54 protein-coding genes, 1 tRNA gene and 1 other annotated feature (2 of these 56 running past the window's edge) are annotated in these 55627 nt (G+C 60.5%); of the genes, 23 read left to right on the forward strand and 32 right to left on the reverse strand.

From position 1 onward, the window contains the following. Nucleotides 1-24: the 3' end of a GNAT family N-acetyltransferase gene (locus ACQY1L_RS09035; protein ID WP_430240716.1), read on the forward strand. The gene continues 1203 nt to the left of window position 1, outside the view; only the last 24 of its 1227 coding nucleotides appear in the window; its start codon lies beyond the left edge, outside the window; it ends in the stop codon at nucleotides 22-24. A gap of 36 nt (nucleotides 25-60) precedes the next feature. Here ACQY1L_RS09035 and ACQY1L_RS09040 read toward each other — a convergent pair whose 3' ends face one another. Continuing rightward, complete coding sequence (locus ACQY1L_RS09040; protein WP_430240717.1) at nucleotides 61-2388, reverse strand: exopolysaccharide transport family protein; 2328 nt, start codon at nucleotides 2386-2388, stop codon at nucleotides 61-63. Nucleotides 2389-2684: 296 nt separating this feature from the next. Here ACQY1L_RS09040 and ACQY1L_RS09045 point away from each other — a divergent pair, with 296 nt between their 5' ends. From ACQY1L_RS09045 to ACQY1L_RS09080, 8 genes are all read left to right on the forward strand, one after another. Next, entirely contained in the window at nucleotides 2685-3206 is a 522-nt protein-coding gene (locus ACQY1L_RS09045) for a polysaccharide biosynthesis/export family protein (protein WP_430243873.1), read from the forward strand. Between the two features lie 7 nt (nucleotides 3207-3213). Then, nucleotides 3214-4377, forward strand: coding sequence for a glycosyltransferase family 4 protein (locus ACQY1L_RS09050; RefSeq protein ID WP_092661951.1), 1164 nt, complete (start codon nucleotides 3214-3216; stop codon nucleotides 4375-4377). 78 nt (nucleotides 4378-4455) lie between these two features. Beyond that, nucleotides 4456-5994, forward strand: a complete 1539-nt coding sequence (locus ACQY1L_RS09055) for an undecaprenyl-phosphate glucose phosphotransferase (RefSeq protein WP_430240718.1) — start codon at nucleotides 4456-4458, stop codon at nucleotides 5992-5994. Beyond that, a complete protein-coding gene (locus ACQY1L_RS09060) occupies nucleotides 5991-7244 on the forward strand; it encodes an O-antigen ligase family protein (protein ID WP_430261840.1) in 1254 nt (417 codons plus the stop codon). The genes ACQY1L_RS09055 and ACQY1L_RS09060 overlap by 4 nt, the downstream gene beginning before the upstream one ends. Before the next feature lie 57 nt (nucleotides 7245-7301). Next, nucleotides 7302-7595: a DNA-binding protein gene (locus ACQY1L_RS09065; protein ID WP_174195963.1), complete on the forward strand. Its 294-nt coding sequence runs from the start codon at nucleotides 7302-7304 to the stop codon at nucleotides 7593-7595. Nucleotides 7596-7671: 76 nt separating this feature from the next. Further along, complete coding sequence (locus ACQY1L_RS09070; RefSeq protein ID WP_092661949.1) at nucleotides 7672-7821, forward strand: hypothetical protein; 150 nt, start codon at nucleotides 7672-7674, stop codon at nucleotides 7819-7821. A gap of 104 nt (nucleotides 7822-7925) precedes the next feature. Then, nucleotides 7926-8111: a hypothetical protein gene (locus ACQY1L_RS09075; protein WP_062453266.1), complete on the forward strand. Its 186-nt coding sequence runs from the start codon at nucleotides 7926-7928 to the stop codon at nucleotides 8109-8111. Nucleotides 8112-8249: 138 nt separating this feature from the next. Next, complete coding sequence (locus ACQY1L_RS09080) at nucleotides 8250-8585, forward strand: hypothetical protein (protein WP_062579960.1); 336 nt, start codon at nucleotides 8250-8252, stop codon at nucleotides 8583-8585. 456 nt (nucleotides 8586-9041) lie between these two features. On the opposite strand, the gene ACQY1L_RS09085 is transcribed toward ACQY1L_RS09080, so the two are convergent. The 8 genes from ACQY1L_RS09085 to ACQY1L_RS09120 form a co-directional block, all read right to left on the reverse strand. After that, nucleotides 9042-9118, reverse strand: a tRNA-Pro gene (locus tag ACQY1L_RS09085). Nucleotides 9119-9301: 183 nt separating this feature from the next. Further along, complete coding sequence (locus ACQY1L_RS09090; protein ID WP_062579958.1) at nucleotides 9302-9766, reverse strand: BA14K family protein; 465 nt, start codon at nucleotides 9764-9766, stop codon at nucleotides 9302-9304. A gap of 106 nt (nucleotides 9767-9872) precedes the next feature. Next, complete coding sequence (locus tag ACQY1L_RS09095; protein ID WP_062453269.1) at nucleotides 9873-10406, reverse strand: MerR family transcriptional regulator; 534 nt, start codon at nucleotides 10404-10406, stop codon at nucleotides 9873-9875. Nucleotides 10407-10578: 172 nt separating this feature from the next. Beyond that, nucleotides 10579-10917, reverse strand: a complete 339-nt coding sequence (locus tag ACQY1L_RS09100) for an integration host factor subunit alpha (RefSeq protein WP_062453270.1) — start codon at nucleotides 10915-10917, stop codon at nucleotides 10579-10581. A 139-nt stretch (nucleotides 10918-11056) separates the two neighbouring features. Further along, entirely contained in the window at nucleotides 11057-12028 is a 972-nt protein-coding gene (locus tag ACQY1L_RS09105; protein ID WP_062453271.1) for a beta-ketoacyl-ACP synthase III, read from the reverse strand. 20 nt (nucleotides 12029-12048) lie between these two features. Next, entirely contained in the window at nucleotides 12049-13095 is a 1047-nt protein-coding gene (plsX, locus tag ACQY1L_RS09110) for a phosphate acyltransferase PlsX (RefSeq protein ID WP_062453272.1), read from the reverse strand. A 148-nt stretch (nucleotides 13096-13243) separates the two neighbouring features. Then, entirely contained in the window at nucleotides 13244-13822 is a 579-nt protein-coding gene (locus ACQY1L_RS09115) for a YceD family protein (RefSeq protein ID WP_430240720.1), read from the reverse strand. Beyond that, complete coding sequence (locus tag ACQY1L_RS09120) at nucleotides 13819-14370, reverse strand: ubiquinol-cytochrome C chaperone family protein (protein ID WP_062579953.1); 552 nt, start codon at nucleotides 14368-14370, stop codon at nucleotides 13819-13821. Before ACQY1L_RS09120 ends, ACQY1L_RS09115 begins: the two co-directional genes overlap by 4 nt. A 223-nt stretch (nucleotides 14371-14593) precedes the next feature. On the opposite strand from ACQY1L_RS09120, the gene ACQY1L_RS09125 reads away from it, so the two are divergent. Then, nucleotides 14594-15118: an outer membrane protein assembly factor BamE gene (locus ACQY1L_RS09125; RefSeq protein ID WP_062454732.1), complete on the forward strand. Its 525-nt coding sequence runs from the start codon at nucleotides 14594-14596 to the stop codon at nucleotides 15116-15118. 79 nt (nucleotides 15119-15197) lie between these two features. On the opposite strand, the gene ACQY1L_RS09130 is transcribed toward ACQY1L_RS09125, so the two are convergent. The 11 genes from ACQY1L_RS09130 to ACQY1L_RS09180 all read right to left on the reverse strand — a co-directional run bounded on the left by ACQY1L_RS09130 (nucleotide 15198) and on the right by ACQY1L_RS09180 (nucleotide 26614). Continuing rightward, nucleotides 15198-17339 carry a sodium-translocating pyrophosphatase gene (locus tag ACQY1L_RS09130; protein ID WP_430240721.1) on the reverse strand — a complete coding sequence of 714 codons (2142 nt, stop codon included), beginning with the start codon at nucleotides 17337-17339 and terminating at the stop codon, nucleotides 15198-15200. Between the two features lie 164 nt (nucleotides 17340-17503). Then, complete coding sequence (locus ACQY1L_RS09135) at nucleotides 17504-18733, reverse strand: MFS transporter (RefSeq protein WP_430240722.1); 1230 nt, start codon at nucleotides 18731-18733, stop codon at nucleotides 17504-17506. Between the two features lie 20 nt (nucleotides 18734-18753). Continuing rightward, a complete protein-coding gene (gene nusB, locus ACQY1L_RS09140) occupies nucleotides 18754-19233 on the reverse strand; it encodes a transcription antitermination factor NusB (protein ID WP_162728352.1) in 480 nt (159 codons plus the stop codon). A gap of 4 nt (nucleotides 19234-19237) precedes the next feature. Further along, nucleotides 19238-19696: a 6,7-dimethyl-8-ribityllumazine synthase gene (gene ribH, locus ACQY1L_RS09145; RefSeq protein WP_062453278.1), complete on the reverse strand. Its 459-nt coding sequence runs from the start codon at nucleotides 19694-19696 to the stop codon at nucleotides 19238-19240. 203 nt (nucleotides 19697-19899) lie between these two features. Next, a complete protein-coding gene (locus ACQY1L_RS09150; RefSeq protein ID WP_430240723.1) occupies nucleotides 19900-20511 on the reverse strand; it encodes a riboflavin synthase in 612 nt (203 codons plus the stop codon). Nucleotides 20512-20520: 9 nt separating this feature from the next. After that, nucleotides 20521-21600, reverse strand: a complete 1080-nt coding sequence (gene ribD, locus ACQY1L_RS09155) for a bifunctional diaminohydroxyphosphoribosylaminopyrimidine deaminase/5-amino-6-(5-phosphoribosylamino)uracil reductase RibD (RefSeq protein WP_062453280.1) — start codon at nucleotides 21598-21600, stop codon at nucleotides 20521-20523. A 4-nt stretch (nucleotides 21601-21604) separates the two neighbouring features. Continuing rightward, on the reverse strand, nucleotides 21605-22084 hold the full coding sequence (nrdR, locus tag ACQY1L_RS09160) for a transcriptional regulator NrdR (RefSeq protein WP_062453281.1): 480 nt from the start codon (nucleotides 22082-22084) through the stop codon (nucleotides 21605-21607). A 9-nt stretch (nucleotides 22085-22093) separates the two neighbouring features. After that, nucleotides 22094-23383 (reverse strand): serine hydroxymethyltransferase, encoded by a 1290-nt coding sequence (gene glyA, locus ACQY1L_RS09165; RefSeq protein WP_062579943.1) that lies wholly within the window; start codon nucleotides 23381-23383, stop codon nucleotides 22094-22096. A gap of 185 nt (nucleotides 23384-23568) precedes the next feature. Beyond that, nucleotides 23569-24897 (reverse strand): L,D-transpeptidase family protein, encoded by a 1329-nt coding sequence (locus ACQY1L_RS09170; protein ID WP_062454734.1) that lies wholly within the window; start codon nucleotides 24895-24897, stop codon nucleotides 23569-23571. Nucleotides 24898-25430: 533 nt separating this feature from the next. After that, a complete protein-coding gene (gene ldtR, locus ACQY1L_RS09175) occupies nucleotides 25431-25943 on the reverse strand; it encodes a transcriptional regulator LdtR (protein ID WP_062454736.1) in 513 nt (170 codons plus the stop codon). Nucleotides 25944-26176: 233 nt separating this feature from the next. Next, nucleotides 26177-26614, reverse strand: a complete 438-nt coding sequence (locus ACQY1L_RS09180) for a DUF6163 family protein (RefSeq protein ID WP_062454738.1) — start codon at nucleotides 26612-26614, stop codon at nucleotides 26177-26179. Between the two features lie 194 nt (nucleotides 26615-26808). On the opposite strand from ACQY1L_RS09180, the gene hemB reads away from it, so the two are divergent. The 5 genes from hemB (at nucleotide 26809) to ACQY1L_RS09205 (ending at nucleotide 29920) form a co-directional block, all read left to right on the forward strand. Then, nucleotides 26809-27819: a porphobilinogen synthase gene (hemB, locus tag ACQY1L_RS09185; protein ID WP_244474015.1), complete on the forward strand. Its 1011-nt coding sequence runs from the start codon at nucleotides 26809-26811 to the stop codon at nucleotides 27817-27819. Nucleotides 27820-27895: 76 nt separating this feature from the next. Next, nucleotides 27896-28354: an RDD family protein gene (locus ACQY1L_RS09190; protein ID WP_062453284.1), complete on the forward strand. Its 459-nt coding sequence runs from the start codon at nucleotides 27896-27898 to the stop codon at nucleotides 28352-28354. A 121-nt stretch (nucleotides 28355-28475) separates the two neighbouring features. Continuing rightward, nucleotides 28476-29237: an arginyltransferase gene (locus ACQY1L_RS09195; RefSeq protein ID WP_062453285.1), complete on the forward strand. Its 762-nt coding sequence runs from the start codon at nucleotides 28476-28478 to the stop codon at nucleotides 29235-29237. Between the two features lie 75 nt (nucleotides 29238-29312). Beyond that, nucleotides 29313-29534 carry an AbrB/MazE/SpoVT family DNA-binding domain-containing protein gene (locus ACQY1L_RS09200; RefSeq protein ID WP_430240724.1) on the forward strand — a complete coding sequence of 74 codons (222 nt, stop codon included), beginning with the start codon at nucleotides 29313-29315 and terminating at the stop codon, nucleotides 29532-29534. Next, nucleotides 29534-29920 (forward strand): type II toxin-antitoxin system death-on-curing family toxin, encoded by a 387-nt coding sequence (locus ACQY1L_RS09205; RefSeq protein ID WP_092661935.1) that lies wholly within the window; start codon nucleotides 29534-29536, stop codon nucleotides 29918-29920. Before ACQY1L_RS09200 ends, ACQY1L_RS09205 begins: the two co-directional genes overlap by 1 nt. A gap of 45 nt (nucleotides 29921-29965) precedes the next feature. On the opposite strand, the gene parC is transcribed toward ACQY1L_RS09205, so the two are convergent. Next, nucleotides 29966-32233, reverse strand: coding sequence for a DNA topoisomerase IV subunit A (gene parC / locus ACQY1L_RS09210; RefSeq protein WP_062579939.1), 2268 nt, complete (start codon nucleotides 32231-32233; stop codon nucleotides 29966-29968). Between the two features lie 232 nt (nucleotides 32234-32465). On the opposite strand from parC, the gene ACQY1L_RS09215 reads away from it, so the two are divergent. Next, nucleotides 32466-33656, forward strand: a complete 1191-nt coding sequence (locus tag ACQY1L_RS09215) for a hypothetical protein (protein ID WP_062453289.1) — start codon at nucleotides 32466-32468, stop codon at nucleotides 33654-33656. Nucleotides 33657-33738: 82 nt separating this feature from the next. Here ACQY1L_RS09215 and ACQY1L_RS09220 read toward each other — a convergent pair whose 3' ends face one another. The 3 genes from ACQY1L_RS09220 to aspS all read right to left on the reverse strand — a co-directional run bounded on the left by ACQY1L_RS09220 (nucleotide 33739) and on the right by aspS (nucleotide 37793). Further along, complete coding sequence (locus ACQY1L_RS09220) at nucleotides 33739-35229, reverse strand: SulP family inorganic anion transporter (RefSeq protein WP_430240725.1); 1491 nt, start codon at nucleotides 35227-35229, stop codon at nucleotides 33739-33741. A 75-nt stretch (nucleotides 35230-35304) separates the two neighbouring features. Next, nucleotides 35305-35362 (reverse strand) — a sequence feature (sul1 is cis-regulatory element that is thought to sense ions involved in sulfur or methionine metabolism; They are found in Alphaproteobacteria). A gap of 175 nt (nucleotides 35363-35537) precedes the next feature. Beyond that, the gene (locus ACQY1L_RS09225) at nucleotides 35538-35858 is read right to left on the reverse strand and encodes a DUF1236 domain-containing protein (protein WP_062579936.1); all 321 of its coding nucleotides are present in this window, start codon (nucleotides 35856-35858) and stop codon (nucleotides 35538-35540) included. 144 nt (nucleotides 35859-36002) lie between these two features. Next, nucleotides 36003-37793: an aspartate--tRNA ligase gene (aspS, locus tag ACQY1L_RS09230; protein ID WP_430240726.1), complete on the reverse strand. Its 1791-nt coding sequence runs from the start codon at nucleotides 37791-37793 to the stop codon at nucleotides 36003-36005. Between the two features lie 260 nt (nucleotides 37794-38053). Here aspS and ACQY1L_RS09235 point away from each other — a divergent pair, with 260 nt between their 5' ends. The 3 genes from ACQY1L_RS09235 (at nucleotide 38054) to ACQY1L_RS09245 (ending at nucleotide 42165) form a co-directional block, all read left to right on the forward strand. Further along, a complete protein-coding gene (locus ACQY1L_RS09235) occupies nucleotides 38054-39322 on the forward strand; it encodes an MFS transporter (RefSeq protein WP_113111065.1) in 1269 nt (422 codons plus the stop codon). 90 nt (nucleotides 39323-39412) lie between these two features. Continuing rightward, the gene (rnd, locus tag ACQY1L_RS09240; protein ID WP_184654892.1) at nucleotides 39413-40558 is read left to right on the forward strand and encodes a ribonuclease D; all 1146 of its coding nucleotides are present in this window, start codon (nucleotides 39413-39415) and stop codon (nucleotides 40556-40558) included. Between the two features lie 248 nt (nucleotides 40559-40806). Further along, the gene (locus ACQY1L_RS09245; protein ID WP_430240727.1) at nucleotides 40807-42165 is read left to right on the forward strand and encodes an esterase-like activity of phytase family protein; all 1359 of its coding nucleotides are present in this window, start codon (nucleotides 40807-40809) and stop codon (nucleotides 42163-42165) included. Nucleotides 42166-42503: 338 nt separating this feature from the next. On the opposite strand, the gene ACQY1L_RS09250 is transcribed toward ACQY1L_RS09245, so the two are convergent. From ACQY1L_RS09250 to ACQY1L_RS09270, 5 genes are all read right to left on the reverse strand, one after another. Then, on the reverse strand, nucleotides 42504-43595 hold the full coding sequence (locus tag ACQY1L_RS09250) for a HEAT repeat domain-containing protein (protein ID WP_430240728.1): 1092 nt from the start codon (nucleotides 43593-43595) through the stop codon (nucleotides 42504-42506). A 118-nt stretch (nucleotides 43596-43713) separates the two neighbouring features. Then, a complete protein-coding gene (gene ppx / locus ACQY1L_RS09255; RefSeq protein WP_062579928.1) occupies nucleotides 43714-45234 on the reverse strand; it encodes an exopolyphosphatase in 1521 nt (506 codons plus the stop codon). Between the two features lie 29 nt (nucleotides 45235-45263). Further along, on the reverse strand, nucleotides 45264-47477 hold the full coding sequence (locus ACQY1L_RS09260; RefSeq protein WP_113111267.1) for an RNA degradosome polyphosphate kinase: 2214 nt from the start codon (nucleotides 47475-47477) through the stop codon (nucleotides 45264-45266). A 100-nt stretch (nucleotides 47478-47577) separates the two neighbouring features. Then, on the reverse strand, nucleotides 47578-48285 hold the full coding sequence (gene hdaA, locus ACQY1L_RS09265) for a DnaA regulatory inactivator HdaA (RefSeq protein WP_113167306.1): 708 nt from the start codon (nucleotides 48283-48285) through the stop codon (nucleotides 47578-47580). A gap of 7 nt (nucleotides 48286-48292) precedes the next feature. After that, nucleotides 48293-49471, reverse strand: coding sequence for an AI-2E family transporter (locus ACQY1L_RS09270; RefSeq protein ID WP_062453299.1), 1179 nt, complete (start codon nucleotides 49469-49471; stop codon nucleotides 48293-48295). 247 nt (nucleotides 49472-49718) lie between these two features. Here ACQY1L_RS09270 and purM point away from each other — a divergent pair, with 247 nt between their 5' ends. Then, nucleotides 49719-50792: a phosphoribosylformylglycinamidine cyclo-ligase gene (gene purM / locus ACQY1L_RS09275; RefSeq protein WP_062453300.1), complete on the forward strand. Its 1074-nt coding sequence runs from the start codon at nucleotides 49719-49721 to the stop codon at nucleotides 50790-50792. Beyond that, nucleotides 50789-51415, forward strand: coding sequence for a phosphoribosylglycinamide formyltransferase (gene purN / locus ACQY1L_RS09280; RefSeq protein WP_430240729.1), 627 nt, complete (start codon nucleotides 50789-50791; stop codon nucleotides 51413-51415). Before purM ends, purN begins: the two co-directional genes overlap by 4 nt. Nucleotides 51416-51480: 65 nt before the next feature. On the opposite strand, the gene ACQY1L_RS09285 is transcribed toward purN, so the two are convergent. Beyond that, entirely contained in the window at nucleotides 51481-52308 is an 828-nt protein-coding gene (locus ACQY1L_RS09285; RefSeq protein WP_430261842.1) for an alpha/beta fold hydrolase, read from the reverse strand. 151 nt (nucleotides 52309-52459) lie between these two features. Between ACQY1L_RS09285 and ACQY1L_RS09290 the strand changes: the two genes are divergently transcribed. Next, entirely contained in the window at nucleotides 52460-52735 is a 276-nt protein-coding gene (locus ACQY1L_RS09290) for a type II toxin-antitoxin system Phd/YefM family antitoxin (RefSeq protein ID WP_113167310.1), read from the forward strand. Then, nucleotides 52711-53142, forward strand: a complete 432-nt coding sequence (locus tag ACQY1L_RS09295) for a type II toxin-antitoxin system VapC family toxin (RefSeq protein WP_430240731.1) — start codon at nucleotides 52711-52713, stop codon at nucleotides 53140-53142. The genes ACQY1L_RS09290 and ACQY1L_RS09295 overlap by 25 nt, the downstream gene beginning before the upstream one ends. On the opposite strand, the gene ACQY1L_RS09300 is transcribed toward ACQY1L_RS09295, so the two are convergent. Both ACQY1L_RS09300 and ACQY1L_RS09305 read right to left on the reverse strand, forming a co-directional pair. Beyond that, the gene (locus ACQY1L_RS09300; RefSeq protein WP_062579914.1) at nucleotides 53139-53726 is read right to left on the reverse strand and encodes an NUDIX domain-containing protein; all 588 of its coding nucleotides are present in this window, start codon (nucleotides 53724-53726) and stop codon (nucleotides 53139-53141) included. The two genes, ACQY1L_RS09295 and ACQY1L_RS09300, sit on opposite strands and share 4 nt — an antisense overlap. Continuing rightward, on the reverse strand, nucleotides 53723-55627 hold the 3' portion of the coding sequence (locus tag ACQY1L_RS09305; RefSeq protein WP_430240732.1) for a molybdopterin-containing oxidoreductase family protein. 234 nt of this gene lie beyond the right edge of the window; only the last 1905 of its 2139 coding nucleotides appear in the window; its start codon lies beyond the right edge, outside the window; it ends in the stop codon at nucleotides 53723-53725. Before ACQY1L_RS09305 ends, ACQY1L_RS09300 begins: the two co-directional genes overlap by 4 nt.

Consider the following 55627-nt stretch of genomic DNA (forward strand, 5'->3'; position numbering starts at 1 on the left):
GCCAAAACGAACAAGGCGGCCTGAAAGCCGCCTTGTAGATCGTGGTTCATGCGGAGTGGCTCACGCCACCTGTCGTCCAGCCTTGCGCGGCGAACTGCGGTCATTGGCGTCAGACATTACCAGCAGGTTGCGAATTCCCTCGCCTTGGAAGTCCTGGACGATCTTTGCGACATCCTCTTCCTTGAATTCAGGCACGGAGAGAATGACCTCCGCCTTTTCGTTGCGGGTCAGTCGCGACAGCATCGGCGCTTCCGCCGGGCCGCATTCGATCAGCACTAGATCATAGGCGTCTGCGAGTGCATCGACGACCATCGGCAGCCGGTCTGCGCCCCGCATGGCGCGAACCGGATCGGCAGAACCGAACGGGATGATATGCGCATCCGAGAGACGGTCCGGGTGGATGGCTTCCCCGAACGCAACCTCGCCGCACAGCAGATCGGTGATGCCGGCAAGCTTGACGTCCTGCGCCATCAGCCGTGTCGGGCAAGCCGAGCCGGTCATGTCGATCAGGGCGACGGTGCGACCGCGCTCCGAAATTTCACGGGCCAACATCACGGTCGCCGTCGAGCCTGCATCGCCACCGGGCGACACGACCAGGCCGATCGGCACCGCACGGCGCTGGAGGTAGCGGGCAACGGACGCGATCGTGAAGGATTCCTCCTCCCCGTCGTTCGCCGGCGTCGTGACGGCAATTTCTTCGACCGGTGGCTCGGCAGCGATCGAAGCCTCCTGCTTCAGGTCAACTTCCGCGCCCTTCGCGGCAGCGGCATCCTTGCGGGAGGCAGCCAGCATTTCCTTTGCCGCCGCGAACAGCCTGTGTTCGCGCTTTGGCCGATCTGCAACAGTTTCTGCCGCAACCGGAGCTGCGGCGGGTGTTGTTGCAACCAAAGCGCCGGCAGGGGTCGGTTCGGGCTCGGCCGGGGCCGGTTCGACTGCAGGCGTTGCGACCTCGTGTGGTGTCAGCAAGAAATCGTCCTCGCGACGGCGATTGAGAGGGCGGAGCGCCCGGCCGCTGAACAGTTCGGCGATGATGACGACCAGGCAGCTGACGATCAGTGTCGCAAGCGTCGACACGATGACGATCGGAATGACCTTCGGAAAGAAGGGTTCCGACGGTTCGACCGCGCTCGATACGATGCGGGCATCCGCAGGGCTTGAATTGGCGTCGCGGCGCGACGTCGCCTCGCGGTAGCGCACGAGATAGGTTTCGAGCAGCTGGCGCTGGGCGGACGCTTCGCGTTCAAGGGCCCGCAGCCCGACTTCCTCTTCACCCGCCTTGGCCGAATCAGCCTTCAAGCCGTTCATCTGCTGCGTCAGCTGACGCTCGCGGAGCCGTGCAATCTCTCTCTCGTTGTCGAGGCTTGCCAGGATCTTCTGGGTTTCACGCTCGATCTGCTGATTGATGCCGCTGAGCTGCGCGCGAAGTCCCCGAAGACGCGGATGGTTGTCGAGCAGGGATGTCGAGAGATCGTTGATCTGCGCCTGCAAATTGGTCTGGGTTTCCTTCAGACGCTGGATGACCTGCGATCCGGCAACATCCGCCAGCGTGTCCGAAGCGCGGCCAGCTCTCAAACCAGCGCGGACGTTTTCCGAACGGGCCTCGGCATTGGCGAGATCGGCGCGAACGCGGGCAAGTTCGGTCGAGATATCGTTCAACTGCTTGCTGGAAAAGCTGTTGGCTTCGCTGGTCTGGAAAAGTCCGTTCGAGGAGCGGTAGTCCGCCACCTTCTTTTCGGCATCGTTGACGCGGGTCGTCAGGTTGGCGATTTCCGGCTCCAGCCAGCGGGCGGTTTCGGCATGGGTGTCCACCTTCGAGCCACTCTGGATCTGAAGATAGGCTTCGGCCATCCGGTTCGGGACATCCGCCGCGAGCTTCGGATCATGCGATGCAAATTCGACGGCGATGACGCGCGAGCCCTCGACCGGATAGACCGACAGCTTTTCGCGGAACTTCTGGATGACCCGGTCTTCCGGATCTATCGCCATCGGATCCTGCTTCAGGCCGACCATCACCAGAAGGTCCGGCAGTGCCGACTGTCCAGCCGGGTCGAATTCCGGGAGATCGGAAAGCTTCAGATCGCGCGCAACCCGCTTGATGAGGTCGGTCGATTGCAGCAGCTGGGCCTGGCTGGTGATGTTGAGCGTGTCGAGAACCGGATCGTTGGAACTGCCTGCCCCTTCCCCGCCGGAGAGGTTCGGCGATCGCGATTCGATCAGCAGCCTGGTTTCGGCCTTGTAGCTGGGTTTGATCAGCGAGGCGCCGACCAACGCCAGCGCGCCCGCCGCGATCGTGACGGCGAGGATCTTCGCCTTGCGTTCCCAGACGGCCGCGATGACCTGCCTGAGGTCGATATCCACATCCTGATGGCCGCCGTTTACGCCAGACATTGCCCGCTCCAAACTGGTCTATTTGGGCGGACAGTAAATTATCATGGTAACGCTACAGTTAATGAGCCGCGGCTTCGAAGAAAAACCGGACTCTGATCTTGAAAGCATTATTTCCGAGGGTCGTCGCGCCTCTCTTTACCGGGCATTAACCCTAATGGATCGATAACAGGCTCGAAATCGTCGAACCACCACCCCGAGCCTGGGACGCGAACATGCTATTCGCCCAAGACAAGAAAAATCCGACGCGCAACCAGCGCGCCAAAACCGTTCTGGCTCTTGCGGCGGCAGCCGTTGCGATGACGCTGTCGGGCTGCGCCTCCTACAAACCGGCTCCCAAAAGCTTTCAGGAAGCGACGATCCAGCCTTACCGGCTGGACAGCGGCGATCGGCTACGTGTCAGCGTCTTCGAACAGCCGAGCCTTTCCAATACCTATACCGTCGATCAGGCCGGCTATATCGCCTTCCCGCTGATCGGTCAGATCACGGCCCGGGGCCAGACCATGCCGGCGCTCGAGGGTGCAATCGCCGCCAAGCTCAAGCAGGGCTATCTGCGCGATCCCGACGTGACGATCGAAATGGATCGTTACCGCCCGGTTTTCGTCATGGGCGAAGTCGGACGACCCGGACAGTATTCCTATGTGCCCGGCATGACGGCACAGAACGCCATCGCAATCGCCGGAGGCTTTACCTCTCGCGGAAACCAGCGCGATGTCGACGTCACACGCAAGATCAACGGCGAGGTCATCACGGGCCGTACGACGATTTCCTCACAGGTCCTCGCTGGCGACACGGTCTACGTCCGCGAGCGGCTGTTCTGACATCATCATGTCGGCTGAGGCCCCTCCCTTGCGCATCCTCCATTGTTTCAGGTCGCCCGTCGGCGGGATCTTCCGCCATGTGCGCGACCTGGTGGAAGAACATCGGGCTGCCGGCCACGAGGTCGGCATCCTCTGCGACAGCTCGACCGGTGGCGAGCACGAGGACAGGTTGTTCGACACGATCCGGCCGCAGCTTTCGCTTGGCCTGACACGAATTCCGATGCGCCGTTCGATCGCTCCTTCCGATCTTGCGGCACTCTACAGAAGCTACAAGCATATCAAGAGCTTGCGGCCGGACATATTGCACGGACACGGCGCCAAGGGCGGCGTTCTGGCGCGATTGATCGGCTCAGCCTTGCGGGTTAACAGGTATTGCGTGGCCCGCCTCTATTCGCCGCACGGCGGCAGTCTACATTTCGACCGGTCCAGTCTTTCGGGCAAGGTCGTGCTGCAGCTCGAACGGTTCCAGGAACGCTTCGGCGATGCCCTGGTCTTTGTCTGCGATTATGAGCGCCGCACCTACGAGGAAAAGGTCGGAAAACCGCTCAAGACCGCGCGTGTGATCTATAACGGAATTGGCGAGGCCGAGTTCGAGCCGGTACCGGCGGTCATTTCCGCGGTCGACTTTCTCTATATCGGCATGCTGCGCGACCTGAAGGGACCGGATGTCTTCATCGACGCCTTTGCCCGAACGGAACGCGCGGTCGGTCGGCCGCTCTCGGCGCTGATGGTCGGCGACGGTCCGGACCGTGAGCGCTATGAAGCCATGATTTCCGAACGTGGCCTTGGCCGCCGGCTGACGATGATGCCGGCCATGCCCGCCCGCAAGGCGTTTGCCCTTACAAATTTCGTCGTCGTTCCGTCGCGGGCGGAAGCGATGCCCTATATCGTGCTGGAAGCGCTCGCCGCCGGGAAGCCTGTCATCGCATCGCGTGTCGGCGGCATTCCCGAAGTGCTGGGTGTGAAAAGTGCGGCCCTTGCCGTCCCCGGCGACGCCACAAGCCTTTCCGACGTGATGACGCAGGCACTGCAGACACCGGAGTGGCATGACCGCGTCATGCCGAAGCCGTCCGATTTCAAGGCGGTGTTTTCCGCCTCCGTTATGGCGGACGACATGCTTCACTTGTACCAGGATCTACTCGGCCAAATCCCTGACCGAAGGTACAGCTAAAGGCTTCTTTAGCTTCTTTTTGCTACTGGACTGAGACTACTTCTGCGCCTTCGCGGCAGCTGAGTCGAGGATCCTGGCATGAGCCCGCTGAACAAGCCCGATGAATTCGACGTCGAAAGCCTTCGCCGCAAGGTCTCAGAGATGCGTGCGAGCGAGGAGAAGGAAGCGGGCGCGGTCCTCAATCCCTTCGCACGCCAGATCGCCCAGCAGTTCCGCGAAACCAGCTATTCGCCATCCCTGCTGGTCGGACTGATCCGGCTTACCGAATTTGCCGCGATCCTGATTGTCGGCCTCATCGTCGACCTGATCTACGGCGCGACCGAGATGTCGCTTTCCCGCCTGGTCATCATCACCTTCGGTTCTGCCATCACGCTTCTGCTTCTGCAGATTGCCGACACCTATCAGATCCCCTCCCTGAGGTCCGCCAACAGGACCTTGAAGCGGGTTCTCATCACATGGGCCTTCGGTTTTGTCCTGACCAATCTCGCGCTCAGCTTTGCCGCGGGCGGTTGGGTGCCCGTGACCGGTCTCATCGTCTGGTTCTTCGTCAGCTGCGTCGTCCTTGCCGCCGAGCGGAAGGCGATCGCGCTTGGCATCCGCCACTGGGCGCGCAACGGCGTGATGGAACGCCGCGCCGTAATCGTCGGCGGCGGCGAACCTGCCAAGCAACTGGTGCGCGCCCTGGAACGCCAGTCGGATAACGACATCCGCATCTGCGGCATCTTCGACGACCGCAACAGCGACCGCTCGCCGACCGTCGTTGCCGGCTACCCGAAGCTTGGTACCTTTGCCGAGCTTGTGGAATTCTCGCGCCTTGCCCGGATCGACATGCTGATCATCGCGCTTCCCGCCAGCGCCGAGCAGCGTATCCTGCAGCTTCTGCGCAAACTCTGGGTTCTGCCGGTCGATATCCGGCTTGCGGCGCATGCGAACCGCCTGCGCTTCCGCCCACGGGCCTATAGTCACGTCGGTACCGTTCCGATGTTCGATATTTTCGACAAGCCGATCCGCGACTGGGATTCGGTCGCAAAGCGCATCTTCGATATCGTCTTTGCCGTGTTCGCGATCGCCTGCCTCTGGCCCGTCATGCTGGCTGCCGGCATTGCCGTGAAGCTCAGCTCGAAAGGGCCGATGCTGTTTCGCCAAAAGCGCCACGGCTTCAACAATGAGATCATCAACGTTCTCAAATTCCGCTCGATGTACACGAGCATGAGCGACCAGACCGCGATCAAGGCCGTGACCAAGGGCGATCCGCGGGTCACGCCCGTCGGCCGGTTTCTGCGCAAGTCCTCGATCGACGAGCTACCGCAGCTGTTCAACGTGCTGAAAGGAGAGCTGTCTCTCGTTGGTCCCCGTCCGCATGCGGTCAGTGCCCAGACTGGCGAACGCAGATATGTGGACGTCGTCGAAGGCTACTTCGCCCGCCACCGCGTGAAACCCGGCGTGACTGGCTGGGCGCAGATCAACGGACTGCGCGGCGAGTTGGACAGCGACGAAAAGATCCGTGCCCGCACCGCCCACGATCTCGACTATATCGAGAACTGGTCGATTCTGTTCGATCTCAAGATCCTGTTCCTGACGCCAATCCGGCTTCTCAACACGGACAATGCATATTGACGTCGCTGGCCGCACATGAGACCCGGCCGTTCAACGTCCAGCTGGCCGTGTTCGCTCTCGTGGCAAACGGCATGCTGGCCTTTGGCGTCTTTCTGTCCGGCTTCGTCATGTCGGAGCCTGCCCCTTACGAACTGATGATGGTGGCCCAGATCGGCCTCTGGTTCCTGTTTGGGCTCAGGATCTCCCGGACGGTCGCGATGCTCATGGCGATGCTGCTGATCTTCAACATCAGCGGCCTGTTTTCCATCTTCGTAATGAAGGATTCGTCCGGCGCCGGTATGTATTATGCGGTCTCGATCTTTCTCGCGCTCACCGCCGTGTTCTTTGCAGCGGTCATAGAGAACGACCATCGGCGGCTGAAGATCATCTTTCATGCCTGGGTGGCGGCCGCCATCATCACGGCCACTCTCGGCATCCTCGGCTATTTCGACGCGTTTCCCGGGGCCCATGTCTTTACCCGCTATAACCGCGCCATGGGCGCCTTTCAGGACCCCAACGTGTTCGGCCCCTATCTGGTCGGCCCGCTCCTCTATCTCCTTTACCGCATGCTGACCGGCCCGGTCATCCGTACCCCCCTTCTCATCCTCGGCATGCTGGTGCTGGCGATCGGTATCTTCCTGTCGTTTTCACGCGCGGCCTGGGGCCTCCTGCTGTTCGGCGCCATCGCACTGATCGTCCTGATGCTCCTCAAGGAGCACACGACGGCATTCCGCCTGAAGATCCTGGTCATCTCGATTTGTGCCGGCGTGGCTCTCGTGCTCGCCCTTGCGATCGCTTTGCAGATCCCGCAGATCGCCGATCTGTTTTCCAATCGTGCGAAACTGGTGCAGGATTACGACGGCGCGCGGCTTGGTCGCTTCGAGCGGCATAAGATCGGCTTCCTGATGGCGATGGAGCGACCGCTCGGCATGGGACCGATGGCGCTTGGAAAAATCTTCGGCGAAGACGAGCACAATATCTGGCTGAAGACACTCACGACCTATGGCTGGGTGGGTGCGGTGACGTATCAGATCATGATCTGGTCCAGCCTGTGGATGGGTTTCCGCTATATGCTGCGCGAGAGGCCGTGGCAGCCTTTTCTGATGATTGCATGGGTCCTGATCCTGGGACATGCGATGATCGGAAACGTCATCGACACGGACCACTGGCGGCACTTCTATCTCTCGCTCGGCATTCTCTGGGCCTGCGTCGCTCTGGAAAACCGCTATCAGCGAAACACCACTGCGGCGATGCCGCCGTTACAGGCCTGAGTTGTTGCCTCTAGCGCAAGTCCTTGACATTGGTTCGCGTTGCGCCAGATTTCTCGTATGTTGACCGCATCACAAATTCGCGCTGCGCGCGCACTCACCGGCATCTCGAAAGACGCGCTTTGCGCCGCTTCGGGCCTGTCCGCCGTCGAATTCGACAACGCGGAGGCCCATGACGCCCTGCCCGACCCAACCATCAGTGAGAGGCTGAGGGCATTCTTCGAGACAAGGGGCGTTATCTTCCTGGCAGCCGGCGATGGCGGATCCGGAATGGGACCGGGTGTGAGACTGAAGCAAGACGGTCAGGAAGAGGGCATGCGTCCCGAAGATCTCAACGCCGCAAACGACGATTGAAAAAAATCTGAAACTCGCTGGAACATATTGAGCTCATAGGCGTTTCTCGGCCAGAATTGCATAGTCGGGGAAATTTATGACGCGTTCCAATAATCTGTACTTCATCATCGGCGCTCTCGTTGTTCTGGTCGTCGGTCTGGGGTTCTATGTCTACCGCGAAGAAACCAAGCCTAAGGGCGTAGAATTCAGCATCGGCCAGGATGGCGTCAAGGTCGAGGAAAAGTAGTTTTTCCGGGAAAACCGAGCTTAAGAAGTTTCTCTATTAAACGTCGTTTTTATATGCACTGGATATTGGAGGATACCATCCTCCAATATCTGTGAGGGGGCACAATGTCGCATATTACACCCGTCGATCTTCAGCAGTCCGGAATGAAGAAGGTGTGGAGCGTAACTGACTTCGCCCGCCGTTACCGTCTCGACAAGGACGAGGAAAACCGTCTTCTGCAGCTCCTGGGGTCGTTTGCTTCCGAGCAGGAGCTTCTGATGAATGCGAGCCGGACAGCGCGTTTTCGCTAACGCGAACTACTATCGCGTCTGCTACGCCTATACTTGCTGATTGATCGCAGGCGGAACTTTACCACTCACAAATCAGTTAAATCTCCGTGAATATCTTGCGCCGCAGGCCCTGCCCCGGCTCCATACACGGAGGATACAATGATCAATGTTTTCGCTAAGGCAGGCCTCGCCTTGGCCTTGTCCGTCTGCACCCTTGGTGCGGCCACTGCCCCGGCATCGGCCCAAGACGTACAGCTGCGCATCGGACCTGACGGCGTGCGCCCGGTAATCCGCGACAGGGATCGCGATTACGACAGACGCGATCGCCGCATGGGCTGCAGCCCTGGCGAAGCACGCGCCGCCGCTCGTGACGAAGGCTTCCGTCAGACGGAGATCGTCCGCGCCACTCGCCGCAGCATCACCGTCCAGGGCATGACCCGTCGGGGTCCCGACCGGATCACCTTCGCCAATCGCCCTGGTTGCCCGGAAATCTAAGACTGACTGAAAAGGCCCCGCAAGTGCGGGGCCTTTTTTTGCTCGAGCTATATCTCGACAACAGCGGCAAAAATGAAAAAGGGTCAGCTCGTGTTTCGGAGCTGACCCTTTTAGATCGAAACGCACTGGCCGTTACCGCCAGAAATCCAGAACTTAGAATACGAATGCGTAGAGCAGCACGATTACAAGGATCGGAACGCCCATCGCCCAAAGTACAACACCCTTCAACATCACATTCTCCTTTGTTTTCCTATCTGACAACGCGTCGGGAACACTGACGTTCCAGCCAAATGCAAATTGTAGTCAGATAAGTCGAACGCGGTTCGGGATGATCCATCATTCGTTCACAGGTTCTGGTGAGTGACGTCGCAACAGGTTGGCGTGACGAGAGACGAGTTCGCCCATGGCGAGCTCAGGTCAAAGCGGCTCTGGGGGAGCCTGTCGCCGAAGGAAGAATGGTCGGAATGGCCGGATTCGAACCGACGACCCCTTGACCCCCAGTCAAGTGCGCTACCGGGCTGCGCTACATTCCGCCACATCGCTTCGAGCCGGCGGACCGGCGTCGCGTGAAGCATGCATTCCATACTGACATGATCTTCACCACGCAAGGAAAAAATCGGCTTTCAGTGGATCCTGGATCGAAGGTCTTGCTTCAACAAGAAAGCCGGCCCCATTGTCTGGGGCCGGCCTGTCAGGACGCCTTGGCGACTACCCTATCAGTAGGGCGAGTAGCACAGCTGGCGCGGGCCGTTATAGGGCTGGAACGTATTGTCGTAAGCCCTGTAGGACCGGTAGCGGTTGGCGCACCAATTGACGTGCGCGCTATTGGCGTTCACGTAACGACGTGGCTGCACGTAACGCGGCTCGGCGTAGCGCGGCTGGGATGCAATGGCACCGCCAATCAGAGCGCCGGCAGCAAGACCGCCGATGATCGCACCCGAATTGTGGCCACGGTAGTGGCGACCGCGATAATAGTCGCCGCGGCGGTAGTCGCGATGGTGACGATAGTAGCGACGACCTTCCCAACGATCACGATGCCGCCACTGAACCTGCTGGACCTGATCAACGCTCTGCGGCGCTTCGATGGTCTTCGGTGCGTTGACGACAGGGAAGGCGTGTGCCGGTACCATGCTCGTCAGTGCCGTCATGGCCGAGACGACAATGATTGCGAGTTTTTTCACGTTTGCATCTCCTCTTGTGTTTCCTCGTAGGTAAATGTTGTACCTTCGCGTTTGAACCAGAGGTGAACGGTAAATTTACAGTGAGTTCATGTAAGCAGGTATCGGATCAACGAACCTGGTCCAGCAGGCGCTTGCATTCCAGAAGGTCAAACAGTGCCTCCTGCAGCAAGGCACGGTCTTCCTTGCCGACACTCGATTTTCCAACCGAGACTTCCAACTGGTCCTCCCCGGCACCGCCGAAACCGAAGAACCGGCCGCTCGGCTTTACCTTCGGGCGCCCGACGACCTGATCTTCTTCCTGGGTGGAAATTTTCGGCTCGGCATTCTTCTCGCTGTTGGCCGCCATGATGGCTTCCATCGTGGCGATATCACCCGATGCGATTGCTGAGACGAACTTGTTGCCATTCGTCTTCAGGAGCTTCTGAACGCCCTTGATCGTGTATCCGTGGTCGTAGAGAAGGTGACGTATCCCCTTCAACAGATCCACGTCCTCCGGGCGGTAGTAGCGACGGCCGCCTCCCCGCTTCATCGGCTTGATTTGCGGAAACCGCGTTTCCCAGAAGCGCAGCACGTGTTGCGGCAGGTCGAGATCGTCAGCGACTTCGCTGATGGTGCGGAATGCGTCCGGGCTCTTGTCCAAGTGTCAATCTCCAGGGATCGAACGGCCGTGCGGCGCGAAAGGGGTCAGCACGAAAGGCTGGACGAGGATTATGCGTCGAATCGCACATTTCTCAACGGCTTGCACCGAAAGATTCAAGTGTGTTCACAAGATTGGTGTTTTGGCAGGGGTGCCAGCGTGCAAAACGGGCGTGTCAGCTCGCAGGGCTTGCCGGCTTCTGCTTGACCTTGCGCAATGTGTGCGCCTTGAGGATGCGTTGCTTCAAAACATTGGATGCCTTGAAGGTCATCACCCGGCGGGGTGAGATCGGTACTTCCTCGCCTGTCTTCGGATTGCGACCGATGCGCTCGTTCTTGGCGCGCACCTGAAATGTCGCAAACGACGAAAGCTTGACCATTTCGCCGCGAACGATGGCGTTGCAGATTTCGTCGATTACCGTTTCGACGAGTTCCGCCGATTCCGTGCGAGAGAGGCCAACCTTGCGAAAAACCGATTCCGCCAGATCCGCGCGTGTGACTGTCTTGCCGGCCATGGTCCCCCGCCTGATTTAATGTGATATTATCAAAGCCCGCAAACAGTATTTTGGTTGTGCCCCACGGTCAAGCGCCCCCGGGCCAAGCATCTGTTCGGCATTGATTATTTCATAATATGGCTCAGGTTTTCAGCCGGCATCACCAGCGGATCAGGACGGCCCCCCAGGTGAAGCCGCCACCCATGGCTTCCAGCATCACAAGATCGCCCTTCTTGATGCGACCGTCGGCACAGGCAACTGAAAGCGCAAGCGGGATCGATGCCGCCGACGTGTTGCCGTGAATGTCGACGGTGACGACGACTTTCTCGGTGGGAATGTTGAGCTTCTTGGCAGATCCATCAATGATACGACGGTTGGCCTGGTGCGGTACCAGCCAGTCGATATCCTCGGCAGTCGTGCCGGTCGCCTCGAATGCGTCCTCGATCACGTCGGTGATCATAGCCACCGCATGCTTGAAGACCTCACGGCCTTCCATCTTCAGGTGCCCGACCGTGCCGGTCGTCGATGGGCCGCCATCGACGTAGAGCTTGTCCTTGTGGGATCCGTCCGAGCGCAGATGCGCCGTCAGGATACCGCGGTCGGCAATCGTGCCCTCGCCTTCCTGAGCCTCCAGCACAACGGCGCCGGCCCCATCGCCGAACAGCACGCAGGTGGTGCGGTCGTTCCAGTCCAGAATGCGGGAAAAGGTTTCGGCGCCGATCACCAGCGCGCGCTTCGCAAGCCCGCCACGCAGGTGGAGGTCTGCCGTCGTCATCGCGTAAACGAAGCCGCTGCAGACCGCCTGCATGTCGAAAGCGTAGCCATGCTTCATGCCGAGCCGGTTCTGGATCTCGACGGCGGTCGCGGGAAAGGTGTTGTTCGGCGTCGAAGTCGCCAGAAGGACCAGATCGATGTCATCAGGTGTCAGGCCGGCATTATCGAGCGCTGCCCGCGCTGCCTTCTCACCGAGCGATGCCGTCGTTTCGTCGTCGCCGGCGATGTAGCGCTGGGTGATGCCGGTGCGCTGGACGATCCACTCGTCCGACGTGTCGACCATCGTCTCCAGCTCGCGATTGGTGACGACCCGTTTCGGGAGCGCTGCCCCGTAACCGCGAACAACTGATCGAATCATAGTCAAATCACATCCTAACGTCATGCGGCTTCAGGGCCGGCCGGCGGCAGGCGTCTGGCATGATAAATCTTCAAATCCTGCGAAATTTTGGCGTTGAGGTCGTTTCGCGCCATGTCGTAGCCGACTGCGATCGCGGCTGCGATGCCTTCGGCGTTGGCGCTACCGTGGCTCTTGATCACAATACCGTTGAGGCCGAGAAAGACGCCACCATTGACCTTGTTCGGGTCCATCTTCTCGCGCAGTCGATCGAATGCAGGCTTGGCCAGCAGATAGCCGATCCGGGCAAGAAGCGTGCGCGACATGGATTCGCGCAGAAGCGTGGCGATCTGGCGCGCAGTTCCCTCGGCGGTCTTCAGAGCGATATTGCCGGTAAAGCCTTCGGTCACCACAACGTCGACAGTGCCCCTGCCGATGTCGTCGCCCTCGACGAAGCCGTGATAGGAGAGATGCGGCAGGTTGGCTTCGCGGATAAGCCGACCGGCTTCCTTCACCTCTTCCTGCCCCTTGACCTCTTCGACACCCACATTGAGAAGCCCGACGGTGGGGCAATCCACTTCGAATAGGGCCCGCGCCATAGCGCCGCCCATCAGCGCGAAATCGAGCAGCTGCTGGCTGTCAGCGCCGATCGTCGCGCCGATATCGAGAACGATGCTTTCGCCCTTCAGCGTCGGCCAGATGCCTGCAATTGCAGGGCGTTCGATACTCGCCAACGTGCGAAGACAGAATTTCGACATTGCCATCAGCGCACCGGTATTGCCGGCGGACACAACGACATCGGCTTCGCCAAGCTTCACGGCTTCGATGGAACGCCACATGGTCGAGACATAGCGACCACGGCGTAGCGCCGCACTCGGCTTCTCGTCCATGGCAACGGCCAGTTCGCACGCGTGGAACACGGACCGCTCGCGCAATTTCGGATAGCGTGCAAGCCACGGCTCGCATTCGGCTTTCAGTCCGTAGAGGAGAAAACTGACGTCGGGATGGCGTTCGAGCGCCTTCGCGGCGCCCGCCATGACAACCTCGGGGCCAAAGTCGCCACCCATGGCGTCAATCGAAATTCTGATCACGCGTCCCTGATCCTTGTTTTAACCGGCCGCACGCGCCTGCAACGAATGCCTGCGCCGACTTTTGCTTCTTCAGTGGGCACGCTCATGCGCCGCCCTGCCGGCGAAATCGTGGCCAAAATATAGGTTTTGTTTCTGCTTACAACCGGTCTCAGTCTTTTTTCCAATCCTTGAGCGCGGCAAACGGATTGGGTTTGGTCGCCGGATCGTTCGGGTCGCTCTCGATATGGTCCTTGAAATCGATGCCCTGCCTGCGCGGATAAGGGTCTATCGCCAGTGCCACGAACTCGGCAACGACCTCGCCCGCATCGATCGTATCGCCGACAAACATTTCCGGCAGGTCCGGACCATCAGGATCGACCACCATCTCGGCGCTTTCGGCAGTGACGACGCGCGCAAGCTTGGATCCCTCAGGCACGAAGACCTGATCGAAATCTTCTGAAATGGTCGACGACACAGGATCAAGCGTCACCACGCAAGCCTGGGTGACAGCGGCCTTGACGTGGCCCTTGAGGCGCACGCCGTCCTTCTTCCAGCGGGCAATGTAGATTTCCGCCTTCAACGAATTGACCGATACGACGTCCCAGAGAACGGCCAAGTCCTTCCGTTCGTTTTCATCGGCTTCGACAGTAACGGTGACCGGATTGGCGGAAATATTTCCAACCTTCACGGCATAGGAGAACGGAGGCTTGCCGCCTCTAGCTTTGCTGGGTTCTTGATCGCTTTTCATTGTTCCTCGCCTTCCCGGACCGGCTGCGGCACGACCAGCAGCCCACGGGAAATCGTATCTTCCGAGACCGCTGACATAGCGGTTTCGGTGGTTGTCATCCAGTGCGCAAGTGCGCTCATGTCTTGTATATCGGTGGCTTTAGGATGGATATTACGATGCAGCGCTGCGGCAAGCGCGGTTTCGTCGCCGCTGTCGAGAGCTGCGGCGTAGGTTTCTAGCCGACCGTAGAACATGCCCGCGAGCTTCTTCATCCGCTTCGGAACCCCCTGGTCGCCGATGCCGAGCTCGCGAATCGAATGGTCGATATCCTGAAAGAAGGCATCGACGATCTCCTGCGCCAGTTCCTGCCCGCTCGGCCCCGACTTCGCCGTCCGGCGAAAAAACAGGATCATCACGATGGACAGCATTTCAAACCGGCCCATCACGGTATCGGGTACGCCGAAATCCTCGTAGAACACGGGGATGCGCGCTGCCGACGTCAGGGCGTAGTATTGCCGGTTGACGATGGTCTGATTGCTGTTTTTCTTTTTGAACAGGCCGAATATCATCGTGTTTCCTGCATTTGCCTTCATGTTTGCGTCATGGTCGAAGCTGGCGATGTTGCATGCAAACGAAAGCTGGTTTACCGAAGCAGGCACGAATTGCAATGCATTCGCCATCGGCGGGCTTCGGTTCGGCTATCCGGAAGCGGCAGTCAGCTGTCCCCGGAATAGCCACAATGGTATGAGCAGCAGAGTAACCGGCTTCCGCCGGCACATCGACATGTGGGGGATACCGTTGAAGAAGCGGGTTTTCGGATACGAAATGAAAGCGTTGAGCAAAACGGCGGCGGCCCTTGTCGTTGCATCGATTGCAGTTTCCGGCTGCACATCCATGGAAATCGGCGACACGATGTACAACGGCTATGTCGTTGACCAGCAGTCGCTGAACCTGATCCCTGTCGGTTCAAGCCGCGAGCAGGTGATCCTGACCATGGGTACACCGTCGACGACCGCGACCTTCGATACGGAAGTGTTCTATTACATTTCCCAGAAGCGCCACCGTCGGGCAGCCTTCATGAAGCCGCAGATCGTCGAGCAGAGCGTGCTTGCCATCTATTTCGACAAGAACGGCGTGGTCGCACAGCGCGCCAACTACGCACTTCAGGACGGCAAGGTGTTCGACACGATCTCGCGCACGACGCCAACCGGCGGCCGCGACCTTACCTTCCTGCAGCAGCTTCTGTCGGGTGGTTCCGGAGCAGCAAGCGGCGGTGCCGGCCAGATCCGCAACATGCTGCAGAGCATGGGCAACTAACAAGCGCATTTCCGAATATCAAAAAGCCCGCGATACCAATGGTACCGCGGGCTTTCTTTTGTCTGTGTGAGACCTGGTTCTAGTGGGCGAGAACCGCCAGCAGCAGAAGGGCGACGATGTTGGTGATCTTGATCGCCGGATTGACGGCAGGGCCTGCCGTATCCTTGTAGGGATCGCCCACCGTATCGCCTGTCACCGAAGCCTTGTGGGCTTCGGATCCCTTCATGTGGCGCGTGCCGTCCTTATCGACGAAACCGTCCTCGAAGCTTTTCTTGGCATTGTCCCAGGCGCCGCCGCCCGAGGTCATCGAGATCGCGACGAACAGGCCGTTGATGATGACGCCGAGAAGCGAGGCACCGAGCGCTGCAAAGGCGGACGCCTTGTCGCCGCCCGAGACGAGAAGCACACCGAAATAGACGAAGATCGGCGCGAGAACCGGGAGCAGCGACGGCACGATCATTTCGCGAATCGCAGCCTTGGTCAGGATATCGACCGCGCGGCCGTAGTCGGGCTTTTCCGTTCCTTGCATGATGCCGGGCTTTTCGCGGAACTGCCGGCGAACTTCCTCGACAATCGAGCTTGCCGCCTTGCCGACCGCCGTCATGGCGATGCCGCCGAACAGATACGGGATGAGACCGCCAAACAGCAGGCCCGCCACCACATACGGATTCGACAGGCTGAACGAGATCTGGCCTACCCCCTGGAAGTACGGATATTTATCGGCGTTTGCCACGAAGTACTGGAGATCGTTGGCATAGGCCGCAAACAGCACCAGTGCGCCGAGACCGGCTGAGCCGATCGCGTAGCCCTTGGTGACGGCCTTGGTCGTATTGCCGACGGCATCCAGAGCATCCGTGGCTTTCCGAACATCCGGCGGCAGATGCGCCATTTCGGCAATGCCGCCGGCATTGTCGGTGACAGGGCCGAAGGCATCGAGTGCCACGATCATTCCGGCAAGGCCGAGCATGGCGGTGACGGCGATGCCTGTGCCGAACAGTCCGGCGAGCTGATAGGTGGAGATGATGCCACCGACGATGACGAGTGCCGGCAGTGCGGTCGATTCCAGCGAGACGGCCAGCCCCTGGATGACGTTGGTGCCGTGGCCCGTGACGGAAGCCTGGGCGATGGAATTGACCGGCCGCTTGTTGGTGCCGGTATAGTATTCGGTGATCACAACGATCAGTGCCGTCACCACGAGCCCGACAAGGCCACAGGCAAACAGTCTGGCGCCGGTGATGTCCATGCCGGCAACCGTGCCGATCATTCCCCAGCCAATGGTGATCGAGGTCGCGATCGCAAGCCCGACGATGGACAGCAGCCCCGTCACGATCAGTCCCTTGTAGAGGGCGCCCATGATCGAGCCGTTTGTGCCGAGCTTGACGAAGAACGTGCCGACGATCGAGGTGATGATGCAGGTGCCGCAGATCGCCAGCGGATAGAGCATCGCCTGGTCGATGACGGCGCTGCCGGCAAAGAAGATTGCCGCGAGCACCATGGTCGCAACGACCGAGACTGCGTAGGTCTCGAACAGGTCGGCCGCCATGCCGGCGCAGTCACCGACATTGTCGCCCACATTGTCGGCGATCGTTGCCGGGTTGCGTGGATCGTCTTCCGGAATACCGGCTTCCACCTTGCCGACGAGATCGCCGCCGACATCGGCGCCTTTGGTGAAGATGCCGCCGCCAAGGCGCGCGAAGATTGAGATCAGCGAGGCGCCGAAGCCGAGTGCCACAAGGGCATCGATCACTTCGCGTGAACCGACCGCATGGCCGAGCACGGTTGTCAGGATGAAAAAGTAGATGGACACGCCGAGCAGTGCGAGGCCCGCGACAAGCATGCCGGTGATGGCGCCAGACTTGAAGGCAATGTCGAGACCTGCTGCCAGACTATGGGATGCCGCCTGCGCCGTGCGCACATTGGCCCGCACCGAGACGTGCATGCCGATGAAGCCGGCAGCGCCCGAGAGAACGGCGCCGATGATGAAGCCGATGGCTGCCGTGCCAGACAGAAGAAACCATGTGAGACCCGCAACCAGCACACCGACGATGGCAATCGTCATATACTGGCGAGACAGATAGGCCTGTGCGCCTTCGCGGATGTAACCGGCGATCTCCTGCATCCGCTGATTGCCTTGATCGGCGGCAAGTACGGAACGCGTGGCCCATGCAGCATAAATGATCGACAGCAGACCGCAGACGATCACACCTAGAATTACAGTCATGCGAATTTTCCTCTCCCTGACCGGCTGCGGCCGATGCCGCCCCGGCATTCTGCACCCTCCAGCAACGGCTTTCCCCTCCCAAGGAACGCAGCTGTTGCCATGCGCGGGTGAGATTGCGGTGAGGAACAACCGCCGTCAAGCGCTACGACGGTAATAGAACCGGGTCAGTTGGCTTTTGCGACGGGCCTGCGCAGCATCAGCGCCAGAATGAGAAGAAGGCAGAAGATCGCGACCGGCCAGATCACCAGGTTGATGAATGACCAGCCCCAGGTGACGAACACCTTGCCCGAGGAGAAGGAGGACAGCGCCACCGTGCCGAAGAGGACGATGTCGTGAAACCCCTGCACCTTGTCGGCCTCCTGCGGGCGATAGCTGGAGGCGACGATCGTGGTCGAGCCGATGAAACCGAAATTCCAACCTATCCCAAGGAGGACCAGCGCCAGCCAAAAATTCCACAATTCTACGCCCATATGGGCAACGATCGCGCAGCCCATCAGCGTGACGAGGCCGGCGGCGACCACTTTTTCCGCTCCGAAGCGGGTGATCAGCAGGCCGGTGAAAAAGCTTGGGCCGAACATGGCGAGCACATGCCACTGAATGCCGAGCGCCGCCAGTTCTGTCGGAAAGCCGCAGCCGATCACCATGGCGAGCGGCGCACCAGTCATCACGAAGGTCATCAGCGCGTAGGTGCAGATACCGCAGACCATGCCGGTCATGAACCGCTGCGTCACGACGATTTCCCGCAGCGACCGTGCCGGCGGCTGCTGGGTTGAGAGCGACGCATCCGCCTTGGTCGGAAGGTGCAGGAAGGCCATGATGCAGATACCGGCAAGGCAGAGCGGGATCAGCATCAGGAACGCACCGGCGAAGGTCACCGGCGCCAGCCAATCCTTTGCGGCGATGGAGAGCTGCGGTCCGACGATCGCCGAGACGATACCGGCCCCGAGGATCCAGGAGATGGCTCGCGGCTTATAGGCTTTGGGAGAAATATCGGCAGCGGCGAAGCGGATCTTCTGGGTGAAGCCGGCGCAGGACCCGACCAGCAGAAGCGCGAAGGCAAACAGCCAGAAATCACCACGAAACAGCGCGATTGCCGCAAGCCCGCCGCCGATCGCGCCGAGCATTCCGCCCGACATGAAGGCCGCCTTGCGGCCCAGGAACTTGGACGCGATGGCAATCAGCACCGCACCGACGGCGGTGCCGAGGTTGAACGCGGTGATCGGCGCTGTCGCGAGCGACTTGTCGTCGCCGAGAAGCTGATAGCCGGCAAGAGCGCCGATCGACACGGTCAGAGGTGTGGCAGACCCCAGGATGGCCTGGGTGCCTGCGAGCAGAAAGACGCTGCGGCGGGCGGTGCTCAAGTCAATTCTTTGACGCTCGACCGCTTCGTCCATCTGATGCTCTTTCCGGGATGTTACTTCTTCGCGTCGCCGCGGATTTGCTTGGCAATCCGGTCGAGAACCGCATTGACGACCTTCGGCTCATCTTCCTCGAAGAACGCGCGGGCAATCTCGACATACTCGGTAACGATGACGGCCACCGGGACATCCTTGCGCTCGACGATCTCGAACGTTCCGGCACGCAGGATGGCGCGCAGGGTCGAATCGATCCGCGACAGCAGCCAGTCTTCCTGGAGAGCCGAGCGGATCAGCGGGTCGATCTTGTCCTGATCGCGCACGACGCCGGCGACGATCGAGCGGAACCAGGAGGCATCCGCCTTCAGATAGGTATCGCCGTCGAGTTCCTGGCCGAGGCGATGGGTCTCGTACTCAGCCACGACCTCGAGAACGCCGGTGCCGCCGACATCCATCTGATACAGGGCCTGAACGGCTGCCAAACGCGCCGCGCCACGCTGATTTGCCGGCTTGACCGGATGCTCGCCTTCTTTGGACATTCTATCAACCACCATTGAGCTTTTCGCGCAGTGCGATCATGGTGAGGCAGGCACGGGCCGCAAAGCCGCCCTTGTCCTTCTCGGACCGCTTGATGCGCACCCAGGCCTGCTCGTCGTTCTCGACGGTCATGATGCCGTTGCCGATCGCCAGCGATTCGGAGACCGCAAGATCCATCAGCGCGCGCGAGGATTCGTTCGAGACGATGTCGAAATGGTAGGTTTCGCCACGGATGACCATGCCGAGCGCGACAAAGCCGTCATAGGACGTGCCGTCCTGATCGCCGGCATCGAGCGCCATGGCGATTGCCGGCGGAATTTCGAGGGCTCCCGGAACCGTCACCACGTCGTAGGTCGCACCCGCATCCTTGAGAGCGGTCGTTGCGCCATCGAGCAGCGCGTCCGCCATGTCGTCATAAAACCGTGCTTCCACGATCAGGATGTGAGGTGCGTGTTCTTGCGGCATGATTTCACCTTGGTTACATCGGCGCGTTGGGCGACAAGCCGAATAGTCGGCGGTCAAAACATGCCCGGCCGGGATTGGCAAGTGGTTTTCGCTGAACGCTGCGTTGCAGGGCGCGAATACCTATTGTGCAACGTCATCGGGGCGGAACAGGAGGAGCGCAGCTTAACCGCTGCCGCCTGTTTCCGCATGTCGTTGGGTCGGCCTCAGCCCGTCGGGAACTGGGCCAGCCTGGCTGCGTAACGAGCCATCGTGTCCACTTCGAAATTGACGAAGTCGCCCGCCTTGCGATCGCCCCATGTGGTGACGCCCAGCGTGTGCCTGATCAGCAGCACGTCGAAATCGGTGCCATCGACCGCATTGACGGTCAGGGATGTGCCATCGAGCGCAACCGAACCCTTCGGCGCGACGAAGCGGGCGAGACTTTCCGGCGCCCGAAGGCGAATGCGGACTGCTTCGCCTTCCGAGGTCACGGACAGGATCTCCGCCTTACCGTCGACATGGCCGGAGACGATGTGGCCGCCCAGTTCGTCGCCGATCTTCAGCGCCCGCTCCAGATTGACGCGGGTACCGGATGTCCAGCCAGCGATCGTTGTCAGCCGCAGCGCTTCTTCCCAGGCTTCCACCTCGAACCAGCGCTCATTGCTGCCGTCCTCAGGCAAGTTGGTCACGGTCAGGCAAACACCGCCATGGGCGATCGAGGCACCCATCGCGATCGTCTTCGGATCGTAGCTGGTGGCGATACGGAGCTTGACGCCCTCGTCCATCGGGGTCGTCGCCGCTACGGTTCCGACATCGGTGACAATTCCGGTAAACATCGACGACCTCTATGACTGCTCGATTTTCTGGAAATCGTAGGAACGGTCGGGACCGAACGTATCCTCACGAACCAGCTGGAAACCCTCCGGCATATCGGATGGCGACAGAGGCGATTCAAGACCGCCCTCGCCCACCATCGTCGGCCCCTGCGACAGCACGATCCGATCGACGAGGCCGGCATCCAGAAAGGCCTTGCCAACCGTTGCGCCGCCTTCGACGAATAGAAGGGAAATTCCGCGTGTCGCCAACTGGTCGAGAAGTGCTGCGAGATCGCCTGCCTCGATCACATCCACACCTGCGGCCAGAAGTTTCTCGCGCTTTTCGGCCTCTTGCGAGACCGGCACGCAGGCGACGATCACAGGCACGTCGCGGGCAGACTTCACCAGAAGGCTGTCGAGCGGCAGTTCGAGACGGCGATCTAGAATAATGCGGACGGGCGATCTGTCGCTCATCTCGGGAAGCCGGACCGTCAGTTGCGGATCGTCGGAACGGACGGTTCCCATACCAACCAGGATCGCATCGCTTTCGGCGCGCATGACATGCACCTGGGCACGGGCGAGCGGCCCGGTGATCAGTACTTCCTCGCCACGGCGTCCCAGCATGCCGTCGGCCGAGACGGCAAGCTTGAGCGTGACGAAAGGGCGGTGACGGATCTGGCGGGAGAGATAACCGGCGAGCGCGCGCTTGCCGTCATCTTCCATGAGGCCAAGCTCGGTCGCGATGCCGGCATCGTGCAGGATCTTCAATCCCTGACCGGAGACGCGCGGATCGGGATCGGCGACGCTGACGACAACGCGGGAAACACCGGCCGCCACGAGCGCATTGGCGCAGGGCGGGGTCTTGCCGTGATGGGCGCAAGGTTCCAGCGTCACATAGGCGGTCGCCCCCCTCGCCTTCTCGCCGGCAACGGCGAGCGCGCGGGCTTCCGCATGTGGTCGGCCATCGCGGGCCGTGACCGCTGCACCAACAATGGCACCATCCCTGACGAGCACGCAGCCGACCGATGGATTGGTCATGGTCTGGCCTTCATGCCAGCGCGACAGCCTCAGCGCTGCGGCCATGAACCGCTGGTCGTCGGCCTCCGACATGGCGTCAGGACTCCAGCCCGGGATCGCGGGCAATCTTGGCGTTGATCTCGGAAATCACTTTCTCGAAGTCCTCCGCATGGGAGAAGTCGCGATAGACGGATGCGTAGCGCACGAAGGCGACGTCATCGAGGCTTTTCAGCGATTCGAGCACCTGGAGGCCGATCTCTTCGGAGGAGATTTCGCTCTCGCCCGAGCTTTCGAGGCGCCGGACGATGCCGGAGACGGCGCGCTCGATGCGGTCGGGATCGACGGGCCGCTTGCGCAGCGCAATCTGGAACGACCGCACCAGCTTGTTGCGGTCGAACGGTACCTTGCGGCCGGTCTTCTTCGACACCAGCAGCTCGCGCAACTGCACGCGCTCGAATGTCGTGAAGCGACCGCCGCAGTCAGGGCAAATGCGCCGCCGCCTTATGGAGGTGAAATCCTCGGCCGGACGCGAGTCCTTGACCTGGGTATCTTCCGAACCGCAATAGGGGCAGCGCATCGCTTTTCCTTAGAGGTATGGGTACATCGGGAAGCGATTGGTGAGCGTCATCACCTTTTCGCGGACACCCGCTTCCACCACCGCATTGCCCTCGTCCGAATTGGCAGTCTTCAGGCCGTCAAGCAGTTCGACGATCAGATTACCGATTTCGGTGAACTCGGCTTCCTTGAAACCGCGCGTCGTTCCGGCCGGCGTGCCGAGACGGATACCGGACGTGACGAATGGCTTTTCAGGATCGAACGGAATGCCGTTCTTGTTGCAGGTGATATAGCCGCGGCCAAGCGCTGCTTCGGCCCGCTTTCCGGTCGCGTTCTTCTTGCGCAGATCGACCAGCATCAGGTGGTTGTCGGTGCCGCCGGAGACGATGTCGAGACCACCTGCCACCAGGGTTTCCGACAGGGCCTTGGCGTTCTTGACGATCTGAGCCGCGTAATCCTGGAATTCAGGCTGCAGCGCTTCGCCGAAGGCCACCGCCTTTGCGGCAATGACATGCATCAGCGGGCCGCCCTGCAGGCCGGGGAAGACAGCCGAGTTGAATTTCTTCGCCAGATCCTCGTCATTGGTAAGGATCATGCCGCCTCGCGGTCCGCGCAGCGACTTGTGGGTCGTGGTGGTCGCGACATGGCAGTGCGGGAACGGCGACGGATGCTGGTTGCCGGCAACGAGACCGGCGATATGCGCCATGTCGACCATGAGCCAGGCGCCGACTTCGTCGGCGATCTCGCGGAAACGCTTCCAGTCCCAGGTGCGGGAATAGGCCGTGCCGCCGGCAATGATCAGCTTCGGCTTGGTCGTGCGGGCCTTCTCGGCCACGGCATCCATATCGAGAAGGTTGTCGCCTTCACGGACGCCGTAGGACACGACGTTGAACCACTTGCCGGACATGTTGACCGGCGAACCATGGGTCAGGTGACCGCCCGAGTTGAGATCGAGGCCCATGAACGTGTCGCCCGGCTGCAGCAGCGCCAGGAACACGGCTTGGTTCATCTGCGAACCGGAATTGGGCTGGACGTTGGCGAAGTTGACGCCGAACAGCTTTTTGGCGCGTTCGATGGCAAGTTCTTCGGCGATGTCGACGAACTGGCAGCCGCCGTAGTAGCGCTTGCCCGGATAGCCCTCGGCATACTTGTTGGTCATGATCGAGCCCTGGGCTTCGAGCACGGCGCGCGACACGATGTTTTCCGAGGCGATCAGTTCGATCTCATGGCGCTGACGGCCAAGTTCCTTCTCGATCGCGCCAAAAATATCCGGATCGGATTCGGCCAGCGGGCGGGAGAAGAATGCTTCGGTATTGGACATGTGCGAGGCTCCTCGAAGGGTGGCAGGCGATGTGACGCGTCTTAGCCTTCCCTTCCGATCAGGGCAATACACGGAGCGACATTTGCGCGTCCAACTCCGTTTCGAGACAACGGCAAAAGGCCGCACCACCCTTTTGGGCGATGCGGCCTTTCAATCGACTTCGTCGTTCGTCAGCGACGTCCTGCTTATTGCGGCAGAAGATCCTGTTCGGTGATGGCACCGGAGGCACGCTCCACGCCGGTCGTGGTCTGCAGAGCCAGTTCCTGGTTGCCGTCGCGCTGGTAGATGTCGTCGCGGAACTGGACGACCTGGTCCTTTGCCGACCATGCCGTGACATAGACGATATAGACCGGAACTTCCTGGCTGAGCTTGATCGGGTTGTTCTGGCGAGCAGCGATAACCCGTTCGATTTCCTGACGCGACCAGCCGGGCGTATCGCGCAGCAGCCAGGTCACGAGATCGCGCACGTTCTGGATACGCATGCAGCCCGAGGACTCAAAGCGCATCAGCTTGTTGAACAGGCCCTGCTGGGGCGTGTCGTGCATGTATTCGTTGTTCGGGTTGTGGAAGTTGATCTTCGTCGAGGACATCGCGTTGATCTTGCCCGGATCCTGGCGGAACATGAAGTTCGGCGCCTTGGGGGCATTCCAATCCACGGTTTCTGGCGACACTTCCTGGCCACGACCGTCGATCAGACGGATGTTGTTGCGCGTCAGGTAGGTCGGGTCCTTGCGCATCAACGGCACGATGTCCTTTTCGACAATCGAGCGCGGTGCGGTCCAGTAAGGATTGAGGATGACTTCGTAGATCTTCGAATTGATCGCATGGGTCGGGCGGTCGATACGGCCGACGACCGCATTGGTGCGCAGCGCCACGCGATCGTTCTCGACCGCTTCAACATAGGCCGCCGGGATGTTGACCATGACGTAACGCGAACCGAGATCACCGGACATCGACTGCAGACGGACCCGGTTGGTTTCGAGCTGCATCAGACGTGTCTGGGCCGGAACGTTCATCGCCTTGACGCTGAATTCGCCAAGCACGCCATCTGCCGGCAGGCCGTGACGGGCCTGGAAGCGCTTGACGGCACCGTCGACATTGCTGTCGAACGAGCTGGACATGCCTGCGGACTGATCGAGATCGCCGGCGATCATCAGGCGACGGCGCAGGTTCTGCACCGACGGATCAACGACGCCGAGCTGCAGGCGCACGGACGAATTGACATCTGGCCAGCCACCTGCAGAAACGATCTGCTGATAGAAGGCAATTGCCTGCTGGATGTTTGCCGGGCCTTCGGAACCAAGGATCGGATTGTTGGAGACGACACCGACGGCCGAGCGCGAACCACGCGCATCGAACTGGTCATCCCAGTTGCCACGACGAGGCGCGGTCATGATGCCATCGAGCGTCGACTGCGCCAAAGCCGGCGCGGCCAGAACGGCGGCACCCACGGAGACGGCCGAACGCAACATGGCGCGGCGGGAAAGCAATTCCGATCCGATCTTTTTCGACATCATCCTGTCCATCTGGTCCCAGAGGCTTCAAAACAAAAGCGCTACAGGGATATGGTTAATAAACGCGCAAAATTCCGCGGCTGGGCTGCTGGAAATGCTCGGGGGGCCATCTGGAGTAGCACGAGTTTCCCGAACCTGTTCAAGCATGGCGGTCCCATAGCAATATGGCCAATTCGTGTCAGTTGCTGCAGCGTCACAAAGCCGTGTGAAAGCGTGACTTTTCGGCCTCCTTCGAGATACTCAACGGGAAATGTGGCAGGCGCGAACTCGAAGCCATTTCGGGAGGTTGGGAGTGCGCTGTGGAGCGAGAGAACGCTGCGTTCCGGTGTTCTGAAAGAGCCTGCATCAGGCGACCATGATAGAGGACATCTGGAGCTCTGAAACGGGATCGGCGGAGCGTATTGCTACGCTCCGCCCGATATGTGTGTCGTGCCACTGCATGACTGGAGGAAATGCAGGCGCCGACAGTTGTCTTTGCCGTGCCGCCGTCGCGCCTCCGGTGGTTCAGGAGCGCGGCGCGGCGATGGCAGATATTACATGCGGTAAGCGATGCTGTCGTTCCAGAAACGGTCGAGGCGCTGCAGCAGCTTGTTCATCTGCGAGAACTCGCCTTCGCCGATGCCGCCGACCTTTTCGATCGAGCCGACGTGGCGATCATAGAGCTTGGCGACGGTTTCTGCGACTTCCTGGCCTTCCTTGGTCAGGCTGATGCGGACCGAGCGGCGGTCGATGCGCGAACGCTGGTGGTTGATGAAACCGAGGTCGACCAGCTTCTTGACGTTGTAGGAAACGTTGGAGCCGAGATAGTAACCGCGCGAGCGCAGTTCACCGGCAGTGAGTTCCGAGTTGCCGATGTTGAAGAGGAGAAGTGCCTGGATGGCGTTGACGTCGTCGCGACCCTGGCGGTCGAACTCGTCCTTGATGACGTCGAGCAGGCGGCGGTGAAGACGCTCGACCAGGTGGAGCGATTCCATATAAAGCGAACGGATCGGGTCTTCGTTGATGTCTGCTGCGACCGGTGCCTGCGGCTTCATTTTCGTGTTCATCATGACTGCCTCACTGTTTTGCTTGGCGGTGTGTTTGTTTATTCCCGCCTTGAGACAGACACTAACGAAAGCGCATAAAATTCGACTTAAAACAAAGGGTTAACAAAATCTTGCAGAAGTTTTTCCAATCGTCGGCAGTCTAGCTGCCTCCCCCTCACCCTTATTTCCGCCCTATTGAAATCAATGGGTTAGGTCGAAATTTCAGGCCAAATAAAGGCGCCAAAGCTTTAGGGTCAAGGTGAATCAATCCTTACCCGCTCCGCCTTGCGCCGCTCTTCCAGCCATAAAGAGAGCCGAAACACGCCGTAAATGGCGGCCACGAGGCCGTGCAGGATGGGCACAAGAGTGTTCCGTCCGAAGATTTCTGGCCAGACGAGATACATCAGCACCTGCGAGAACGCTGCGATAGTCCAGAGCACCGCGCCCCAGGACACGGTGAGCCACAAACCGAGCGAGGCAACCGGAAACAGAACGGCAAGCGAGGCCGCCGCCACTTTCCATGGCGGCGCCAGAAGATCGAAGCGCGCCATGCCGTGCAGCGAATAGCCGACCAGCATCGCCCAGTACTGGATGCCGAACCATAGGCAGGCAACCGCGATAATCCTGAGGAAGACGACGAAAAGGATTTCCGTCAGCGTGCGCTTGGGTACCGTGGGTGAATCAGATTCCATGCCTTCGATCATATCGGGAGACGTCGCGAGCCGCCAGCAGGCCGCATGGCAGCAATGCGCAGTAAGCCCCATTCATAAACAGTTTCTCGCGTGTTAGAGCGTTTGACCTGACACAAGCCTGCTCCGGCAGAATGTTTCAATCCAGCCAGGAAACGCTCTCGTCAGCAGCGAGCAATAAGAACGGAGTATCCGTCATGGACAAGACCCACCTCGTCGACCACGTCACCGGTCATCGCCGCATGCGGCGCAACCGCAAGGCAGACTGGACGCGACGCATGGTGCAGGAGAACCGGCTGACCGTGGACGACCTGATCTGGCCGATCTTCATCGTGCCCGGCACCGGCATCGTCGATCCGATCAAGTCGATGCCCGGGGTCAACCGGATGAGCGTCGACAAGGCGGTGGAAGCCATACGGGAAGCGGCCGATCTCGGCATTCCAGCTGTTGCGCCCTTCCCCGACATCGAGATGAACCTACGCGATGAGACGGGATCAGCGATCCTCGATCCGAACAACCTCATCAACCAGTTCACCATCGCCGCGAAGAAAGCGGTGCCCAATATCGGCGTCATCACCGACGTGGCGCTCGATCCATTCACCAGCCATGGCCATGACGGCATCCTGCGTGAGGGCATCATCGTCAACGACGAGACGGTTGATCAGGTGATCAAGGCGGCGGTCCTGCAGGCGGATGCAGGTGCCGACATCATCGCGCCGTCCGAGATGATGGACGGTCGCATCGGCGCCATCCGCCGCGGGCTCGACGCTGCCGGTCACCAGGATGTCGGCATCATGTCCTATGCGACAAAGTTCTCCTCGGGATTTTACGGTCCGTACCGTGAAGCGATCAATACGAGCGGGCTCCTGAAGGGCGACAAGAACGCCTATTACATCTCGCCCGCCAACGGCACCGAAGCGATGCGCGACGCGGCACTCGACGTGGAAGAAGGCGCCGACATGCTGATGGTCAAGCCGGGCATCGCCTATCTCGACATCTGTTGGCGCGTGAAGGAAGCCTTCGGCCTGCCGACCTACGCCTATCAGGTCTCCGGCGAATATTCTCAGATCAAGGCGGCGGCGATGAACGGCTGGATCGACGGCGACCGGATCATGATGGAGACGCTGCTCTGCTTCAAGCGCGCCGGCTGCGACGGCATCCTGACCTACTTTGCGATCGAGGCCGCGAAGAAACTCGGCCGGGTTTAAAGCCTATGGTGGCAAACCTTGCTGTTGGGCTTGCCACCTCTTATATCGGGTTTGGTACAACTGGAGAACCACGCGAATGAGCTTCGAACCGAACCCGACCTATGCCGCACCGGACAATTGGCGCGCCTATAGCGGCGTTCTGTCACGCCGGATCTTCGCCTTTGTCATCGATTACCTGTTCGTTCTTCTGCTGTGCATCCCTGCAGCGGTGATCGTGTTCTTCTTGGGAATTCTGACGCTCGGGCTTGGCTTCATGCTCTATCCCGCGTTGTTCTTCATCGTCGCCCTCCTCTATTTCGGCCTGACGCTCGGTGGCGCCAGCCAGGGATCTCCGGGCATGCGCGCCATGGGGCTTGCCATGACACGGGTCGACGGGCGCCGGATGGATTTCCTGACTGCCATGGTTCACACGGTACTGTTCTGGGTGATCAATTCGGTACTGACGCCGCTGGTGCTCCTGGCCGGGCTGTTTATCGAGCGCTCGCGGCTGGTTCACGATCTCCTCCTCGGCACCGTCGTCGTCCGCAGGTCGTAAGACCGCAACAGTGATCCAGGGATGCGTCAACCGGCAAATGCGCCAGTTGACGTTTGCGCGTTATGCGCCATGCTAGGATCAGTAGCGCCACGAGCAAGACGACGGACCGGGCTGCACCTCCATGAACACACAGACAACGCCATCACCTCAGTTCTACCTGACGGCACCGGCGATTTGTCCGTATCTATCGGGTGAAATGGAACGCAAGGTGTTCACGCATCTCGTCGGTCCTCGCGCGGCGGAGATGAACGACCTATTGACCCAAGGCGGGTTTCGACGGTCCCAGAACATCGCCTACCGGCCAGCCTGCGAAGCGTGCCGTGCCTGCGTTTCTGTTCGAATCCTTGCAGGCGACTTCCAGCCGGCGAAGTCCATGAGGCGCGTTCTTGCGACCAACAGCGACATCATTGCGACCCTTGGTCCAGCGCAGCCGTCGACCGAACAGTTCTCCCTGTTCCGACGGTATCTCGACAGCCGTCACCAGCGCGGCGGGATGTCGGACATGTCCGCCCTCGACTACGCGATCATGGTCGAGGATTCGCACGTCAACACCCGCGTCATCGAATACCGCCGCCGCGAGCCGGGAGACGGTATCGCCGGCACGCCGAGGGGCGAATTGCTCGCCGTGGCGCTGACCGACATGATGAGCGACGGGCTGTCGATGGTCTATTCCTTCTTCAATCCCGATCTCGAAAAGCGCTCTCTCGGCACCTTCATGATCCTCGACCATATCAACCGCACGAAGACGCTCGGCCTGCCGCATGTCTATCTCGGCTACTGGGTGAAGGGGTCGCCCAAGATGGGCTACAAGACCCGCTACCAGCCTCAGGAACACCTGACGGCCCGCGGATGGGAACTTGCCGATCCGGCGCGCGACGTCTGACGCCCCCTCTCCCGACGGCATTGCAAATCGGCCATCCTCATGTTGTAACTCGCGTTGCAACACGAGGATACGCGCATGAAGACCACCATCCGCAAGATCGGCAATTCCGAAGGCATCATCATCCCGAAGGAGATTCTGGAGCGGATGGGGTTGCGCGCGGGAGATAATATCGATCTTAGCGAAGAAGCAGGGAAGCTGGTCTTGAAGCCGCTCGATGACGATTTCAACCGTCAGCTAGAGCATGCGGAGCGCTTCATGGACAGATACAAGGTTGCCCTCAAGAAGCGGGCCGAGTGATGGCCATCCAATTTCTTTCACGAGCGCTGGTTGAACGCCTCCACCTGCGCCAGATCGAAAGATTCGGTGGGGCTTATGGTTTGCGCGATGAGGGCGCGCTGGAATCTGCGCTGATGCTTGCCGTCAACAAGGTTGCATATGGATCGACAGACCTCATCGAGCTGGCGGTAGCGTATCTTTACGTTCTTGCAATGAACAATGCTTTCATCGACGGAAACAAGCGGATCGCGATCGTCTCAGCCGGTGTCTTCCTGATGGACAACGGGTATGCCATCGATACCGATGACGCCACGCTCTACCAATTCATCCTCTCCGTCGCAGCCGGCGAGATCGACGAGGATGGTGCAGCGCGGTTCCTTCGCGATCACACGGTCCCCTACCCCTGAACCGGTCCGCCCATCAGGGCGAACCGTCTCAATCCAAAGGCCTGATCAGCCGGCGAATTTGCCGCTGCGCGGAAAGCCCTTCGGAACGGTGCGGCCGGCGGAGGCGCGGTCACCCATCCATTCGAGAAGCTCATCCTTGCTGCGGTTGAAGGCGCGTCCGGCACTGTCTTCCCAGGCAAGCCCGGTATCGATTGCGAAACACTTGATGTCGGAGATGCCGCCGTCCTTGTAGCGCTGCAGGCGCACGCCCTTGCCGCGTGTCATTTCCGGCAACTGGTCGAGCGGAAAGACCAGCATCTTGCGGTTCTCGCCGACAATCGCGACGTGATCGCCCTTGACCTGAACGACCAGCTTTGCCTCGTCCGGCATCGAGACGTTCATGACCTGCTTGCCCTTGCGGGTGTTGGCCACCATCTCGCTTTCGGCAATGACAAAGCCATAGCCCGCTGTCGACGCGATCACCATCTTGCGGCTGGCGTCGTGGACGAAGGCGGTCAGGATATCCTGGTCGTTCTCCATGTCGACGATGATGCGGATCGGCTCGCCATGGCCGCGGCCGCCCGGCAGCTTATCGGCGCCGAGCGTGTAGGCCTTGCCGCCTGTTGTCACCAGCAGCAGCTTGTCGGTCGTCTGCGCCGTGAACGCGATCTTCGGTCCGTCTCCTTCCTTGAAGACGAGGCCCGACGTATCGGTCACATGCCCCTTCAAAGCGCGGATCCAGCCCTTCTGCGAAATCACGACGGTGATCGGTTCCTTTTCGATCATCGCCTGCTGGATTGCTTCCAGATTGGCTTCCGGCGCATTGGCGAACTGGGTGCGTCGGCGGCCGAGCTCGGTCGCCTTGGCGTACTGCTTCTTGACCTCCTGGATCTCCCAGGCGACGGTCTTCCACTGCTGTTCGTCGGAGGCGAGAAGCGCTTCGATCTCGCCCTTTTCCTTGGTCAGATTATCGTGCTCGGTGCGGATCTCGAACTCTTCGAGCTTGCGCAAATTGCGCAGCCGCATGTTGAGGATCGATTCCACCTGCAGGTCGGTCAGAGACCAGCGCGCCACCATGACAGGCTTCGGCTCGTCCTCCTCGCGGATGATGCGGATCACCTCGTCGATGTTGAGGTAGGCGATCAGCAGGCCGCCGAGGATTTCCAGCCGCCGGTCGATGGCTGCCAGGCGGTAGCGGGAGCGGCGAACCAGCACGTCCTTGCGATGCGCCAGCCATTCGAGCAGCACCTCGTTCAGCGCCATCACCCGCGGCACGCGCCCCATCGAGAGCAAGTTCATGTTGAGCGGAATGCGGTTTTCAAGCTCGGTCAGCTTGAACATCGATTCCATCAGCAGCGTCGCATCGACCGTGCGGTTCTTCGGCACGATGATGATGCGGACGTCTTCGGCGGATTCGTCGCGGATGTCGTCGAGCAGCGGCAGCCTGCGGGCAATCAGCAGTTCGGCGATCTTTTCGATCAGGCGCGACTTCTGCACCTGGTAGGGAATTTCGGTGACGACGATCTGATAGCCGCCGCGGCCGAGATCCTCGATCTCCCACTTGGCGCGGACGCGGAAGCCGCCGCGACCTGTCTTGTAGCTCTCGAGGATCGACTCGCGGTTATCGATGATGATGCCGCCGGTCGGAAGATCCGGACCCGGCATGAACTCGAGCAGCTTTTCGACGCTGGCATCCGGATGGGCGATGAGATGCAGCGCCGCGTCGCAGACTTCATGGGCATTGTGCGACGGGATCGACGTCGCCATGCCGACCGCGATCCCGGAGGCGCCGTTGGCCAGCAGGTTCGGGAAGGCACCGGGCAGAACCGTCGGTTCGGAGTTGCTCTCGTCATAGGTATCGCGAAAGTCGACCGCATCCTCGCCGATTCCCTGCAGCAGCAGTTCGGCAACGGCAGTCATCTTCGATTCGGTGTAACGCATCGCGGCGGGGCTATCGCCGTCGATATTGCCGAAATTGCCCTGGCCGTTGACCAGCGGATAGCGCTGCGAGAAATCCTGCGCGAGACGGGCAAGCGCATCGTAGATCGATTGGTCGCCGTGCGGATGGTAGTTACCCATCACTTCACCGACGATCTTCGCGCATTTGCGGAAGGCCGAGTTGGGGCGAAGGCCCATCTCGTTCATCGCGTAGACGATACGGCGATGGACGGGTTTCAGACCGTCGCGCACATCAGGCAGAGCACGGTGCATGATCGTGGAAAGAGCGTAGGCAAGATAGCGCTCTTCGAGCGCTGCCTTCAGGTCAACCGCCTGAATGTGGTCGCCGCCGCCGTCTCCCGAGCCGTCGCCAGGTGGAGTTACAATTTTTCCCATGGCACTTGACTATAGAAATCCCTGATTCCCGGCAAGAAACCTATCCAAACGCCCTGTGGATGATCGGGCCGATGACACAAGTTTTCACTGTTTGGCGACAAACATTTACGCTGCCGCAATTATGCCGAAGCGAATGGACACTACGGCATGGACGTTTTGCACCGTCCGCCTTAACTCTTGCCTCAGCCAGACTGTAATTGATCCCGGGCCGTGCCGCCCGCCAGGAGGACCTATGACCCACTTTTCCACCACGGCGCGCCTGCTTGCCGCCGCCACAGCGCTGTCGGTGTTTGCCGGGCCGGCCTTGGCTCTCGACGGCAACGATCTTCTGAAGAAGATCAACGCCGCGCTCGTCATCCAGGGCGGCGCGCTCGAAGCCCAGTCGGTTGCCGTCGACGGGTCGAAGGTGACGCTTACAGGCGCGACCTACAATCCCTCAGGGGCTCCGCAGAAGATGCCGATCGGCACTGTGACGATGGATGGCGTCGAAGAAGCCGAGGGTGGCTACACGATCGACAAGGTGACCTTCCCTAACATCAACGTTTCGCATGAAGCCACCACGATCAGCGCGTCCGACATCACGATGAGCGGCGTCACGGTACCGGCGGACGCCACGAAGAACACAATCGAGTCGCTCCTGCTCTACGAGGAAGCCAAGACCGGCGCCACGACCGTCGCAGTCGGCGGCAAGACCGTTCTCACAGTCGGCCCGAGCAGCGTCACGACGGAGGTTGCGGACGACAATTCCGGTATCGACTTCGATATGGCGCTGAACGAAATCAAGGCGGATCTCAGCATCATCGACGACCCGCAGTCGCGCGAGGCAATCCAGGCGCTTGGCGTCAACACTCTGGATGGCAGCATCAACCTCAACGGCACATGGACGCAGAACGACGGTACTGTCGCCGTCGAGGAATATGCCATCGACTTCGACAAGGTCGGCCGTCTCGATTTGTCCTTCAGCTTTTCCGGCTATACGATCGACTTCCTGAAGTCCGCGCAGGAAACCGCAAAGGCGCTGGAAGCCAACCCGAACAAGCAGGAAGCGCAGCAGGCGGCAAACCTTGCCATGCTCGGCCTGATGCAGCGGCTCACCTTCAACGCCGCCCAGATCCGCTTCGAGGATGACGGCGTGACGGCGAAGGCGCTGGATTATGCCGGCAAGAAGCAGGGTTCGAACGGCCCGCAGATGGCACAGATGATCAAGGCGATGACGCCGATCGTGCTGTCGCAGTATAACATTCCGGAACTGCAGAACATGCTGAGCCAGGCCGTCAACACCTATCTCGACAAGCCCGAGAACCTGACGATCACAGCAGAGCCGGCAAACCCTGTTCCGTTCCCGATGATCATGGGCGCAGCGATGGGCGCACCGAACACGCTGCCCAACGTGCTGGGCGTCAAGGTCTCCGCGAACGACTGATCGCTTCCCTCTAAGGGATGAATGAAAAAGCCCTGGCAAGCGATTGCCGGGGCTTTGTTTTGTTCAGTACAGGTGCGCCGCTTCAGTGTCCGGGGGGTGCCGAAAGGGCCGCGTGTTCCTTGTCGTGCAGCGCGAACCGGTCGATCATCGAGGCGCTTGCCTCGTTGGCACCGATCACCTCGACGGCGATGCCGCGGCTACGGAATTTCATCACCGCACGGTCGAGTGCGCCGACGGCCGAGATATCCCAGAGGTGCGCACGGCGAACGTCGATCGTGACGCGTTCCAGGCTTTCGGCGAAATCGAAGGCGTCAACGAGAGCGTCTGCCGAGGCGAAGAAGACCTGTCCTTCAACCGCATAGGTTCTTACCTTGCCGTCTTCTGAAAGGCTGGAGGACACGCGCACCATCCTGGCCACCTTGCCCGCAAAGAACACACCCGACAAAAGCACGCCGACGATGACGCCCTTCGACAGATCGTGCGTTGCCAGAACAACCGCGACGGTCGAGAGCATGACGATCGAGGATGTACCGGGATGCCGCTTGAGATCGATGACCGACTTCCAAGAGAACGTGCCGATCGCCACCATGATCATGACGGCCACGAGTGCTGCAACCGGCACAATGCGCAGGATATCATCCAGCACCAGAAGCAGGATCAGCAGGTATATGCCGGAGGCAAAGGTCGAAAGCCGGCCTCGCCCGCCTGACGTGACGTTGATCACCGATTGGCCGATCATGGCGCAGCCGCCCATGCCGCCGAAGAGGGCTGCAACGATGTTGCCGCTGCCCTGACCGAAACATTCTTTTGTCTTGCTGCTGGTCGTGTCTGTCATTTCATCGACGATCTGTGCGGTCAGCAGCGATTCCAGAAGACCGACGGCTGCGAGTGCCAGCGAGTACGGAAAGATGATCCGCAGCGTCTCGAAGGTCAGTGGCACGTCCGGCAACAGGAAGTCCGGAAGCGCCGTCGGCATCGCGCCGAGATCGGCAACGGTCGGAACCTCTATGCCGAAGGAGAGCGCCAGAATGGTAACGGCAGCGATCGCCACAAGGGGTGACGGAATGGCTTTTGTTACATAGGGAAACAGATAGATGATGCCGAGCGCCAATGCGATGAGCAGGTAGGTTACTTCGGGAACGTTGATGAGCTGCGGAAGCTGAGCCAAAAAAATCAGGATCGCCAGTGAGTTGACGAAGCCGGTCATGACCGATTTCGACACGAACCGCATCAGGCGACCGAGTTTCAGCATGCCGGCGAAGATCTGCAGGATGCCCATCAGGATGGTTGCGGCAAACAGGTACTGGATGCCGTGATCGCGTACAAGGGGCCCCATCAGCACCGCAGTGGCAGCTGTGGCGGCCGAAATCATGGCCGGGCGGCCACCGGTGATCGCGGTGGTGCAGGCAATGGCGACCGAGGCGAACAGGCCGACCTTTGGATCAACGCCGGCAATGATGGAAAAACCGACAGCTTCGGGGATGAGCGCGAGCGCAACGACGATGCCGGCAAGGAGATCGCCGCGAATGTTCGAAAACCATTCGCGCCGATAGGCGGAAATTGACTGTGTCATGTATTGGAAACTTCGCAAATAAAGCGCATCCGCCGGGAGGTATCCTCCAGGGTGAGAAAGACGGCTGATGCTTTGCGTTGTCCGGCGGATCGGCGGCCGGAAGAGCCACTCGGGAGTTTCACCTGAGTCCTTGTGATGGGCGACCTATAGCGGAGAGAATTGCAGATGCCAAGCGTGGTACGGGAATATCTGCGAGACGGTGACGGTAGCGGCCCCGAAGCGATACGGACTAAAAGCTCCGACGCAAAAAGACCGGAGCTGCGGTGGCAGCCCCGGTCTCTCAAATACTATCCGAAATCAGGCAGGTACTATTCCAGGACCTGAATAACCGTGCGCGTCTGCGGGTCGACGATGACGCGGCGATCGTTCACGACCGTGTAACCGTAGGAGTCATATCCCTGCACAGGACGGACCTGGACGGCTTCCGGCAGCACGCGGCCGACCAGGACGTCGCCTTCGTACGGCACTGATTCAACCGGCTGTTCCATCACGTAGGTGCGGACTTCGCCTGGCATGACAACCGTTGCGGGTGCCATTGCTGGTTCCTGCGTGATGATCGTCGTCTGGGCGAAGGCTGCACTCGAAAGCGCCATGAATGCCGCCGAAGCGGTCAGTACGATCTTGCGCATAGTCTTACTCCATTTGTTTATTCTGCCTCTACAACTCGAAGTACACGGCGATGGTTCCGTCCGACCAAGGTCTGATCGCTGCACTGCAACCAAGCCCTGCCCTGCTGAAACTTTCCAATCTCGTCACAGAAATAGAATCGAAGATCAGTCCTTCTTGACCGGCGGGATCGGGCGGATCGCCAGTTCGCGCAGCTGCGCGGGGCTCGCTTCCGAAGGCGCTCCCATCAGAAGGTCCTGAGCCTGCTGGTTCATCGGGAACAGCGTGATCTCGCGCAGGTTCTTGGCACCGGTCAGAAGCATGACGACGCGGTCAACGCCGGCTGCCATGCCGCCATGCGGCGGTGCGCCGTACTGGAATGCGCGGTAGAGGCCGCCGAAGCGGTCTTCCACGTCCTGCTGGCTGAGGCCGACCATTTCGAAGGCCTTGACCATGACTTCCGGCAGCTGGTTACGGATCGAGCCCGATGCGATTTCGAAGCCGTTGCAGACCATGTCGTACTGGTAGGCCTTGATCGTCAGCGGATTCTGGTTTTCCAGCGCATCGAGGCCGCCCTGCGGCATCGAGAACGGGTTGTGGGCGAAGTCGATCTTCTTGTCTTCCTCGTTGTATTCGAAGAACGGGAAGTCGACGATCCAGCACAGGGCGAACTGGTTCTTGTCGGAAAGGTTCAGTTCATCGGCAGCGCGGTTACGGGCTTCGCCGGCAAACTTGTAGAACTTGTCCGGATCGCCAGCGACGAAGAAGCAGGCATCGCCCGCTTCGAGGCCGAGCTGGGTGCGCACGGCTTCGGTGCGTTCCTCGCCGATGTTCTTGGCAAGCGGACCGGAGCCCGCGATCTTGCCGTCTTCTTCCTTCCAGAAGATGTAGCCGAGACCCGGCTGGCCCTGGCCCTGCGCCCAGGCGTTCATACGGTCGCAGAACGCTCTCGAACCACCAGTCTTCGCCGGGATCGCCCAGACTTCGACCTTCGGGTTCGACGCGATCATGTTTGCGAACACTTTGAAGCCGGAGCCGGCGAAATGCTCGGTGACGGCTTCCATCTCGATCGGGTTGCGCAGGTCCGGCTTGTCGGAGCCGTATTTGCGCAGCGCGACGTCGTAAGGGATCCGCGGAAACTCCTTGGTAACCGGCTTGCCTTCGGCAAACTCTTCGAAGATGCCGCGCATGACCGGCTCCATCGTCTCCCAGACTTCTTCCTGGGTAACGAAGCTCATTTCCAGGTCGAGCTGGTAGAATTCGCCTGGCAGGCGGTCGGCACGCGGGTCTTCGTCGCGGAAACACGGTGCGATCTGGAAGTAGCGGTCAAAGCCCGCCACCATCATCAGCTGCTTGTACTGCTGCGGCGCCTGCGGCAGCGCGAAGAACTTGCCGGGATGGATACGGCTTGGAACCAGGAAGTCGCGCGCGCCTTCGGGCGACGATGCGGTCAGGATCGGTGTCGAATATTCGGTAAAGCCACAGGTAGCCATTTCGCGGCGCATGGCAGCGATGATCTGCGTGCGCTTGACGATGTTCTTGTGCAGCGTTTCGCGGCGAAGATCGAGAAAGCGGTACTTGAGGCGCACGTCTTCCGGATATTCCGGCTCGCCGAACACCGGCAGCGGCAGTTCCTTGGCAGCGGACAGGACTTCGATCTCCTGTGCGTAGAGTTCGATCTCGCCGGTCGCCATCGTCTTGTTGACGGTCTCGTCGGAACGCGCCTTGACGGTGCCGTCGATGCGGATGACCCACTCGCCACGCACGACTTCGGCCGACTTGAAGGCCGGGCTGTCCGGGTCGGCAACGACCTGGGTCATGCCATAATGGTCGCGAAGGTCGATGAACAGAACGCCGCCATGGTCACGGACGCGATGAACCCAGCCGGAGATACGGACATTGGAGCCGACATCCGACTTGCGGAGGGCTGCACAGGTGTGGCTGCGGTAACGATGCATTGTCTTTTATCCTGGACTGATGCTGAAAGCGGCTTCATCGGCGCGCGAAGCACAGCCGTACGAACCCATGAAAATCGGCCGGAAAAGCGCATGGTGGGCCTGCTTTGTCAAGACTTGTCACAGTCTCCCGCGGCGCTCGAGCCCTTTCCCCCGCTTTTACGGCTAGAGTTGCATAGGAGGATGTCATAACCAGAATGGGTCGATACGGCCAGCGCGCTGGCTGAGTCTCTGCGCCTGCCGACCATGCCCGAAAGCATCCGATGAACCAGATCCGCCCGCTGATACCGCTTCTGATCACCGCAGGGATCCTGATCGGCGGCAACGGGCTCCAGGGCACTTATATCGCGCTGCGCGGTTCGGCCGAGGGTTTTTCGCCGTCGGTCATCGGCCTGATCGGTGCCGGCTACAGTGTCGGCTTTGCGATCGGCTGCATCTATGTGGCAAGGCTGCTGCGCTCCATCGGTCATATCCGCACCTTTGCGGCAATGGCGGCGATTGCTGCGTCCGCCTCGATCGCCCTATCGATGGTGATCGATCCCGTCTTCTGGTTCGCCATGCGCTTCCTGATCGGCATCACCATCGCCAGCCTGTTTGCCACCGTCGAGAGCTGGATCAACTCGCAGGTGACCAACGAGAACCGCGCGCGGACGCTGTCGATCTACCGTTTCGTCGATCTCGGCTCGGTCACGATCGCGCAGTACCTGATCCCGACCTTCGGGATCGACGGGCCTGTCATCTTCAACATCATCGCCATTGCGCTGACGCTGTCGCTTGTGCCGATATCCATCGCCGACAAGTCGGGGCCGACGCCACCGGCCTCCATCTCATTCGATCTGAGAACCGTGTGGCGCATTTCGCCGCTCGCTGTGGTCGGCGTCGTGGCGGTCGGTCTGTCGATGGCGGCGTTTCGCAATATCGGGCCGATCTACGCCAAGGAGATCGGCATGAGCATCACGTCGATCGCGACCTTCATGAGTGCCGGCATCATCGGCGGCGTGGTGCTGCAATATCCGCTCGGCGTCTATTCGGACAAGCTCGACCGGCGGCGCGTCATCCTGTGGACGACGATCGGGTCCGTCATCACCGGCGCCTATCTGTCGTTCGGCGCGGGCAGCAACGAGACGGCCAATATCATCAGCGTCTTCCTGTTCGGCGCCTTTTCGATGCCGCTCTATTCGCTCTGCTCGGCGCATGGCAACGACCACGCCAAGCCCGGCGAACACGCGGTGATCGCGGCAGGCCTCCTGTTCTTCTGGTCGGTCGGCGCCACGTTCGGACCGCTGCTTGCCGCAGCGCTCCTGGAATTCTACGGCCCGCGCGCCTTCTTCCTCTACACGTCCTTCATCTTTGCCGGTTTTGCGATCTACACGCTGCGCCGGATGCGGGTGCGGGCACCGGTGCCGCCGCAGCAGCGCAACTCGCGATTTCGGGCGCTCTTGCGCACGTCGGCTTATTTCAACCGGCTTGCAGACCCTGCGGACCGGGCTAGCGACAAGGACAGGGACGCTGACGGCAACAACAGGAAATAGCCGCCCGCTTCCGGGAAAGGCTGGCCGTTTGTCTTGACATCTGCGGCGGGAAGGGAAAGGAAGGTTGACCACCTGCACGTGAATGAGACGATGATCGAAACAACAATTGCCCTTCAGGAAGCCTGCGAAAAGCTGGCTCAGTCAGACTTCATCACCATCGATACGGAGTTCTTGAGAGAGACGACCTTCTGGCCGGAACTCTGCCTGATCCAGATGGCGAGCCCGACAGTCGAAGTTCTCGTCGATCCGCTGGCAAAAGGGCTCGACCTCAAGCCCTTCTTCGAGCTGATGGCGAATACGGCGGTCACCAAGGTGTTTCATGCCGCGCGCCAGGATATCGAGATCATCCACCATCTCGGCAATCTCGTGCCGCACCCGATCTTCGATACGCAGGTCGCCGCCATGGTGTGCGGCTTCGGCGACAGCGTCTCCTACGACCAGCTGGTCAACCGCATCAAGGGCGTGCAGATCGACAAGTCGTCGCGCTTTACCGATTGGAGCCGCCGGCCGCTTTCCGAAAAGCAGCTCGACTATGCGCTGGCTGACGTCACCCATCTGCGCGACGTCTATCTGTCTCTGAAAGAACAACTGGAACGTGAAGGCCGTGCCCTCTGGCTGACGGAGGAAATGGCGGTTCTCGAGAGCGCGTCGACCTATGATCTGCATCCCGACGATGCCTGGCTTCGTCTGAAGTCGCGGCTGAGGAAGCCAAGCGAACTGGCGATCCTGAAATTCGTCGCCGCATGGCGCGAACGTGAGGCGCGCAGCCGCAACGTGCCGCGCTCGCGCGTGTTGAAGGACGATGCGATCTACGAGATTGCCCAGCAGCAGCCGAAGGATACCGAAGCTCTCGGACGTCTTCGCACCGTGCCGAAGGGCTGGGAACGCTCATCCTCAGGCGCCGCGATCGTCGAGGCTGTCAATACGGCGCTGGCGCTGCCGAAGACCGAGATGCCGCATGCTCCGAAGCATGTGCATCTGCCAGAAGGCACGGGCGCTGCCGTCGAACTCTTGAAGGTTCTGCTGAAGCTCATTTCCGACAAGCAGGGCGTTGCCGCCAAGGTGCTTGCCAATACCGACGATCTGGAAAAGATTGCTGCCGAAGGCGAGTTGGCCGAAGTGGCCGCCCTTTCCGGCTGGCGTCGCGAACTGTTCGGCGAAATCGCGCTGAAGCTGATCGAAGGCGGCGTGGCGCTGCGCTTCGTCAACAAGAAAGTCGAGGCGGTCGAGCTGTAAGGCTCGCCCTCACCGTCTCCAAGCATCCAAGGGATCGGCGTCAGGAGATCTGGAGCACGATCCCTTTTCGCTTGAATCCCAGACTATTCCGGTGTTTCTGCCCCGCTTCACGACGCTGCTGATGGGTGCTTTAGCGCGTCAAAAAACAGACGTAAAACCTTCATCCAAGCGTCAAACGATCATCACCTCACCGTCATGCGTGCCGCCTATCGACGTCGCGTGTTCTTCTCAATCGAACAGGTGATTTGATGACCAAGACCTTTTTAGCCTCCGTCTTCGTAAGTGCCCTCCTCGCCGGCACGGCATTGGCCGACGACCGCGAATTTCCGGCAAAGCTCGCGGGCCAGGCGATCCTGCCGGCCAACACGGTAACGGCTTCCCCATCCGATGTTCCTGAATTTCTCAAGACCTCGGGCAAGTTCACGACGCCTGACCGCAAGCGTACGGAAAAGCTTGGCTCTATCGACGGTAAGGACGGTGTTCGCGTCACCGACGTCAAGCTGCCGTTCAGCGGTCAACCGATCCAGGGCTTTTCCGGGATCAAGGCCATGGCAGACGGCACGTTCTGGACGCTGTCCGACAATGGTTTTGGCTCCAAAGCCAATTCCTCCGACGCGATGCTGTTCCTGCACCAGGTGAAGTTCGACTGGGCGACCAACAAGGTCGATGTCGTCAAGAACATCTTCCTGTCGGACCCCAACAAGATCGCCCCCTTCCCGATCGCCATGGAAGGCAGCGACAAGCGCTACCTGACCGGCGCCGATTTCGATATCGAATCGATCCAGCCGGTGGCAGACGGTTTCTGGCTCGGCGAGGAATTCGGGCCTTACCTCATCAAGGTCGACATGCTCGGCCAGCTGACCGACGTCGTTGCCACTACCGTTGACGGCAAGAAGGTCACCTCGCCCGACAACCCGACCCTTTCGATGCCGGCCAACCCCGCCGCCAAGATGCCGGTCTTCAACCTGAAGCGTTCGGGTGGCTATGAAGGCATGGCACTATCGAAGGATGGGCAGAAGCTTTACGGCCTGCTGGAAGGCCCGATCTTCCTCGACGACGGCAAGGTCGAACAGGCCGATGGGCGCACCGCGCTGCGCGTCATCGAATTCGACATCGCTTCGAAAAGCTGGACTGGTCGTTCCTGGCTCTATCCGCTGTCTGAAAAGGGTGTCGCGATCGGCGATTTCAACATGCTGGATGCCACCACCGCGCTCGTCATCGAACGCGACAACGGCGCCGGCACCAAGGACAAGGCCTGCGCCGATCCGAAGCAGCCGAAACCGGATTGCTTTGATGCGCCGGCCGAACTGAAGCGCGTCTACAAGATCGAGATGACCGACGCCAATGTCGGCGCGGCCGTCCGCAAGATCGGCTATATCGACCTTCTGAACATCAAGGACCCCGACAGCAAGAAGATGGCTGGCTCGAAGGACGGCATCTACGACATGCCGTTCGTGACGATCGAGAATGTCGACCAGATCGACGCGACACACCTGATTATCGGCAATGACAACAACCTGCCCTTCTCGGCCGGTCGCGCCGTCAACAAGGCTGATGACAACGAGTTCAGCCTGATCGAAGCCGCCGAGTTCCTCAACGCGAAGTAAAGCAGTGAGGCGGTGATCGGCAGGCCTCTAGAGCCCGGACATCACCACGACGAAACAGAAAAGGGTATCTGCACCAGCAGGTACCCTTTTCGACTCCATGACACCTCGAACCTGGACGTATTAAAGCTCAGGTATCGCCAGGATTACCATTTCAGGACGTCGTTAAGCGATGATGGCGCTTTCAAGCTTCTGTTCAAGTTCGTCGAAGGATCATTGAGCTGACGGACGATGTCGCTCTTTTGCGACGAGGAAAGATTGCTCCCCGACTGCCGCAGGATCAGGATCTGGTTATTGGCCACACCCTGATCTGTCGTATCCTTGGCAGCGTTTACGCTCAGCTACACGGCCCGCGGATCCTGCAGGCGGTACAGAAAATCTGCTGCCTGGTAGCGAATGGTCTTGTCCGGATCTGCGGCCGCCTGAATCAGCAACGGAAAATCCTCAGCGGCCAGCTTTTGCGACAGAGACGACGCCAGATTGGGGTCGGAGCGGATCATTTCTGCCAGGGCATAGACCACGCCGAGCTTGACGCGGTAATCGTCCGGCGATGCGTGCAGCGCAGACAGCATCATGGGCACTGCGACAACTCCGGCAGAGACCAGAAAGTCGCGGGAATTGCGCCTCAGGAACGTATCCTCGTTCCGTAGGCCGGCAAGCGCCTTCTGAATTTGGTCGACCGATGCTTCCGGCCGAACCGCCGCCTGAGCGAACGCGCTCAGATCCCACCATGCACCTGTCGTGCTGCCGCTAACCTCCGCTGTCGGCCCAGGTGAAAGCGTATCCAGTTCGGACAGGAGAACCAGCGAGCCGTTCTTGACCTGCCGCGCATTATAGTCGAAGCGCCACTGGACCGGCCGGCCTTCGGCGAAAATTGCCCGGATTTTCTGGGCATCGCCTATAAGCTCGAAATACTCTTTGCCAGCTTCCTTTTCGATTGTATCGACCTGCATCCGCATCTGCGTGCTTTGTAGCGATGTACCGAGGCCAAGAAACTTAATCCGTCGGACCATGGCATCCTTGTAGATGTAGAGCGGCTCGTCATCGATTATGCGGATATCGGCGACATGCGAGAAGTCGCCGCTGATCTCGCCTTTAAACAGCGCCGCCGTGCCAGGCGGCGTAAATTGCTGGAGCATCAGAAACAGAACGACTGCCATGGCGCCGGCCCCGGTCACCGACCAGCCGGCCCAGTTACCTGCAACCTTTGCACCGAACGCCGCAAGCACCAGCCCGAAGCCGACGCAGATGGTCAGCGAGGAGGCGGTCTGGCTGCGTCCGAAGAGAAGGATCGCAGTCCCCAGCAGCACGAGAAAGAGCCCGACGGCCACGCCGGCAACAAAGTATTTTTCCGGAAAATTGTTCTCGGGCGCCAGCGCGTTATTGGCCCCACGGTCCGCATGATTGTTCGCGCCTTGATCTGCCACTGCCATGTTCGAGCCCCCCTCGAAGCCAACACCAACATAAGGCATGCCCGTTCAACCGAAGATAAGCCGAAGCCCGCTCGGTTGCAACCGTCTAGATCTGATGCATCTGTTCTCGCAACAGCTGCTATTCGAACACGAAGGCGAGCTTCTTGCCGGTCAGCTTGGCAAGCTGCTGCAGCCGACCTTCCAGCCGCTCGCCAGCGAAGTTGCGGTAAGCGTGCGGCACGACGAATTCCATGTCGAGATCGGGCGAACTCGACTGGCGGAAAGTCAGGTTATTGACGATGCCGGGCATCGAAGCCGAGAACAGATAGACGACCCGCAAAAGCCCGCCGAGCAGTTTAGCCAGTTCCAGCAGCCGCGGTGTCGCAATCGTCGAGAGCGGGCCGGTGGCACCGTCGTCGCTCAAACCCTCGAACCGGTAGTAGTTGGCGAGCGCCAGGTAGGCGCGGCCCGCATGGGTAATGCCGACGAAGGACGAGTGGGCGATGACGTTAAGTGCCTGGGCGCCGCGGTAATCGGGATGCGCACGCCAGCTGATATCGGCCAGCAGGCAGGCAGCCCTGCGATAGCGGCTTTCTTCCTCGGTCTCGGTAATGCCGAAGAACGGCACCATGCGGCCGGTCCAATCGGCAAGCTCGCGCGCATGTTCCGGCGAACGCGCGCGCAGGATGGCGAGTTGATCGGCAGCCACGACCAGCGGATCGGCCTGCTTTTCCTCATCCGGCATCAGATGATAGAGATAGCCTTCCCGCACGCCCTGCGCCGAAAAGCTGACGACCGACGGCTTCATGACGGAGAGCACTTCCTGCAGGGCCACGGCGCCGAAGGGCAGAAGCGAACGACGGCTTTTCGAGACGGCCTGCCAGGCAGGATCCTTGGAATCCTTGGCATCAATCACGTCCTCGAGGAATTTCTGGATTTCCTCGAAGGTCAGTTCATACCCTTGCATCATGTGCAGCGGATATTTGGTGATTTCCATGTGCAGCTTGGCGATGTTGCGCCAGGTACCGCCAACGGCGTAGAAGGTGCGGCCCTCGCCCTTTTCCAGGAAGCGGGCGGTATTGACCTGCTTGCGGGCAAAGGTGCGCGCCTTGGAAATGGAGCCACCTGATGATTCCGACAGGCGCAGGCCGCCGAGAGGCAGGGTGATCCCCTTGCCGAACTCATGTCCCTTGATGTCGATCAGTTCAAGCGAACCGCCGCCAAGATCGCCGGCAACACCGTCGACCTCGTGAAAGCCGCTGATGACGCCGAGCGCCGAATATTTGGCTTCTTCCTCGCCGGACAGGAGCTGGATTTCCTGGCCGAGGATTTCCTCCGCCTTGGCGATGAAATCAGGGCCGTTGGAGGCTTCGCGGGCGGCGGCTGTTGCAAGGACGTAGATTTCCGTCGCCTGCGCCTGGTCGGACAGCGCCTTGAACCGTCTGAGAGCGGCGAGCGCGCGCAACACGCCCTCGTCGTCCATCCGGCCGTTCGAGCCGAGCCCCTTGCCAAGACCGCACAGAACCTTCTCGTTGAAGAGAACGGTCGGCGCCCTGGTCAGGCCTTCGTAAATCACCACGCGAACCGAGTTCGAGCCAATGTCGATGACGGAAACAGGGGCGATGCCAGGCAGGCGCCCTTGAGCTTCAGATCGTACCATGCTGCCTATTTCTTGACTGTTCTTGCCGGCTACTTTTTGCGTCCGGACATGACGCCGGCAATCAGTTTCGGAGCGCTGGATTTCAGGGCTTCACCACGCCCCGAGAGGCTAGGATTGGTCATGAAATAATGCTGCGCGTTGAACGGTTCTTCACCCTTGCGCACTTCCATGCGCCTTGACGTACCGTCCGCCAATATCTCGTAGCTCTGTTGATTGTCAATGAGATTGCCCAGCATGATCTGTGAAAGAACCTGCTCGTGCACGGTCGGATTGAGCAGCGGCACCAGCGTTTCGACGCGGCGATCGAGGTTGCGGGGCATCATGTCGGCGGACCCGATGTAGAGCAAAGCCTTGTCCGAAGGCAGGCCGTAACCGTTGCCGAAGCAGAAGATGCGGCTGTGTTCGAGGAAGCGCCCGACGATCGATTTGACGCGGATGTTGTCGGAAAGACCGGATACCTGCGGGCGCAGGCAGCAGATGCCGCGGATGACCAGATCGATTTCGACACCGGCGCGGCTGGCGCGATAGAGGGCGTCGATAATCTCGGGATCGACCAGTGAATTCATCTTCATCCAAATCGCGGCCGGAGCTCCCGCCTTCGCGTGCGCGATCTCTTCCTCGATGTGTTTGAGAATGCGCGGTCGCAGCGTGTAGGGCGACATGGCGATCTTGGTGCTTTCCTTCGGCTCGCCGTAACCGGTGATAAAGTTGAAGATATTCGCCATGTCGTGGGCGATCTTCGGATTGCAGGTGAAGAAGGAAAGGTCCGTGTATATCTTTGCGGTGATGGGATGGTAGTTGCCGGTACCAAGGTGGCAATAGGTTCTCAGCTTGCCGTCCTCACGGCGCACCACCATCGACATCTTCGAATGTGTCTTGAGCTCGATAAAGCCGAAAACGACCTGCACGCCGGCGCGCTCCAGGTCTCGCGCCCAGCGAATGTTTGCCTCTTCGTCGAAGCGTGCCTTCAACTCGACCAGCGCCGTGACCGACTTGCCGGCCTCGGCCGCATCGATCAGGGCTCGGACGATGGGGCTGTCGTTGGAGGTTCTGTAGAGGGTCTGCTTGATGGCGAGGACGTCGGGGTCACGGGCTGCCTGAAGAAGAAACTGCACCACAACGTCGAAACTCTCGTACGGGTGGTGGACCACCATGTCCTTTTCGCGGATGGCGGCGAGGCAGTCTCCGGCGTGTTCGCGGACGCGTTCGGGAAATCGGGCGTTGTAGCTTTCGAACCGCAGATCGTCGCGCGGCGCCTTGGTGATTTCCGACAGCGTGTTGAGTGCCAGAAGACCCGGCAAGACCGCGACGCGGTTGTCCGGAACGCCGAGTTCCTGCACCACGAACTGGCGCAGTTCCGCCGGCATTTCCGAATCGGTCTCGATGCGGATGACCTTGCCGCGACGGCGGCGCTTGAGCGCCGTCTCGAAGAAGCGGACCAAATCCTCGGCTTCTTCCTCGACTTCGAGATCGCTGTCGCGGATGATGCGGAACGTACCGCCGCCCTTGACCTCGTAACCGGGGAAAAGCCGGTCGGTAAACATGGCGACCGCATCTTCGAGCGTGATGTAGCGGATCGTGTTTGCGTCGTCGGGCAGACGGATGAAGCGGTCAAGCGTCGTCGGCAGGCGCAGAAGACCCGTCATCGGCTCCTTGCCGTTCAGGCTGTGCAATTGCAGCCCCATCGAGAAGCCAAGATTGGGGATGAACGGGAACGGATGCGCCGGATCGATCGAAAGCGGTGTCAGGATCGGGAACAGTTCGTCGTCGAACGTCCCGGACAGCCAGTTACGGTCTTCATCCGAAAGTGCTGCCGGACGGACGATCAAAATCTCTTCCTGCGCCAGATACTGCTGTAACACGGCGAGCGAAGCCTGCTGCTCCATCTGCAGATTGTCGATTTCCTGCAGGATCGCATCCAGCTGTTCTGCCGGCGTCTTGCCATCGGGACTCTTGATGACGATGCCCTGGCGGACCTGCCCCTCAAGACCGGCAACGCGCACCATGAAGAATTCGTCGAGGTTTGCAGCCGAGATCGACAGGAAGCGGATGCGCTCCAGAAGCGGATGCGACGCGTTCAGCGTTTCCTCGAGAACGCGGCGGTTGAACTGCAGCCAGGAAAACTCGCGGTTGATGAACCGCTCGGGGCTGGAAAGCAGCGCCTCACCCATATCCACCGCTTCGTCCCTGCTGGCTGCCTCGCCCTTTTTGGGCTGCTCAATCTCGGTCGTCATCGATTCCATCTTCATCCATCCCAGAGCCAGCCCCATAACCGGTATGCGTGGGGCCGTGCGATACGTTTGACGACGCGACCGTCATAGTCAATTGCCGGCGCAGACGTTGCTAATCATTCGGTCCGGCACTGCCGAAATCCTTGAGGACTTCGGTTGCCAGAGGACGGGTGATCCGGGTCCCGCGCGCCAATGCCAACCGGTCAAGCCGGTCGACGATGGTCTGCGCAGCGCCCAAAGATCGCTCCATCCGGTTGACGATGTAACTGAGAAGTTTGTCATCAATATAAAGCTGACGGTCGGCAAACAGTTTTACCATCACCTGGGCCAGCAGTTCCTCATCGGGCTCGCCGATTTCCACCACGGTCGCAGCCTTCAGCCGTGATTTGAGGTCCGGCAGCGTCACGGACCAGGACATGGGCCACAGCCGCGATGTCATCAACAAAGTGCGGCCATGCTGGCGCACGGCATTGATGACGTGGAAAAGCGTGGTCTCGTCGAAGTCGCGCCGATCGGCGTCCTCAAACAGCACCGGCCCATCCGCTGCGACAGTTGCTGCATTCGAACCCGAGATCGGATGGATCTCGGCAGCCCCTGCCCGCTCCCGCCAGATATGGGCGAGATGCGACTTGCCGGAACCGACGGGACCCGCAAGGATCACGACCGGCGATGGCCAGGCCGGCCACTCGTCGACGATAGAGACGGCGGCGGCCAGCCGTTCGGAGACCAGGAGATCGTCCCGGCTCTGCGCGGAATCATGGGTGAATTGCAGCGGAAGCTGTTCGCTTCTGCGCTGGTCGCGTTCGCTCGATCCGGTCATTCGCTTTTCAGATGTCTTTCTGGTCGCTCTTGGGAGCATCGAGACGCTGCATGCCGGTATTTTCATTGACCACGGCCTGTGGCGCCCCTTCCCACGGCAGATCTACCGATCGGCCGTAATAGAGATCGCTGTCAAGATACCGTGAGATCGCGAACCGGACAAGCACGCCGACGACTGCCGCTGCGGGCACGGCGAGAAGAAGACCGACAAAGCCGAACATGGCACCGAAGGCAAACAGCGCAAACATCAGCCAGACCGGATGCAGACCGACGCTTTCGCCGACCAGCTTCGGCTGCAGTATATTGCCTTCCAGGAACTGGCCGGAGAAGAACACGGCAGCGACCGCCATGATCCACAGATAGTCCGGCCAGAACTGTACGAGCGCCACACCGATCGCCATGATCAGCCCGATCATCGAACCGATATAGGGAATGAACGAAATCATGCCGGCGACGAAGCCGATCAGCAGGCCGAAATTCAGGCCCACCAGCGACAGACCGACGGCATAGTAGATGCCGAGGATGAGGCAGAGTGATCCCTGCCCGCGAATAAAGCCGGCGACGGATCCATCCATGTCGCGGGCGATGTCGCGCACTGTCTGGACCTGATCGCGCGGGATCCAGCTATCGACTTTCGACACCATGCGGTCCCAGTCCAGCAGCAGATAGAAGGCGACGACCGGGGTAACGATCAGGAGCGACACGACGTCGACGATCGCCTTGCCGGAGTTCCAGATCTGCGCAAACAGGGTACCGATGAAGCCGGCGCCCTGGCTCAGCACTTCAGAGAAATTCTGTTTGACGGTCTCGATCTGGCTGGAGACCCAGCTCGGCAGGAACGAGTTCTCCGGGTTGGAAATGATCTGCTGCAACTGGGTGATGTAACCGGGCAAAGCGGCGGCGAACTGGGTGAACTGGGTGACGATGATCGGGATGACCAGCATCAGCGACAGCGCGAACACCGTGACGAACGAGACCAGGATCAGCACGGAAGCCATCATCCGGCTCAGTCCGCGGCGCTGCAGCCAGTCTGCGACAGGATCGAGGAAATAGGCGAGCGCCATGCCTGCGACGAAGGGAAGAAGGATGGAGCTGAAAAACCACAGAAACAGCGCGAAGATGAAAAGAACGGCTGCCCAGAAGAAGACATGGCGGCGCAGGCTCGCTCCGCTGATATGATAGGGCATCTTTACGTCCTTTTTGCACTGCATTCCCGGTATCACGCATATGAGCCCGGACCGGGTAAGGTCAAGATCGGCATCGACTTCGCCGCGTCGCCGGAGGCCGGGCCTGTGAAAAGCCTTGAAAGCCCACGCTTCTGCTTGCATCCTCCGCCTTGTCATGCAATGGCGGGCCGGAGATTTTTGCGCAGCCGCACCACGCCGAAAGGTCTCGATCTTCGGTTCGCGCGGCATGTCCCAACGGAGAATTACGATGAGCGAGACGGGCAAGAACGGTCTCACCTATAGCGATGCCGGCGTCGATATCGACGCGGGCAACCTGATGGTCGAGAAGATCAAGCCGGCGGTACGCTCAACCCGCCGTCCCGGCGCAGACGGCGAAATCGGTGGCTTCGGCGGCCTGTTCGACCTGAAAGCTGCAGGATTTACCGATCCGATCCTGGTGGCTGCCAATGACGGCGTCGGCACCAAGCTGAAGATCGCGATCGATGCCAATTTCCACGACACGGTCGGCATCGATCTCGTCGCCATGTGCGTCAACGACCTCGTCGTGCAGGGCGCAGAGCCGCTGCTGTTTCTCGACTACTTCGCCACCGGCAAGCTTGATCCGGACCAGGGCGCTGCCATCGTCAAGGGGATCGCTGCGGGCTGCGTCGATGCAGGCTGCGCGCTGATCGGCGGCGAGACGGCGGAAATGCCGGGCATGTATTCCGATGGCGACTACGACCTTGCCGGCTTTGCAGTGGGCGCTGCCGAACGTGGCCAGCTTCTACCGGTGGGCGATCTCGCAGCTGGCGACGTCATTCTCGGCCTCACCTCCTCGGGCGTGCATTCCAACGGTTTTTCGCTGGTGCGCAAGATCGTGTCGATCTCGGGCCTTGGCTGGGATGCGCCTGCGCCGTTCTTCGACGGCAAGTCGCTCGGCGAAGCGCTTTTGACGCCAACCCGCATCTATGTAAAGCCGCTGTTGAAGGCGATCCGCGAAACCGGGGCCCTGAAGGCACTTGCCCACATTACCGGCGGCGGCTTTCCGGAAAACATTCCGCGCGTGCTGCCGAAGAACCTGGCGGCCGAAGTCGATCTCGACTCGATCCCTGTTCCGCCCGTGTTCTCGTGGCTGGCAAAGACCGGCGGTGTCGAGCCGAAGGAAATGCTGCGCACGTTCAACTGCGGCATCGGGATGATCGTCGTCGTTTCGGCTGAGAATGCGCAGACGGTGACGGATGTGCTCACCCGCGAAGGCGAAATCGTCGTCCCGCTCGGCCGCATGATCGACCGTGCGGAAGGCGAAGCAGGTGTCGTTTACAAGGGCACGCTCGGTCTATGAGCGACGCACTCGCCAGCGTGCAGAAAAAGCGCGTCGTCGTGTTTATCTCCGGCGGCGGCTCCAACATGCTGTCGCTGGCGGACGCTTGCGAAAGCCCCGACTTCCCAGCCGAGATCGTTGCCGTCATCTCCGACAAACCGCAAGCCGGCGGGCTTGCAAAGGCGAACGCGCGCGGCATCCAGACACTCGCCTTCGAGCGCAAGTCCTATGCCGGCAAGGCCGAACACGAGGCGGCAATCCTTGAGGCACTCGAGGAAATAGCGCCTGACATCATATGTCTTGCGGGTTACATGCGGCTGATTTCCGGGGACTTCATTTCCCGCTACGAGGGCCGGATACTCAATATACATCCCTCCATCCTGCCGCTTTTTCCGGGACTGCATACCCATCAGCGGGCGCTCGATGCCGGCATGAAAGTTGCCGGTTGCACGGTGCATTTCGTGACCGAGGGCATGGATGAAGGCCCGATCGTGGCCCAGGCCTGCGTTCCCATTGAGAACGGCGATACGCCTGATACGCTCGCTGCGCGGGTACTGACCGTCGAGCACCAGATCTATCCGGAAGCACTCGCGCTTCTGGCGACCGGCGGCGTCAGCTTACGCGCCGGCCGGGCAGAGTTTTAATCACATCGTTGGCGTACATCTTGGCCGCACGCCGGACATAACCTTCCGGCGTGCGGCCATTCGTGTTAGCTGCGAAGGAACGCCATCAAGTCGTCCGTCAGCTGCTGCTTGTTCGATGCAAACAGTCCGTGGGGCGCGCCCTCGTATTCGATCAGCGTCGCGCCGGGGATCGCGGCGGCGGCAGCACGGCCGGACGTCTCGATCGGTACCGTCTGGTCGCCTGTTCCGTGGATGATCAGCGTCGGCACCTTGAAGCTCGGCAGGTCCGGACGGAAATCCGTCGAGGAGAAGGCCTTGGCGCAAGCAAGCGTTGGCCGAAGACCCGCCATCATCGTCTGCTGGAACGACCAGTCGAGCACGGCTTCGCTCACCGAACCGGTGAACACGCCGACGCCGTAGAAGCTTTTCAAAAAGCCGTGGAAGAAATGCGCCCGGTCTTCCTTCATGCCGGCCGTCATCTCGTCGAACACCGACTGCGGCACACCATCAGGGTTGTCGGGCGTCTGCGCCATATAGGGCACGACCGACGCGATCAGCGCGGCCTTGGAAACGCCCTTGCCGCCGTCGCGCGACATGTAGCGGGCAACTTCGCCACCGCCCATGGAAAAGCCGAACAGTGCCGCATCCTGCGCGCCGGTCGCCTCGATGACATCGGCAAGATCGTAGGCCAGCGTATCGTACTCATAACCGTCCCACGGCTGCTCGGAGCGGCCGAACCCGCGTCGGTCATAGGAAATGGCGCGGAACCCGGCGTCGGCTGCCACCACCGCGAAGTCGTCCCAGGTGTCCGACGTCAGCGGCCAACCGTGCATCATGATAACGGGACGGCCGGTCTTCGGACCCCAGTCCTTGACATAAAGCTGCGTTCCGTCGCGGGTGGTGATCATGGTCATCTTTGCATCCCTTCTTCTGGCAATGGAACCAGTCTAACGGGAGGTCTCTGGCAATTGTTCCCCGACATGGAAGCGATGCATCCCTCCCAACGACCAGCCATTTGACGACCGGCTTGGCGCGGACTACCTTGGATTGAACCGGAGGTGTGAGATGACGATCACGGTCAAGCTGGGTGATGCGAAAACCGAACTTTCCGAGCTCCTGCCCCTCGTCGAAGCCGGCCAGGAGGTGGTGATTGCGCGTGGCGAAACACCGGTCGCGCGGCTCAGCCCGATCGCGGCCACGCCCGGTATGAATGCTGAGTTCACCGAAGAACAACTCGCGCGCCGGCGGGCCCTTATTGAGACGATCATATCTGAGCGCGACGCTCGAATGTCCGCCACTGCCGAAGAAATCGACGAATGGAAAAAAGAAGGTCGGCGTTAGTGCAGACTTTCGTGGTTGATGCCTCGGTTGCAGCCGGCTGGTTCATAGCTGATGAGGCCAATCCATATTCGAACCATGTCTTGAAAGCCTCAATGGCGTTGGGCGCGGTTGTGCCTGACCTTTTCTGGCACGAAATGCGCAGCCTGCTGACTATCGCCGCCCGAAGGAAGCGGATCGTCTTGGAAGATGTTGCTACATCGATGACACGCTTGCGAGAGCTGGAAATCACGACCGTCACAGGGCAAGAGGACGGGCGTATCCTCGAGCTGATAGCCCGTTACCAGCTATCCGCCTACGACGCAGCCTATCTTGCGCTGTCGCTCGAGCAAAACCTCGAACTCGCAACGCTCGACAAGCAGTTGATCGCGGCAGCCCCGTCGGCCGGGTGCAGCCTCGTGCGGGCCTAAAGCGCCGCCCGGTTAAGCACGGCCCACTGCAGCAGCATGATTGTCTTGGCATCGATGATCTCACCGTCAGCGATCATCGTGACGGCCTTGTCGAGCGGAAACTCCAGCACTTCTATATCCTCGTGCTCGTCGGCCAGCCCGCCACCCTCGTTGATCCGGTCGGAAAGATCGATCGAGGCGTGGAAGAAGTGGATGACCTCCGTCACGGAGCCCGGCGACGTCAGTGCCTTGAAGACGAAACGCACGTCGCGGATCCGGTAGCCGGTCTCCTCCATCGCCTCGCGGCGGATCGCGTCTTCGGCGTCTTCGCCATCAAGAAGGCCGGCCGGGACCTCGATCATGAAGGACGGCTCGCCGATGAGATGTGCGGGCAGCCGGAACTGTTTGACAAGGACCACGATATCGCGTTCGCGGTCGTGCAGCAGGATGCAGGCGGCCGGCGTGCGATGGAAAACCTCGCGCTTGATCCGCTGCGTCTCGCCGTTGCGATCGGTATAGTCGAGTTGATAATCGGAAAGCCGCGTCCAGCCCTGCGACAGCGTCGTATCGCTGACGATCTTCACCCGGTCATTCACGTCGCTCATGCGATTTCCCTGCGTAGCCAAACCTTGTTGTCGTGCACGGCAGCACCTCCGAAAGGCGCCACCGGATCGGCGCCGGTGAGGACGTTGATCCCCTCGCCGTCGAGATGCGCGTCGTTGGGCCACAGTCCTTCGGCGATCAGCACGCCGGGTTTTGCGCCGGCCACGAGTCTCGCATGCAGACGGATCTCGCCCCGACGGTTGCCGAGCGTCACGATATCGCCGTCGACGATGCCGAGACCTGCGGCGTCGGTCGGATCGATCATCACGTCCGGCCGCCCTTCCTTCTCCACCGAGCTTTTGGTCTCGGCAAAGGATGAATTGAGGAAGCTGCGCGATGGCGAGGTCGCGAGCCGGAACGGATGCTCGGCGTCCGCCGTCTCGATTACGTCCACCTGGTCCGGAAAACGTGGCAACTGCCCATGCGGCCCGAGCGGACCGACGCTATCGGGCGTCCGGTCCGGCGATGGGCCGTTGATCCAGTCGGGACTGAAGCGGAATTTGCCGTCCGGATAGCCGAAGCCGTTGATGTAATGCGCAGTGTCGAAATCCGGTTGCGCATCGATCCACTTGTCGGCCTTCAGCGCGTCATAGGAGCCCCAGCCGCTGGCACTCAGGATGCGGTCGATATGGGTGCGCTCATCCATGCCGAAGCCGGCAAACCCGTCAACGCCCAGCCGCTTTGCCAGTTCCTCGATGACGAAGAGGTTGGTGCGCACCGTTGCCGGCGGTTCGACCAGTTTCGGGCCGAGCAGAATATGCTGGTGTCCGCCGCCGCGATAAAGGTCGTCATGCTCGAAGAACATCGTCGCGGGCAGAACGATATCGGCAACCTTTGCCGTATCGGTCATGAACTGCTCGTGGACGGCGGTAAAAAGATCGTCGCGCAGAAAACCTTCGCGCACGAGGCGCTGTTCCGGCGCAATATTCATCGGATTGGTGTTCTGGATCAACAGCGCCGTCACCGGTCCGCGATGGCGCAGAGATTCAGCGTCGCCGGTCAGCACACGGCCGATCTGCGACTGGTCGAGCATGCGGATGTCCGGATCCTTGTAGGCCGTGCCCATCAGCTCGGCCTTGTTGAATCGATATATCTCGCCGTTGTTGTGGAAGGCGCCGCCGCCCTCATGCTGCCAGGAGCCGAGCACAGTCGCGATCGACAGCGCCGCGTGCATCGCCGCCGTGCCGTTGCGCTGACGGGAAAAGCCGTAGCCCAACCGGAAGAAACTCTTCGGCGTGGTGCCGACGAGCCTGGCGAACCCCTCGATTTCCTCGACGGCGAGGCCTGTGATCGCCGACGCCCATTCCGGCGTGCGGCTTTTCAGATGCGCTTCGAGGCCTGCCGGATCATCGGCATATTTCGCCATATAGGCACGGTCGGCATAGCCGTCACGGAAGGCGACATGCATCACTGCGCAGGCAAGTGCTGCATCGGTTCCGGGGCGCAGCACCAGCTTGACGTCGGCCTGTTTCATCGTCGGATTGTCGTAGATGTCGATGACGACGATCTTGGCGCCGCGCTGTTTGCGGGCCTTGATCGCATGGGTCATCACATTGACCTGGGTGGAGACCGCATTGGTGCCCCAGATCACGACGCAATCGGATTTCGCGATCTCGCGCGGATCCGGACCACGCAGGGCACCGGTGCCCATCACATAGCCGGTCCAGGCCATGTTGGTGCAGATCGTGCCCATGAAGCCGGAATATTTTTTGGCGTGGCGCAGGCGCTCGATCGAATCGCGCTGCACCTGCCCCATGGTTCCCGCATAGAAATAGGGCCACACCGCCTCGGACCCGTGCTTCGCTTCAGCCTTGACGAACGCATCGGCGATCTCGTCCAGCGCCGCTTCCCAGGAGAGCTCTTGCCAGAGCCCTTCGCCCTTGGCACCCATGCGGCGCTGTGG

It is taken from the genome of Neorhizobium sp. DAR64862/K0K3, assembly GCF_050500185.1.
Taxonomy (GTDB): domain Bacteria; phylum Pseudomonadota; class Alphaproteobacteria; order Rhizobiales; family Rhizobiaceae; genus Neorhizobium; species Neorhizobium soli.

What these genes read in the sequence shown, in the direction of transcription:
- ACQY1L_RS09040 (WP_430240717.1), bottom strand. Translation starts at nt 2,388, where the DNA reads ATGTCTGGCGTAAACGGCGGCCATCAGGATGTGGATATCGACCTCAGG.
- ACQY1L_RS09045 (WP_430243873.1), top strand. Translation starts at nt 2,685, where the DNA reads ATGACGCTGTCGGGCTGCGCCTCCTACAAACCGGCTCCCAAAAGCTTT.
- ACQY1L_RS09050 (WP_092661951.1), top strand. Translation starts at nt 3,214, where the DNA reads ATGTCGGCTGAGGCCCCTCCCTTGCGCATCCTCCATTGTTTCAGGTCG.
- ACQY1L_RS09055 (WP_430240718.1), top strand. Translation starts at nt 4,456, where the DNA reads ATGAGCCCGCTGAACAAGCCCGATGAATTCGACGTCGAAAGCCTTCGC.
- ACQY1L_RS09065 (WP_174195963.1), top strand. Translation starts at nt 7,302, where the DNA reads ATGTTGACCGCATCACAAATTCGCGCTGCGCGCGCACTCACCGGCATC.
- ACQY1L_RS09070 (WP_092661949.1), top strand. Translation starts at nt 7,672, where the DNA reads ATGACGCGTTCCAATAATCTGTACTTCATCATCGGCGCTCTCGTTGTT.
- ACQY1L_RS09075 (WP_062453266.1), top strand. Translation starts at nt 7,926, where the DNA reads ATGTCGCATATTACACCCGTCGATCTTCAGCAGTCCGGAATGAAGAAG.
- ACQY1L_RS09080 (WP_062579960.1), top strand. Translation starts at nt 8,250, where the DNA reads ATGATCAATGTTTTCGCTAAGGCAGGCCTCGCCTTGGCCTTGTCCGTC.
- ACQY1L_RS09100 (WP_062453270.1), bottom strand. Translation starts at nt 10,917, where the DNA reads ATGGCCGGCAAGACAGTCACACGCGCGGATCTGGCGGAATCGGTTTTT.
- ACQY1L_RS09105 (WP_062453271.1), bottom strand. Translation starts at nt 12,028, where the DNA reads ATGATTCGATCAGTTGTTCGCGGTTACGGGGCAGCGCTCCCGAAACGG.
- ACQY1L_RS09115 (WP_430240720.1), bottom strand. Translation starts at nt 13,822, where the DNA reads ATGAAAAGCGATCAAGAACCCAGCAAAGCTAGAGGCGGCAAGCCTCCG.
- ACQY1L_RS09120 (WP_062579953.1), bottom strand. Translation starts at nt 14,370, where the DNA reads ATGATATTCGGCCTGTTCAAAAAGAAAAACAGCAATCAGACCATCGTC.
- ACQY1L_RS09130 (WP_430240721.1), bottom strand. Translation starts at nt 17,339, where the DNA reads ATGACTGTAATTCTAGGTGTGATCGTCTGCGGTCTGCTGTCGATCATT.
- ACQY1L_RS09135 (WP_430240722.1), bottom strand. Translation starts at nt 18,733, where the DNA reads ATGGACGAAGCGGTCGAGCGTCAAAGAATTGACTTGAGCACCGCCCGC.
- nusB (WP_162728352.1), bottom strand. Translation starts at nt 19,233, where the DNA reads ATGTCCAAAGAAGGCGAGCATCCGGTCAAGCCGGCAAATCAGCGTGGC.
- ribH (WP_062453278.1), bottom strand. Translation starts at nt 19,696, where the DNA reads ATGCCGCAAGAACACGCACCTCACATCCTGATCGTGGAAGCACGGTTT.
- ACQY1L_RS09150 (WP_430240723.1), bottom strand. Translation starts at nt 20,511, where the DNA reads ATGTTTACCGGAATTGTCACCGATGTCGGAACCGTAGCGGCGACGACC.
- ribD (WP_062453280.1), bottom strand. Translation starts at nt 21,600, where the DNA reads ATGTCGGAGGCCGACGACCAGCGGTTCATGGCCGCAGCGCTGAGGCTG.
- nrdR (WP_062453281.1), bottom strand. Translation starts at nt 22,084, where the DNA reads ATGCGCTGCCCCTATTGCGGTTCGGAAGATACCCAGGTCAAGGACTCG.
- glyA (WP_062579943.1), bottom strand. Translation starts at nt 23,383, where the DNA reads ATGTCCAATACCGAAGCATTCTTCTCCCGCCCGCTGGCCGAATCCGAT.
- ACQY1L_RS09170 (WP_062454734.1), bottom strand. Translation starts at nt 24,897, where the DNA reads ATGTCGAAAAAGATCGGATCGGAATTGCTTTCCCGCCGCGCCATGTTG.
- ldtR (WP_062454736.1), bottom strand. Translation starts at nt 25,943, where the DNA reads ATGAACACGAAAATGAAGCCGCAGGCACCGGTCGCAGCAGACATCAAC.
- ACQY1L_RS09180 (WP_062454738.1), bottom strand. Translation starts at nt 26,614, where the DNA reads ATGGAATCTGATTCACCCACGGTACCCAAGCGCACGCTGACGGAAATC.
- hemB (WP_244474015.1), top strand. Translation starts at nt 26,809, where the DNA reads ATGGACAAGACCCACCTCGTCGACCACGTCACCGGTCATCGCCGCATG.
- ACQY1L_RS09190 (WP_062453284.1), top strand. Translation starts at nt 27,896, where the DNA reads ATGAGCTTCGAACCGAACCCGACCTATGCCGCACCGGACAATTGGCGC.
- ACQY1L_RS09195 (WP_062453285.1), top strand. Translation starts at nt 28,476, where the DNA reads ATGAACACACAGACAACGCCATCACCTCAGTTCTACCTGACGGCACCG.
- ACQY1L_RS09200 (WP_430240724.1), top strand. Translation starts at nt 29,313, where the DNA reads ATGAAGACCACCATCCGCAAGATCGGCAATTCCGAAGGCATCATCATC.
- ACQY1L_RS09205 (WP_092661935.1), top strand. Translation starts at nt 29,534, where the DNA reads ATGGCCATCCAATTTCTTTCACGAGCGCTGGTTGAACGCCTCCACCTG.
- parC (WP_062579939.1), bottom strand. Translation starts at nt 32,233, where the DNA reads ATGGGAAAAATTGTAACTCCACCTGGCGACGGCTCGGGAGACGGCGGC.
- ACQY1L_RS09215 (WP_062453289.1), top strand. Translation starts at nt 32,466, where the DNA reads ATGACCCACTTTTCCACCACGGCGCGCCTGCTTGCCGCCGCCACAGCG.
- ACQY1L_RS09220 (WP_430240725.1), bottom strand. Translation starts at nt 35,229, where the DNA reads ATGACACAGTCAATTTCCGCCTATCGGCGCGAATGGTTTTCGAACATT.
- ACQY1L_RS09225 (WP_062579936.1), bottom strand. Translation starts at nt 35,858, where the DNA reads ATGCGCAAGATCGTACTGACCGCTTCGGCGGCATTCATGGCGCTTTCG.
- aspS (WP_430240726.1), bottom strand. Translation starts at nt 37,793, where the DNA reads ATGCATCGTTACCGCAGCCACACCTGTGCAGCCCTCCGCAAGTCGGAT.
- ACQY1L_RS09235 (WP_113111065.1), top strand. Translation starts at nt 38,054, where the DNA reads ATGAACCAGATCCGCCCGCTGATACCGCTTCTGATCACCGCAGGGATC.
- rnd (WP_184654892.1), top strand. Translation starts at nt 39,413, where the DNA reads ATGATCGAAACAACAATTGCCCTTCAGGAAGCCTGCGAAAAGCTGGCT.
- ACQY1L_RS09245 (WP_430240727.1), top strand. Translation starts at nt 40,807, where the DNA reads ATGACCAAGACCTTTTTAGCCTCCGTCTTCGTAAGTGCCCTCCTCGCC.
- ACQY1L_RS09250 (WP_430240728.1), bottom strand. Translation starts at nt 43,595, where the DNA reads ATGGCAGTGGCAGATCAAGGCGCGAACAATCATGCGGACCGTGGGGCC.
- ppx (WP_062579928.1), bottom strand. Translation starts at nt 45,234, where the DNA reads ATGGTACGATCTGAAGCTCAAGGGCGCCTGCCTGGCATCGCCCCTGTT.
- ACQY1L_RS09260 (WP_113111267.1), bottom strand. Translation starts at nt 47,477, where the DNA reads ATGGAATCGATGACGACCGAGATTGAGCAGCCCAAAAAGGGCGAGGCA.
- hdaA (WP_113167306.1), bottom strand. Translation starts at nt 48,285, where the DNA reads ATGACCGGATCGAGCGAACGCGACCAGCGCAGAAGCGAACAGCTTCCG.
- ACQY1L_RS09270 (WP_062453299.1), bottom strand. Translation starts at nt 49,471, where the DNA reads ATGCCCTATCATATCAGCGGAGCGAGCCTGCGCCGCCATGTCTTCTTC.
- purM (WP_062453300.1), top strand. Translation starts at nt 49,719, where the DNA reads ATGAGCGAGACGGGCAAGAACGGTCTCACCTATAGCGATGCCGGCGTC.
- purN (WP_430240729.1), top strand. Translation starts at nt 50,789, where the DNA reads ATGAGCGACGCACTCGCCAGCGTGCAGAAAAAGCGCGTCGTCGTGTTT.
- ACQY1L_RS09285 (WP_430261842.1), bottom strand. Translation starts at nt 52,308, where the DNA reads ATGACCATGATCACCACCCGCGACGGAACGCAGCTTTATGTCAAGGAC.
- ACQY1L_RS09290 (WP_113167310.1), top strand. Translation starts at nt 52,460, where the DNA reads ATGACGATCACGGTCAAGCTGGGTGATGCGAAAACCGAACTTTCCGAG.
- ACQY1L_RS09295 (WP_430240731.1), top strand. Translation starts at nt 52,711, where the DNA reads ATGGAAAAAAGAAGGTCGGCGTTAGTGCAGACTTTCGTGGTTGATGCC.
- ACQY1L_RS09300 (WP_062579914.1), bottom strand. Translation starts at nt 53,726, where the DNA reads ATGAGCGACGTGAATGACCGGGTGAAGATCGTCAGCGATACGACGCTG.